The 56,896-nt window shown below is 71.4% G+C and carries 50 protein-coding genes (2 of these 50 running past the window's edge); 16 read left to right on the top strand and 34 right to left on the bottom strand.

What is annotated here, in order from left to right:
• The 5 genes from BM342_RS01790 to hemB all read right to left on the bottom strand — a co-directional run.
• Positions 1-493: the beginning of a serine/threonine-protein kinase gene (locus BM342_RS01790; protein WP_092963816.1), read on the bottom strand. 653 nt of this gene lie to the left of the window's left edge; the window shows 493 of its 1,146 coding nt (coding positions 1-493); the start codon lies at positions 491-493; the stop codon falls past the left edge of the window.
• Between the two features lie 174 nt (positions 494-667).
• Complete coding sequence (locus BM342_RS01785; protein WP_092963815.1) at positions 668-1,036, bottom strand: hypothetical protein; 369 nt, start codon at positions 1,034-1,036, stop codon at positions 668-670.
• Positions 1,037-1,183: 147 nt separating this feature from the next.
• Complete coding sequence (locus BM342_RS01780; protein ID WP_092963814.1) at positions 1,184-2,869, bottom strand: cation:proton antiporter; 1,686 nt, start codon at positions 2,867-2,869, stop codon at positions 1,184-1,186.
• Between the two features lie 119 nt (positions 2,870-2,988).
• Positions 2,989-4,326, bottom strand: coding sequence for a glutamate-1-semialdehyde 2,1-aminomutase (gene hemL / locus BM342_RS01775; RefSeq protein WP_092963813.1), 1,338 nt, complete (start codon positions 4,324-4,326; stop codon positions 2,989-2,991).
• Positions 4,323-5,321 (bottom strand): porphobilinogen synthase, encoded by a 999-nt coding sequence (gene hemB / locus BM342_RS01770; RefSeq protein WP_092963812.1) that lies wholly within the window; start codon positions 5,319-5,321, stop codon positions 4,323-4,325. Before hemB ends, hemL begins: the two co-directional genes overlap by 4 nt.
• A gap of 101 nt (positions 5,322-5,422) precedes the next feature.
• On the opposite strand from hemB, the gene BM342_RS01765 reads away from it, so the two are divergent.
• Positions 5,423-6,340 (top strand): SDR family NAD(P)-dependent oxidoreductase, encoded by a 918-nt coding sequence (locus BM342_RS01765; protein ID WP_092963811.1) that lies wholly within the window; start codon positions 5,423-5,425, stop codon positions 6,338-6,340.
• 230 nt (positions 6,341-6,570) lie between these two features.
• Here the strand turns inward: BM342_RS01765 and BM342_RS01760 are convergent, their stop codons facing one another.
• From BM342_RS01760 to hemE, 10 genes are all read right to left on the bottom strand, one after another.
• The gene (locus BM342_RS01760) at positions 6,571-7,383 is read right to left on the bottom strand and encodes a uroporphyrinogen-III synthase (RefSeq protein WP_255368460.1); all 813 of its coding nucleotides are present in this window, start codon (positions 7,381-7,383) and stop codon (positions 6,571-6,573) included.
• Positions 7,380-8,291, bottom strand: a complete 912-nt coding sequence (hemC, locus tag BM342_RS01755; protein ID WP_092966379.1) for a hydroxymethylbilane synthase — start codon at positions 8,289-8,291, stop codon at positions 7,380-7,382. The genes BM342_RS01760 and hemC overlap by 4 nt, the downstream gene beginning before the upstream one ends.
• Before the next feature lie 41 nt (positions 8,292-8,332).
• The gene (locus BM342_RS01750) at positions 8,333-9,604 is read right to left on the bottom strand and encodes a ferrochelatase (protein WP_092963810.1); all 1,272 of its coding nucleotides are present in this window, start codon (positions 9,602-9,604) and stop codon (positions 8,333-8,335) included.
• A complete protein-coding gene (gene hemQ / locus BM342_RS01745) occupies positions 9,604-10,341 on the bottom strand; it encodes a hydrogen peroxide-dependent heme synthase (RefSeq protein WP_092963809.1) in 738 nt (245 codons plus the stop codon). Before hemQ ends, BM342_RS01750 begins: the two co-directional genes overlap by 1 nt.
• Before the next feature lie 97 nt (positions 10,342-10,438).
• Complete coding sequence (locus BM342_RS01740; RefSeq protein WP_092963808.1) at positions 10,439-11,089, bottom strand: GntR family transcriptional regulator; 651 nt, start codon at positions 11,087-11,089, stop codon at positions 10,439-10,441.
• Between the two features lie 14 nt (positions 11,090-11,103).
• Positions 11,104-11,427 carry a DUF3618 domain-containing protein gene (locus BM342_RS01735; protein WP_092963807.1) on the bottom strand — a complete coding sequence of 108 codons (324 nt, stop codon included), beginning with the start codon at positions 11,425-11,427 and terminating at the stop codon, positions 11,104-11,106.
• On the bottom strand, positions 11,414-11,818 hold the full coding sequence (locus tag BM342_RS01730; protein ID WP_177232013.1) for a phage holin family protein: 405 nt from the start codon (positions 11,816-11,818) through the stop codon (positions 11,414-11,416). The genes BM342_RS01735 and BM342_RS01730 overlap by 14 nt, the downstream gene beginning before the upstream one ends.
• Before the next feature lie 13 nt (positions 11,819-11,831).
• Complete coding sequence (locus BM342_RS20115) at positions 11,832-12,299, bottom strand: hypothetical protein (protein ID WP_255368458.1); 468 nt, start codon at positions 12,297-12,299, stop codon at positions 11,832-11,834.
• Positions 12,300-12,421: 122 nt separating this feature from the next.
• On the bottom strand, positions 12,422-13,981 hold the full coding sequence (gene hemG / locus BM342_RS01720; RefSeq protein ID WP_092963804.1) for a protoporphyrinogen oxidase: 1,560 nt from the start codon (positions 13,979-13,981) through the stop codon (positions 12,422-12,424).
• Positions 13,978-15,117, bottom strand: a complete 1,140-nt coding sequence (gene hemE / locus BM342_RS01715; RefSeq protein ID WP_255368457.1) for a uroporphyrinogen decarboxylase — start codon at positions 15,115-15,117, stop codon at positions 13,978-13,980. Before hemE ends, hemG begins: the two co-directional genes overlap by 4 nt.
• A gap of 375 nt (positions 15,118-15,492) precedes the next feature.
• Between hemE and BM342_RS19735 the strand changes: the two genes are divergently transcribed.
• On the top strand, positions 15,493-16,221 hold the full coding sequence (locus BM342_RS19735) for a hypothetical protein (protein ID WP_092963803.1): 729 nt from the start codon (positions 15,493-15,495) through the stop codon (positions 16,219-16,221).
• 56 nt (positions 16,222-16,277) lie between these two features.
• Positions 16,278-17,630, top strand: a complete 1,353-nt coding sequence (locus tag BM342_RS01705; RefSeq protein ID WP_092963802.1) for a glutamyl-tRNA reductase — start codon at positions 16,278-16,280, stop codon at positions 17,628-17,630.
• 192 nt (positions 17,631-17,822) lie between these two features.
• On the opposite strand, the gene BM342_RS01700 is transcribed toward BM342_RS01705, so the two are convergent.
• From BM342_RS01700 to BM342_RS01680, 5 genes are all read right to left on the bottom strand, one after another.
• Positions 17,823-22,124 carry an endo-alpha-N-acetylgalactosaminidase family protein gene (locus tag BM342_RS01700; RefSeq protein ID WP_143109728.1) on the bottom strand — a complete coding sequence of 1,434 codons (4,302 nt, stop codon included), beginning with the start codon at positions 22,122-22,124 and terminating at the stop codon, positions 17,823-17,825.
• A gap of 127 nt (positions 22,125-22,251) precedes the next feature.
• A complete protein-coding gene (locus tag BM342_RS01695; protein ID WP_255368456.1) occupies positions 22,252-24,060 on the bottom strand; it encodes a glycoside hydrolase family 35 protein in 1,809 nt (602 codons plus the stop codon).
• Positions 24,057-24,971: a carbohydrate ABC transporter permease gene (locus BM342_RS01690; RefSeq protein WP_092963800.1), complete on the bottom strand. Its 915-nt coding sequence runs from the start codon at positions 24,969-24,971 to the stop codon at positions 24,057-24,059. Before BM342_RS01690 ends, BM342_RS01695 begins: the two co-directional genes overlap by 4 nt.
• On the bottom strand, positions 24,968-25,969 hold the full coding sequence (locus BM342_RS01685; RefSeq protein ID WP_143109727.1) for a carbohydrate ABC transporter permease: 1,002 nt from the start codon (positions 25,967-25,969) through the stop codon (positions 24,968-24,970). The genes BM342_RS01690 and BM342_RS01685 overlap by 4 nt, the downstream gene beginning before the upstream one ends.
• Before the next feature lie 86 nt (positions 25,970-26,055).
• Positions 26,056-27,342 carry an ABC transporter substrate-binding protein gene (locus tag BM342_RS01680; RefSeq protein ID WP_218154878.1) on the bottom strand — a complete coding sequence of 429 codons (1,287 nt, stop codon included), beginning with the start codon at positions 27,340-27,342 and terminating at the stop codon, positions 26,056-26,058.
• A gap of 202 nt (positions 27,343-27,544) precedes the next feature.
• Between BM342_RS01680 and BM342_RS01675 the strand changes: the two genes are divergently transcribed.
• Positions 27,545-28,582 carry a LacI family DNA-binding transcriptional regulator gene (locus BM342_RS01675; protein WP_255368455.1) on the top strand — a complete coding sequence of 346 codons (1,038 nt, stop codon included), beginning with the start codon at positions 27,545-27,547 and terminating at the stop codon, positions 28,580-28,582.
• A gap of 49 nt (positions 28,583-28,631) precedes the next feature.
• Positions 28,632-29,372, top strand: a complete 741-nt coding sequence (locus BM342_RS01670) for a GNAT family N-acetyltransferase (protein WP_255368454.1) — start codon at positions 28,632-28,634, stop codon at positions 29,370-29,372.
• A gap of 37 nt (positions 29,373-29,409) precedes the next feature.
• Here the strand turns inward: BM342_RS01670 and BM342_RS01665 are convergent, their stop codons facing one another.
• The gene (locus BM342_RS01665) at positions 29,410-30,795 is read right to left on the bottom strand and encodes a glycine--tRNA ligase (protein ID WP_092963798.1); all 1,386 of its coding nucleotides are present in this window, start codon (positions 30,793-30,795) and stop codon (positions 29,410-29,412) included.
• Positions 30,796-30,911: 116 nt separating this feature from the next.
• Here BM342_RS01665 and BM342_RS01660 point away from each other — a divergent pair, with 116 nt between their 5' ends.
• Positions 30,912-32,237 carry an alpha/beta hydrolase gene (locus BM342_RS01660; protein WP_143109726.1) on the top strand — a complete coding sequence of 442 codons (1,326 nt, stop codon included), beginning with the start codon at positions 30,912-30,914 and terminating at the stop codon, positions 32,235-32,237.
• A 27-nt stretch (positions 32,238-32,264) separates the two neighbouring features.
• Here the strand turns inward: BM342_RS01660 and BM342_RS01655 are convergent, their stop codons facing one another.
• On the bottom strand, positions 32,265-33,572 hold the full coding sequence (locus BM342_RS01655; protein ID WP_092963796.1) for an alpha-hydroxy-acid oxidizing protein: 1,308 nt from the start codon (positions 33,570-33,572) through the stop codon (positions 32,265-32,267).
• A gap of 75 nt (positions 33,573-33,647) precedes the next feature.
• On the opposite strand from BM342_RS01655, the gene BM342_RS01650 reads away from it, so the two are divergent.
• Together BM342_RS01650 and BM342_RS01645 are read left to right on the top strand one after the other, a co-directional pair.
• Positions 33,648-34,052 carry an NUDIX hydrolase gene (locus BM342_RS01650; RefSeq protein ID WP_092963795.1) on the top strand — a complete coding sequence of 135 codons (405 nt, stop codon included), beginning with the start codon at positions 33,648-33,650 and terminating at the stop codon, positions 34,050-34,052.
• Complete coding sequence (locus BM342_RS01645; RefSeq protein WP_092963794.1) at positions 34,052-34,813, top strand: lipase family protein; 762 nt, start codon at positions 34,052-34,054, stop codon at positions 34,811-34,813. Before BM342_RS01650 ends, BM342_RS01645 begins: the two co-directional genes overlap by 1 nt.
• Before the next feature lie 14 nt (positions 34,814-34,827).
• On the opposite strand, the gene BM342_RS01640 is transcribed toward BM342_RS01645, so the two are convergent.
• Entirely contained in the window at positions 34,828-35,688 is an 861-nt protein-coding gene (locus tag BM342_RS01640) for a serine hydrolase (RefSeq protein ID WP_255368453.1), read from the bottom strand.
• 152 nt (positions 35,689-35,840) lie between these two features.
• A complete protein-coding gene (locus BM342_RS01635; RefSeq protein ID WP_092963792.1) occupies positions 35,841-37,835 on the bottom strand; it encodes a M13 family metallopeptidase in 1,995 nt (664 codons plus the stop codon).
• 162 nt (positions 37,836-37,997) lie between these two features.
• Between BM342_RS01635 and BM342_RS01630 the strand changes: the two genes are divergently transcribed.
• The 4 genes from BM342_RS01630 to BM342_RS01615 all read left to right on the top strand — a co-directional run bounded on the left by BM342_RS01630 (position 37,998) and on the right by BM342_RS01615 (position 42,728).
• Positions 37,998-39,869: a substrate-binding and vWA domain-containing protein gene (locus BM342_RS01630; RefSeq protein WP_255368452.1), complete on the top strand. Its 1,872-nt coding sequence runs from the start codon at positions 37,998-38,000 to the stop codon at positions 39,867-39,869.
• 8 nt (positions 39,870-39,877) lie between these two features.
• Entirely contained in the window at positions 39,878-40,951 is a 1,074-nt protein-coding gene (locus BM342_RS01625) for a hypothetical protein (protein ID WP_092963791.1), read from the top strand.
• Positions 40,952-41,013: 62 nt separating this feature from the next.
• Positions 41,014-41,388, top strand: coding sequence for a YccF domain-containing protein (locus BM342_RS01620; RefSeq protein WP_092963790.1), 375 nt, complete (start codon positions 41,014-41,016; stop codon positions 41,386-41,388).
• Positions 41,385-42,728 carry an MATE family efflux transporter gene (locus BM342_RS01615; protein ID WP_092963789.1) on the top strand — a complete coding sequence of 448 codons (1,344 nt, stop codon included), beginning with the start codon at positions 41,385-41,387 and terminating at the stop codon, positions 42,726-42,728. Before BM342_RS01620 ends, BM342_RS01615 begins: the two co-directional genes overlap by 4 nt.
• A gap of 123 nt (positions 42,729-42,851) precedes the next feature.
• On the opposite strand, the gene BM342_RS01610 is transcribed toward BM342_RS01615, so the two are convergent.
• Positions 42,852-43,955: a LacI family DNA-binding transcriptional regulator gene (locus tag BM342_RS01610; RefSeq protein WP_177232011.1), complete on the bottom strand. Its 1,104-nt coding sequence runs from the start codon at positions 43,953-43,955 to the stop codon at positions 42,852-42,854.
• Positions 43,956-44,062: 107 nt separating this feature from the next.
• Between BM342_RS01610 and BM342_RS01605 the strand changes: the two genes are divergently transcribed.
• Positions 44,063-44,827 (top strand): SDR family NAD(P)-dependent oxidoreductase, encoded by a 765-nt coding sequence (locus BM342_RS01605; RefSeq protein ID WP_092963787.1) that lies wholly within the window; start codon positions 44,063-44,065, stop codon positions 44,825-44,827.
• A 118-nt stretch (positions 44,828-44,945) separates the two neighbouring features.
• On the opposite strand, the gene BM342_RS01600 is transcribed toward BM342_RS01605, so the two are convergent.
• From BM342_RS01600 to BM342_RS01570, 7 genes are all read right to left on the bottom strand, one after another.
• A complete protein-coding gene (locus BM342_RS01600) occupies positions 44,946-46,121 on the bottom strand; it encodes a glycine C-acetyltransferase (RefSeq protein WP_092963786.1) in 1,176 nt (391 codons plus the stop codon).
• Between the two features lie 17 nt (positions 46,122-46,138).
• Positions 46,139-47,182: an L-threonine 3-dehydrogenase gene (tdh, locus tag BM342_RS01595; RefSeq protein WP_092963785.1), complete on the bottom strand. Its 1,044-nt coding sequence runs from the start codon at positions 47,180-47,182 to the stop codon at positions 46,139-46,141.
• A gap of 141 nt (positions 47,183-47,323) precedes the next feature.
• Positions 47,324-48,532: a Gfo/Idh/MocA family protein gene (locus BM342_RS01590; RefSeq protein ID WP_092963784.1), complete on the bottom strand. Its 1,209-nt coding sequence runs from the start codon at positions 48,530-48,532 to the stop codon at positions 47,324-47,326.
• A gap of 117 nt (positions 48,533-48,649) precedes the next feature.
• Positions 48,650-49,714, bottom strand: a complete 1,065-nt coding sequence (locus BM342_RS01585; RefSeq protein WP_092963783.1) for a LacI family DNA-binding transcriptional regulator — start codon at positions 49,712-49,714, stop codon at positions 48,650-48,652.
• 3 nt (positions 49,715-49,717) lie between these two features.
• A complete protein-coding gene (locus tag BM342_RS01580) occupies positions 49,718-50,629 on the bottom strand; it encodes a carbohydrate ABC transporter permease (protein WP_092963782.1) in 912 nt (303 codons plus the stop codon).
• The gene (locus tag BM342_RS01575) at positions 50,622-51,608 is read right to left on the bottom strand and encodes a carbohydrate ABC transporter permease (protein ID WP_092963781.1); all 987 of its coding nucleotides are present in this window, start codon (positions 51,606-51,608) and stop codon (positions 50,622-50,624) included. The genes BM342_RS01580 and BM342_RS01575 overlap by 8 nt, the downstream gene beginning before the upstream one ends.
• Before the next feature lie 4 nt (positions 51,609-51,612).
• Positions 51,613-52,884, bottom strand: coding sequence for an ABC transporter substrate-binding protein (locus BM342_RS01570; RefSeq protein ID WP_092963780.1), 1,272 nt, complete (start codon positions 52,882-52,884; stop codon positions 51,613-51,615).
• A gap of 438 nt (positions 52,885-53,322) precedes the next feature.
• Between BM342_RS01570 and BM342_RS01565 the strand changes: the two genes are divergently transcribed.
• Positions 53,323-54,636: an MFS transporter gene (locus BM342_RS01565; protein WP_092963779.1), complete on the top strand. Its 1,314-nt coding sequence runs from the start codon at positions 53,323-53,325 to the stop codon at positions 54,634-54,636.
• A gap of 38 nt (positions 54,637-54,674) precedes the next feature.
• Here the strand turns inward: BM342_RS01565 and BM342_RS01560 are convergent, their stop codons facing one another.
• Positions 54,675-55,091, bottom strand: coding sequence for an SRPBCC family protein (locus BM342_RS01560; protein ID WP_092963778.1), 417 nt, complete (start codon positions 55,089-55,091; stop codon positions 54,675-54,677).
• A 129-nt stretch (positions 55,092-55,220) separates the two neighbouring features.
• Here BM342_RS01560 and nucS point away from each other — a divergent pair, with 129 nt between their 5' ends.
• Complete coding sequence (gene nucS, locus BM342_RS01555) at positions 55,221-55,916, top strand: endonuclease NucS (RefSeq protein ID WP_092963777.1); 696 nt, start codon at positions 55,221-55,223, stop codon at positions 55,914-55,916.
• A gap of 78 nt (positions 55,917-55,994) precedes the next feature.
• Here nucS and BM342_RS01550 read toward each other — a convergent pair whose 3' ends face one another.
• Complete coding sequence (locus tag BM342_RS01550) at positions 55,995-56,429, bottom strand: hypothetical protein (RefSeq protein WP_092963776.1); 435 nt, start codon at positions 56,427-56,429, stop codon at positions 55,995-55,997.
• Positions 56,430-56,569: 140 nt separating this feature from the next.
• Here BM342_RS01550 and BM342_RS01545 point away from each other — a divergent pair, with 140 nt between their 5' ends.
• On the top strand, positions 56,570-56,896 hold the 5' end (the start) of the coding sequence (locus BM342_RS01545) for an HAD hydrolase-like protein (RefSeq protein ID WP_255368451.1). 360 nt of this gene lie beyond the right edge of the window; the window shows 327 of its 687 coding nt (coding positions 1-327); its start codon is at positions 56,570-56,572; its stop codon lies beyond the right edge, outside the window.

The following is a 56,896-nucleotide window of genomic DNA, read 5'->3' as shown; positions in this document are numbered from 1 at the left end:
CGTCGCCGATCGAGCCTGCGATGCCGAAGTCTGCGAGCACGGGCGCGCCGAGCGAGTTGACGAGCAGGTTCGACGGCTTGATGTCGCGGTGCAGCAGGCCGGAGCGATGCGCGGTCTCGAGGGCTCCGGCCATGCGCACCCCAATGTCGAGCACTTCGCCTGCGGGCATCGGCCCGCGCTTCACGCGGGCGCCCAGCGATTCGGGGCAGTACTCCATGACGAGGTAGGGCCGCCCGTCGGAGGCGATCGACGCCTGGTGGATCGTCACGATCGACGAATGCGCGCTGAGTCGTGCCATGGCATCGGCCTCGAGCGTGAACGTTCGGCGCGCCTCGGGGTCGATGACGTCTGCGAGCAGCACCTTGACCGCCGTGACGCGGCGGGGAAGGTCCTGTTCGTAGAGGAACACGTCGGCGAAGCCGCCCGTGCCGAGCGGTCGCACGTAGGTGTACCCCGCCAGCACGGGAGGAGCGGACGGCAAGCGCTTCGGCACGACCTGATCCCCTCACTGCCGGCGTACGTCGACGCACCGGCAGACCGGTCGTTCGTCTCGGGTGTGGCGGATGCGACGGCTGGGCCGGCCGCGGCATCCGCGCATCATCCTAGGCGGAGCCGGAACTCCGCACCGAATCGCGGAGCGCCCCCTGTGGAAAGGGGGCCGGACGGGCTATTCGGCGTCTTCGGGCGTCTCGACGAGCTTGAGCCGGTCGATGAGTGCGGCCGCATGGTTGGTGCTCAGGATGATGCGGGCGAACTCGCCCGCCGCGAGCTCCAGCACGACGGCCTGGCGCTTGCCCTTGACGACGACGAAGTCGAGGCCGCCGTGGTACTTCCATGCGCCGACGGCGACCACGAGCGGCACGACGCTGCCGCGCGTGCGGATGCCTCGGATCCACACCCAGGGGTCGTCGGTGATGGTCGCGGAACGGATGTCGTCGCGCTGCACGACGATGTCGGCCGACCGCAACGAGAGCGACTTCTCGGCCGGCGTGAGGTGAACCTCGATGCGGTCGGGGTGCACTCGGAGCTGGGCCATGTCTTCCATCCTGCCCGAGTCCGTGCGCACCGGGGCGGTCGACGCTCCACAAGGCGGTAACGGTTTCGCGCCGGTTTCCTCCAGTAACCGATGATTCCGGTTACCGGATCGGCATGGGTGGGCGGATGCCGCGGCGCACGCCCGCACTCACTCGGCCGACTTGGCCCGCATCTCGAGCGCGATCTGCGCGGCGTCGAGGTTCGCGAGCTCGTCGGCGAGCACGTCGGCGTCGAACGTGCCGTTGTCGCGGGCGTCGAGCAGCGCCGACCGCTGCGCCGCGATCACGTCGAGGCGGTAGCGACGCTCGGCGAGGAACGCCTCCACTCGGGGCTCGCCCTCGGTTCGCGTCGGCTGCTCGAACGACGCGGCGCTGTCGCGGAGGATCTGCATCAACCGAGTGCGCTCGGCCTGCATCTCGGCCTGCTGCCCGGCGGGGTCGACCTCCGGCGCGATGCGCTGCACGAGCGGCCCGATGGTGCCGCCCTGCACGAGCAGCGACAGCACGGCGACCGCGAACGCGATGAAGACGAGCAGCGAGCGCTGCGGCGTGTCCACGGGCAGCGTCTGCGCGGCGGCGACGGTGACCGCGCCGCGCATGCCCGCCCACACGACCACGATGCCCTCGCGCAGGCCGAGCGGCTGCCGGCGGAAGTACTCGATGTCACCGAGCGACTGCGTGACGCGGCGGCGGAACCGGTCGAGGTCGCGGCTCGTCGTGCGCCGACTCCCGCCCCGCCCCCTGCGCTGTCCTCCGCGTTCGAGGATCTCCCGCTCGCCCTCCGGCGTCGCCAGCTTCTCCTGCAGTCCCTCGAGCCTCGGCTGCATCGCCGCCGACCGACGATGCCGCCGCCCGAGGCTCCGGAGCAGCGGCGCGACGTACGCGGCGCGCACCAGGAGCGTGAGCACGAGTGCCCCGACCGCCACGAGCAGCGCCGGAAGGACGCCCGCATGATCGCGTTGCAGGTCCCCGACGATCGCCTGGATCTGCAGGCCCATCGTCAGGAACACCACGCCCTCGAGCACGAGCTCGACCGTGTGCCAGTTCTGCGAGTCGGAGAGCCGGTTCTGCGGCGACAGTTCACGGGGCGCACGGATGCCCGTGACGAGCCCGGCGACCACCGCGGCCACCAGGCCGGAGGCCTCGAGGAGTTCCGCCGGCACCGACGCGATGAACGGCACCGTGAACGAGAGCACGGTGTTGACCGCCGGATTCACGACCCGCCGACGCACCGCGAGGTTCAGCCATCCGACCAGGCCGCCGATGACGGCGGCGACGGCGACCGAGTACGCGAACGTGCCGGCCGCGGCCAGGAACGAGAACGATGCCGCCACGGCCACGATCGCCGTGCGCAGCACGACGAGCGCGCTGGCATCGTTGAGCAGGCTCTCGCCGTCGAGCATCGACACGACGCGCTTCGAGACCGGCGTCTGCTTGATGATCGAGGTCGCCACCGCATCGGTCGGGCTGATGATCGCGCCGAGGGCCACGCCCCACGCGAATCCCAGATCGGGGATCACGAGCATGAAGAACACCCCGAGCACGAGCGAGCTGGCGATCACGAGCAGCACCGACAGCCCGCTGATCGCGCCGAACTCCCGGCGGAAGTTCATCGTCGGCATCGAGACCGCCGACGAGTAGAGCAGCAGCGGCAGCACGCCCTGGAGGATCAGCTCGGGGTCGATGTGGATCGACTCGAACACCGGCAGGAAGCTCGCGGCGATGCCCACCGCGACGAGCACGAGCGGCGAGGCGATGCCCAGGCGCGGGCCGAGCACGGCCGCGCCGGCGATCACCACGAAGGCGATCACCCCCACGATGATCAGTTCGGTCACCCGATCAGACTGTCAGCAACCCGCCGCCGAACGCGAGCATCAGGCTCCCGCTACGCCGATCCGGCGCACTGGAGTCGGCCCGACCGGTCGGGCCGGCTCCCGTCTCGACGCCTCCCCGATCAGGACGGGCGAGCGGATGCCGCGGCGCGCGCTGCTGCGGGCAGCGCGGCGACGATGCGGTCGATCGCCGCCTCGTCGTGGGCCGCGGTGACGAACCAGGCCTCGAACACGCTCGGCGGCAGCGAGACGCCCGCGTCGAGCATCGCGTGGAAGAACGGGGCGTAGCGGTAGGCCTCCTGGCGCTGCACGCTCGCGTAGTCGCGCGCACCCGTGCCGACGAACTCCTCGCCGAACGCGAAGCTGAACAGGTTGCCCGCGCGCTGCACGCCGTGCGCGACGCCCTCGTCGGCGAGCGCCTCGGACACCGCGGCAGCGATCGTCGCGGCGGCGCCGTCGAGGTGCGCGTAGACCGCGGCATCCGCTGCCCGGAGCGTGGCGACGCCCGCGGCGACCGCGACCGGATTACCCGAGAGCGTGCCGGCCTGGTACACGGGACCGAGCGGCGCGAGCTGCTGCATGATCTCGGCACGACCGCCGAGCGCGGCGACGGGCATGCCGCCGCCGATGACCTTTCCGAACGTCATGAGGTCGGGGGTGTAGGCGTGCTCGGTGGCGGACTCGAGGCCCCACCAACCGGCCGCCGACACGCGGAAGCCCGTGAGCACCTCGTCGCTGATGACGAGCGAGCCGTTGGCGTGCGCGAGTTCGACGAGCGCGGCGTTGAAGCCGGGCAGCGGCGGCACGACGCCCATGTTCGCCGCGGCGGCCTCGACGATGACGGCCGCGATGCGGTCGCCGTGCTCGGCGAACACCGCGCGCAGCGCATCGAGGTCGTTGTAGGGAACGACGAGCGTGAGCGCGGCGATGTCGGCCGGCACGCCGGCCGAACCCGGCAACGCGAACGTCGCGAGACCCGAGCCGGCCTCGGCCAGCAGGCCGTCGGAGTGCCCGTGGTAGTGCCCGGCGAACTTCACGAGCAGGTCGCGTCCGGTGAATCCGCGGGCGAGCCGGATCGCGCTCATGGTCGCCTCGGTGCCCGTGCTCACGAGTCGCAGCTTCTCGACGGGCGCGACGCGCGCCTCCACGAGCTCGGCGAGCTCGGTCTCGGCGGGCGTGGACGAGCCGAACGAGAGACCGCGGGCCGCGGCATCCGTCACCGCCTCGATCACGCGCGCGTCGGCGTGACCGAGGATCGCGGGACCCCAGCCGGCCACGAGGTCGACGTACTCGCGACCCTCGACGTCGGTGACGTAGGCGCCCTTGGCCGACACGAGGAATCGCGGCGTGCCGCCGACCGAGCGGAATGCCCGCACCGGCGAGTTGACCCCGCCCGGGATCGCGGCCTGCGCACGTGCGAAGAGTTCGGCGTTGGTGGTGGCGGTCGTTGCGGCGGTCATGCCAGGTCTCCCTTGCGGATCCAGTCGGCCAGTTCGACGGCCCAGTAGGTGAGCACGACGTCGGCGCCGGCGCGCTTGATGGAGCGAACCGACTCGACGACGGCGCGCTTGCGGTCGATCCAGCCGTGGGCCGCAGCGGCCTCGATCATGGCGTACTCCCCCGACACCTGGTACGCCCAGACGGGCACCTCGGATGCCGCGGACACGTCGGCGAGCACGTCGAGGTAGCTGCCCGCGGGCTTGACCATGACGATGTCGGCGCCCTCCTCGATGTCGAGCAGGGCCTCGCGCAACCCCTCACGACGGTTACCCGGATCGAGCTGGTACGAACGGCGGTCGCCCTCGAGCGTCGACTCGACCGCGTCACGGAACGGTCCGTAGAACGCCGAGGCGTACTTCGCCGAGTACGCGAGGATCGCCGTGTGCGAGTGACCGCCCTCGTCGAGCGCCTCGCGCACCGCGGCGACCTGGCCGTCCATCATGCCGCTGAGGCCCAGGAGCTCGGAGCCCGCCCGCGCCTGCTCGAGCGCCATCGCGACGTACCGCTCGAGCGTCGCGTCGTTGTCGACGCGGCCCTGGTCGTCGAGCACGCCGCAGTGACCGTGATCGGTGAACTCGTCGAGGCAGAGGTCGGTCTGCACCACGAGCGAACCCGCGGCCGCCTCGACCGCGACGCGCGTCGCGACATTCAGGATGCCGTCGGGGTCGGTCGCACCCGATCCGCGGGCGTCGCGCACCTCTGGCACGCCGAACAGCATCACGCCGCCGATGCCCGCGGCCGCGGCATCCGTCACCGCCTGCGGGAGGCTCTCGAGCGTGTGCTGCACGACCCCGGGCATCGATGCGATCGGAACGGGCGCACTCGCCCCCTCGCGCACGAACACGGGCAGCACGAGGTCGGCCGGATCGAGGCGGGTCTCCGACACGAGGCGGCGCAGGGCCGGCGTCTCGCGGAGGCGCCGCGGGCGGATGCGGGGGGCAGGCGTGGAAGTCACCCGAACAGCCTACGTCGCCCTGATTGCGAGGGTTCCGAGAGCCCGTGATAGCTTCGCCCGGCGAGTCGGGCGACGGATGCCGCGGCAGCAGGAAGCCCGAGATGCACCGCTCCCCCACGACCGCCGAGCCCGCCCGACGTCAGCAGGCACGACGCCAGCACGCACGTGCGCGGCTCGAACTGCACGGCGCCGTCGCCGTCGTGACCGGCGCGGCAAGCGGCATGGGACTCGAGTCCGCGAGACTCCTCGCCGCCCGCGGCGCGCACCTCGCGCTCGTCGACCGCAACGGCGAGGCGCTCGAACGCCTGGCCGCCGAACTTCGGGGCGACGCGGCATCCGCGAGTCTGCTTGTCACCACCCATGTGCTCGACCTGGCCGACCTCGACGCGATCTCCGCACTGCCCGCCGAGGTGCTCGCCGCCCACGGCCACGTCGACGTACTGCTCAACTGCGCGGGCGTCTCGATGCTCGGCCGGTTCGAGCAGCTCACGCTCGAGGAATTCCGCTGGGTCGTCGACATCAACCTCTGGGGCACCGTCGCGATGGTTCAGGCGTTCCTGCCCGGGCTGCGCGAACGCCCTGCCGCGCACATCGCGAACGTCGCGAGCCTCTACGCGCTCGGCGCCCCCGCCGGCCGCGTGCCCTACGTGACCTCGAAGTTCGCGGTGCGCGGGTTCACCGACGCGCTGCGACACGAGCTCGAGACAACGGATGTCTCGGTGTCGGCCGTGTATCCCGGCGGCGTGCGGACCGGCATCATCCACCATGCGCGGGTCGCGGCATCCGTGCCCCCGGATGTCGCCGCGCGGGCCGCGAGCGCCCAGTCGGCGCTGTACCGCACGACGCCCGTGCAGGCCGCCGAGCGCATCGTCGACGGCATCGAGCGCCGCCGTCCGCGCGTGTTCATCGGCCGCGACGCGCGCCTCACGGACCTCGTGACGCGCATCGCGCCGGTCGCCTACTGGTCGGTCATGCGCGGCATCGTGGCGAAGGCGGGCGACACGTCGGCGTCCGCCTGACGCACGACGCCTCGCGGGCCGCCGAGCCGTCGGCCGCGCGTCAGGCAACCGGCGGCGCCTCAGGCCGAGCTCGCGGATTCCGGCCTGAGCAGCCCGCGTCTGCCTGAGTTCCGGATGCCACGCCACGATGCCGATGCTTCCGGCCGCGGCCGGGCAGCGGCGAGGCGTCAGGCGGGTGCCGTCAGGTGTCAGGCGTCAGACGCCAGCCGCCAGGCGTGCGCCGTCAGACGTCAGGCGTGCGCCGTCGCAGCGTCGACGACCGCCTCGATGAGCGACTCCGCACTGCGCTCGCGGGCCACGACGTCGACACGAAGGCCGAGCTCGGCCGCATCGCGCTGCGTCTGCGGGCCGATGGCCGCGACGAGGATCGACTCGGGAATGGGCCCGAGCTGCTCCTGCACCTGCTCGGCGACGCTGCCCGAGGTCACGAGCACGGCGTTGACCCGACCCGCGCGCACGTCGTCGACGACCTTCTGCGCGACCGGCACGCCGACCGTGCGGTAGGCGACGACGGCCTCGACGGAGTGCCCGGCGTCGGCGAGGCCGATCGAGAGCACCTGCTTGGCGATCGCCGAGCGGAGCGCGAGCACGCGCAGGCCCTTGGCGCCGCCGGTGGCGGCGTCCCACTCCTCGAGCAGGCCCTTGGCCGAGTTGTCTTCGGAGGGCACGATGTCGACCTGGTATCCGGCGGCCACGAGGGCGGCCGCGGTCGTCTCACCGACGGCGGCGACCCTCGTGGTCTCCGGAATGACGGCGTGGTACGACGAGAGCACGTCGACCGTGGTGGCGCTCGTGAGGGTCAGCCAGTCGAAGCCGCCGTCGGCGAGCTTCGCGAGGGCCGCCTCGAGCGCGGGCTGGTCGTCGGTCGGCGCGAAATTGATGAGCGGCGCGATGAGGGGCGTCGCGCCGCGGGCGCGCAGCGCCCCGGCGACGCCGTCGCCCCAGGGGCCACCACGGGGCACCAGCACTCGCCACCCGGCCAACGGCTTGCCGCTGTGCGAGGGGAGCCCGATGACCCCGGTGACGGGTTCGAATTCGGTCACGATACCTCCGGAGCAGCAGCAGCCAAGTCAGCGGCACCGTTGCCGAGGAGTTCTGCGACGGCGCGATCGGCGACATCGCGAGCCGCCTCCGCCAGATCTGCGGCCGAACGGCTCTCGGGGGTCGCGGCATGCGAACTCGTGATGCGCCGGGCCCCGTCGGCACTGTACACGCTCGCGCTGAGGAACAGAAGTTCGTCCTCGAGGAACGCGGTCACGCCGACCGGCGCCGCGCATCCGGCCTCGAGGCCGGCCAGCACGAGTCGCTCTGCGAGGGCGGTGGCACGTGTGGTGCGGTGGTCGATCGCCTCGAGCGCCTGCTCGAGCGAACGGCCGGCGCGCTCGCGTCGCACCTCGATCGCGAGCGCTCCCTGCGCCGCGGCCGTGGGCCACTCGTCGAGCGCGAAGAGCTCGGTCGCGGCATCCGATCGACCGAGGCGGCCGAGGCCGGCGGCCGCGAGCAGCACGGCGTCGAGCTCGCCCGACTCGACCTTGCCCAGGCGGGTGTCGACGTTGCCGCGGATGTCGAGCACCTCGAGATCGGGTCGCACCTCGAGCAGTTGCGCGATCCGGCGCGGCGAGCCGGTGCCGACGCGGGCGCCCTCGGGCAGCTCTGCGAGCGTCAGGCCGTCGCGAGCGCACAGCGCGTCGCGGGCATCGGCCCGCTTGGGCACGGCGCCGAGGCGCAGACCCTCGTGGTCGGCGGTCGGGAGGTCCTTCATGGAGTGCACGACCACGTCGCACCTGTCGGCGAGCAGCGCGTCGCGGAGGGCGGTGACGAACACGCCCGTGCCGCCGAGCGACGCGAGCGACGCCCGCGAGGTGTCGCCCTCGGTCGTGACGGGAACGAGCTCGATCTCGGCCTTCGCCGCGGCGCCGAGTCGTTCGGCGATCTGCTTCGTCTGCGCCATCGCGAGCGCGCTCGCCCGGGTGCCGACGCGGATCACGCCGCTCACGGCGCGATCCCAGCGAGCGCCGGACGGAACCCGAGGCGCACGTTCTCGCAGCAGCCGGGGCGGCACACGTCGTACCAGGGGCCGAGCTCGGTGAGGGCCGGACGTTCGGCGACGGGCGTGCCGTTCACGCGCTCGAGCACGAGGTCGACGAGGCCCGCGACGTAGGCGGGGTGCGTTCCGGGCGTCGGCACGCGGACGGCCGCGAGGCCGTGCTCGCCTGCCGTCTCGATGGCCTCGTTGTCGAGGTCCCAGAGCACCTCCATGTGGTCGCTCACGAATCCGAGCGGCACGATGACGACGGCCTTGCGACCGGCGGCGGGCAGCTCCTCGATCGCATCGTTGATGTCGGGCTCGAGCCAGGGCATCGAGGGCGGCCCCGAGCGCGACTGGTAGACGAGCTGCCACGGCACGTCGGTCGCAGCGGCGTCGCGCATGACGACCTCGGCCACGGCGCGGTGCTGCGCGGCGTAGGCGCCGCCCTCGCCGAACCCGCGCTCGGCGGGGCCGGACTTCGCCGCATCGGTCGACGGAATGGAGTGCGTGGCGAAGAGCACCTCGATCTCGGAACGCTCGAGGCCCGGGTTCTCGGCCAGCAGGCCGGCGATGCCGTCACGCACACCCTCGGTGAACGGGGTGACGAAGCCGGGGTGGTCGAAGAACTGGCGCACCTTGTCGATCTCGATGACGTCGCCGAGCTGCGTGTCCTCGAGGGCGTCTGCGAAGTCCTCGCGGTACTGCCGGCAGCTCGAGTACGAGCTGTACGCGCTCGTCGCGATCGCGATGAGCTTCGTGTAGCCGGCCGCCTTCGCCTCGCCGAGCGCGTCGTTGAGGTACGGGTCCCAGTTGCGGTTGCCCCAGAGCACGGGCAGGTCGATGCCGCGGCTCGCGAGCTCGGCCTCGAGGGCGGCCTTCAGCACGCGGTTCTGCTCGTTGATGGGGCTGGTGCCGCCGAAGTGGCGGTAGTGGTGCGCGACCTCTTCGAGGCGCTCGTCGGGGATGCCTCGCCCGCTCGTGACGTTGCGCAGGAACGGGATCACGTCGTCTTGGCCCTCGGGCCCGCCGAAGCCGGCGAGCAGGATCGCGTCGTACGCGACGGGCTCGGTCACGTGCTCGGCGCCGCTCTGGGCTGCGCGGGTCGCGCCCGGCACGATCGCACCGACCGCGCACGGGGCGGATGCCGCGGGCGCCGGCTTGCGGCCACGGGTCGGCGTGGTCGCGGCTCCGGCGTCGGCCGAACCGCCCGTCGAACCGAGGTTCACGGCGGCCATTACTGCAGCACCTCCACGAGCTCGGCGGTCGAGATGCGGCGTCCGGTGTAGAACGGCACCTCTTCACGCACGTGGCGACGTGCGTCGGTGGCGCGCAGGTCGCGCATGAGGTCGACGAGGTCGGTGAGGTCGTCGGCCTCGAGCGGCAGCAGCCACTCGTAGTCGCCGAGTGCGAACGACGACACCGTGTTGGCGATGACGCCCGTGAAGGCGGCGCCCTTGCGGCCATGCTCGGCGAGCATGCGGCCGCGTTCGGCCGGGTCGAGCAGGTACCACTCGTAGCTGCGCACGAACGGGTAGACCGTGAGCCAGTCCTTCGGCTCGATGCCGCGAAGGAACCCGGGCACGTGCGCCTTGTTGAACTCGGCATCGCGGTGCACGCCCATGGCGTTCCACGTGGGCAGCAGGGCGCGCAGGAGCCGCGAGCGGCGCAGTTCGCGCAGCGCCCACTGCAGCCCCTCGGCGGTGTCGCCGTGCAGCCACAGCATCACGTCGGCGTCGGCGCGGAGGCCCGAGACGTCGTAGATGCCGCGAACGGTCACGCCCTCCTCCTCGACGAGGGCGATCATGCCGTCGAGTTCCTCGACGAAGCGAGGGACATCGTGCCCGTCGAGGTCGTCGGGGCGTGCGGGGTCGCGGCGGAGCACCGCGAACACCGTATAACCCACCGGAGACTGCTCGGCGTCGGAATCGGTCTGGAGCGCGTCGGCTGCCGCTTCGGCAGCGGGGGATGACATGCTCCTAGTCTCCCCCTTTCGGCGTCATCGGCCAAAAACTGGTCAGGAGCGCGGATGCCGCGGCCACCGTCTCGGGCGACCGGCGGCGCATCGCCCGTCACGGCTCGCTGAGCAGTCCGTAGGAGTGCGCGAGGTGCTCGCGGATCGCGTCGGGTCCCCGCGACTGCACCTCGTCGATGAGCACGCGATGCTCGGCGATGAGCGTCTCGAGCGTGTAGTGCGGGCGCACGTGCAGCAGGAAGAGCAGGATCTCGCTGCCGATCGCGGCGTGGGCCTCGATGATGCGCGGGCTCTCGGATGCCGCGACGAGCGCCCGGTGCAGGTCGAGGTGCACCCGTTCGGCGTCGACCCAGTCGGTGCACTCCGCGAAGCGGCCGAGCGCCGCACGCGCCGGGGCGAGCACCGCGTCGGGCCAGGATCGTCCGTGGCGTTCGGACGCGATGCGGATCGCCTCGACCTCGAGCGCGGAACGGTACTGGTGCAGCGCGAGGATCGATTCGCGGTCGAACGCCGCCACCCGCACGCCGCGGTACGGCAGCGCCACCGCGAGGCGTTCGCTCGCGAGGCGCTGGAACGCCGCGCGCACGGTATGCCGCGAGACGGCGTACTGCGCCGCCGCGGCCTCCTCGCGCAGCGGCGCGTCAGGCCCGAGGCGCCCGCTCAGGATGTCGTCGCGCACCGCATCGGCCACGCGATCGACGGCGGTGGCATTGCGTGCGGCGTCGGCCGCGGCATCCGCTCGGCTCATCGCCGTTCACCGGTTCAGTCGTCGGAGGAGGCGGCGCGGACGATCAGCCAGATGCCCACGCCGATCGCGGCCACCGCACCGGCTGCGACCGCGAGGAGCGTTCCGGGCTGCTCGTCGGCCATGCGATCGATCTTCGCCTTGAGGGCGTCGGTCTTTCGCTTGGCCTGCTTGGGCAGGTTGAGCTTGTCTTCGAGGGCGTTCAGCGTCTCGGCGAAGTCGGCGCGAGCGCGTTCGGACGCGACGCGCGCCTGCACGCGGCTGAGGTTGCGCTCGCGCTCCTTCTCGGTGCGCTTCGACGGCGTCGGGGCGGTGGCGCGCGATGCGTCAGCGGCGGTCATAGTCACCCGTTCCCTTCAGCGCGTCGAGGTCGGCCTTCAGGCTCTCGACGGACTCGAGCGGCTCGCTGCCACGCCGGAAGTTGACGATCGCGATCCAGACGAGCACCGCGATGATGAGCAGCAGGATGCCGCCGACGGTCAGCGCCGCGGCCCACGCCGGCATGATGAGCGCGAACGCGAAGATCGCGGCGGTGATGAGCGTGAACAGCAGGAACACGCCGACGACGGCGGCGCCCGCGATGAGGCCCGCCCCGATGCCGAAGTGCTTGACCTTGTAGGAGATCTCGGCCTTGACCTGGTCGATCTCGGCGCGGATGAGCGTCGACACCGTGTCGGGCAGCTCGCCGATCAGCTGGAAGAGCGACCGATCGTCGTTCGTGGGTGCTGGCATGGTCGCTGCCGCCTCAGGAACCGGACTTCGCCGTGCGCGGCTTCGGAGCGGGCTTGCGGGCCGGCTTCGCGGCCGGCTTCGCATCGGCGGCTGCCGAGGCCTCGGCGGCGTCGGCGGCTTCGTCGATCGCGTCGTCGAGCTTCGCAGCGGTCTCGTCGACCGCGTCGCGTGCGGCGGACGCGGCCTTCGACACGTTCTGCTTCGCACTCTCGGCTGCGCTGCGGACGTCTTGCTTCGACGCGCCCGACGCCTTGGTGGCGTTGCCGATGAACGCCTTGACCTGGTCGAGCACGGTGTCGCTCACGCTGCCGACGCGGGCCATGGCGAAGTCCTTCGCCGAGTCGACGCCCTTCTGCACGGTGGGCGTGTTCCACACGCTCGCGGCGGCACCCTTGATCTGCTCGTATCGCTCTCGACCGGCACGCGTGCCGAGCACGTAGCCGACCCCGAGCCCGACGACGAAGAGGACCTTGCCCTTCATGTGCACCCCATTCCCCTGCGCGTTGCGCGACGTCATTCCAGCGTAGACCCCGCAACGTCTCGCGCAAGGGGTTGCGCGGGAAAGTATGCCGTTGCGGCTATGCGTTCGGGGAGGGCCGGCCGTCAGGGCCCGGGCGGGATGTCGCCGGCACCGCCGGCAGAGGCGTCGACGGCCAGGTGGCGGATGCGGCCCGCAGCGGCGATCGCGTCCGGCACGACCGAGGCGAGCCCGGTTCCGGCGACCCACGAGCCCGTCACCTCGATGCCGGGCTCCGCCGCGAGGGCGTTCTGGAGGTCGCGGACCCGATCGCGTTGGCCGATGGTCGCCTGCGACAGGGCATCGCGCCAGCTCGCGCGTCCGAGGGCGCGGACGGCCGTGCCGTCGAGCCCGACGCCGAGCAGTGCGGACGCGTCGGCGAGCGCGGTCGCCCGCACCTCGTCGTCGCTCAGGCCGTCGAGCGGGTTCGCCTCGCCGGCGCGCCCGTACGAGAGCCGGACGACGTGGCGACCGCCCGCGCGCTCGGCGAGCCACGACCACTTCGCGGTCGAGTGGGTGAGCGCCTTCGCGGTCACCCCGGGGGTTCCCGCGGCGACGAGCACCCCGGTGCCGCGAGGCGCGGTGTCGAGCGCCGGCGCATCGAGCACGAGCGTCACGATCTCGACGGATGCCGCCGACGGCCACGCCCTGACATCCGCCCACCCCTCGACCGCCTCGACGAGCAGGCGGCGCGACGCCTCCGCGGGAGACGCGAGCAGCGCGAACCGGGAGTCGACGACGAGCGCGGTCGGGGGGGCGGCCGGCGCCGCCGTCGCGGCTGCATCCGTCTCGCCGGCCACCGATGCGGTGGCGCGCCACCCGTCGTCGGTGCGTTCGATCGCGGTCACCTCGGCGCTCGTCACGACCTCGGCGCCGAAGCGCTCGAGCTGCGCGAGCAGCGCATCGACGAGCGTGTGCATCCCGCCGTCGAGGCCCTGCACGGCGCCGCCGGCCTTGCGTTCCTCGAGCAGTTGGCCGACGCCGCCCGAGAGCGAGCCCGTGCGGCTCATCGCCTCGTTCAGGCCGGGGGCGACGACGTCGAGGTCGAGGTCGTCGGGGTTCGTCGAGTAGACGCCCGCCGAGATGGGCGTCACGAGGCGGTCGAGCACGGCCTCGCCCATGCGTTCGCGAACCAGCTTGCCCAGGCTGTGCGCCCGGCCGATGGTGAGGATCGGCTTCAGGCGGTCGAGGTAGGCGCGGCTCGCGCCGCCCCAGCCGATGATGCGGCGCACGTCGTCGCCGAGCGGGTTCGCGGGGATGCCCAGCATGCCGGTCTTCGGCAGCGGCGCAGCGTCGAGCCCTGCCTGCGTTCCGCGCTTGCCCTCGACCGGCCACACGAGCCACGCGCCGGCGGGATTCGGCGAGACCACCGACTCCGAGAGCCCGAGGTCGGCGATGAGCTCGGCGACCGCTCCCCCGCGGGTCGCGAACGACTCGGCGCCCGAGTCGATCGGGAGTCCGTCGAGCTCGATGCGGCCGACGCAGCCGCCGAGCACGTCGCGGCGCTCGAGCAGCACGACCTTCAGGCCGATCTTCGCGCACTCCAGCGCACCGACGAGGCCCGCGACCCCGCCGCCGACCACGACGACGTCGGCGGTGCGCCGCTCGAGCGCCACGCCCCCGTCGGTCGCATCCCGAACGCTCATGCTCCGGCCTCGTGCACGAGCTCGACCACGCGCGTGAGCACGGTCGGGTCGGTCTCGGGCGGCACGCCGTGCCCGAGGTTGAAGACGTGGGCCGGGGCGCCGGTGCCCCGTCGCAGCACGTCGCGCACCGCGGCCTCGAGCACCGGCCACGGGGCCGCGAGCAGGGCCGGGTCGAGGTTGCCCTGCAGGGGCACGCCCTCGCCGATGCGCTCGACGGCGACATCCAGCGGCACCCGGTAGTCGACGCCGACGGCGTCCACTCCGATGCCGTGCATCGCGCCGAGCAGCTCGCCCGTGCCGACGCCGAAGTGCACGACGGGCACGTCACGCGTCGTGCGCGCGCCCGCGGCATCAGTCACCTCGTACGAGAGGTCGTGCACGTGCGCCAGCGCCTTCGCCGAGGCCGGCGCGACGTGGGTCTCGTAGTCGGCGAGCGAGAGCGCGCCCGCCCACGAGTCGAAGAGCTGGGCGGCGGATGCCCCGGCCAGCACCTGGGTGCGGAGGAACCGGCCCGTGAGCTCGGCCGTCCACTCCATGAGCGCGCGCCACGCACCCGGGTCGGCGTGCATGAGCGTGCGGGCGGCGAGGTGGTCCTTCGAGGGGCCGCCCTCTGCGAGGTACGCGGCGAGCGTGAACGGCGCGCCTGCGAAGCCGATGAGCGGGGTCGCGGTGCCCGAGCCGTTGTCGGTCGTGTTCAGCTCGGCGATCGTGCGCTGCACGGCCTCGGTGATCGGGGCGGATGCCTCGTCGAGCCGTGCAGGGTCGATCGCCGTCAGCTCGGCCACGCCCGCGGCGTCCGCATACCCGCGGCCGAAGACCGGGCCGCGGCCCGGCTGGATCTCGACGTCGACGCCGACGAGCTTGAGCGGCACGACGATGTCGCTGAAGAAGATGCCGGCGTCGACCTCGTGGCGGCGCACCGGCTGCAGCGTGATCTCGCTCGCCATCGCGGGGTCGAGGCACGCGTCGAGCATGCGCGTGCCGACACGGAGGTCGCGGTACTCGGGCAGCGAGCGGCCGGCCTGTCGCATGAACCACACGGGCGTCGTGTCGGCGCGCTCTCCGCGATACGCACGCACGAGGCGCGAGTCGCCCGTGAGGCCGGCGGACAGGGGATGCTGCGCGGAGAGGATCACGGGTCACATTGTCGCGTATCCGCCTGTGAGGCGGACCCGGCGCCGAGCGCGCGGACGCCGCGTGCTCATCCGAGCAAATTCGGCGGGTTGTCCACAGGTTCGTACATGCCCCTTACATTCGGGTGCTGATCAGCGCTACAGTCGGTCCCGTTGTGCGCCCCCTCGCACGACGACGCGCCCTAGGTGGCGTGCCTCCGCCCCCCACGGAGTATTCGACGACGTGTCCCTGCTCGAAATCCCCCCGCTGTCCCCTGCGCCGATCTCCGGTCGCGCGGTCCGACGCCTCGGTGCGTCGAAACCGCGGCCGCGTCGTGCCGAGGCCGTCGGGCAGGGCACGTCGTCCACCCCGGGCCGAATCCCCTTCGGAGTCCGCAGATGAACGCCGACGCCCGCCATCGCACGAGCCTCACCGTGCTCGTCGCCATCGCCGCCGTGCTCGTGGTGGCCGCGCTCGTCGCGGCGTCCCCCACGGTCGGTCGGCTCCTGTCCGAGCTGCCGCCCGTCGCGACCCCCGACCGGCTTCCGCTCGTCGTCGGCGCGGCTGCGGCGATCACGGCCGTCGTGTGCGCGATCGTCGCCCTCGCACGGGCTGCGCGCAGCCGGGCGCGCAGCACCGCGCTCGCGCAGTCGTTCGGCACGGCGCCCGCGTGCGGCATCCGCACCTCCTCGCTCGTGGCCCGCATGAACGAGCTCCGCCTCGACGACGCCGCGGCCGTCCGCCTGAGCCGGCGCTACACCGTCGCGGTCGACGACCTCGGCGTCGCCTTCTGGGACGGCGGGCACCGCCGACCCCGCAAGGTCGACGCCTACCCGTGGCGCGAGGTGCGCAACATCCGTGCCGATTCGGTCGTCATGGGCTCGACCGTCGTGTCGGTGCTCGTGCTGCGCGTGCGCCGCCACAAGAACAGCGTCGAGGTTCCCGTCGTGTTCGCCGCTCCGGGCCTCGGGCGCTACGCACTGTCGGATGCCGCATTCTTCGCGATCGTGCGCGACTGGAAGGCGCGGCACCGCACCGCCCTCGCGGCCGAGGGCCTCGAGGTGCCGCCGCTGACGGCGCCGATCCCCGTGATCTCGGCCGAGATGCTGGCCGCGCACCGGGGGTGACCGGCTCAGTGGCAGCACCGGGCCGACCCACATGCGGGTGCGGGTAGAATCTCCGCGTGCTCATCTGTCTCACCGCGAGCCACAAGAACGCCGGGTTCGACATGCTCGAGCGTCTTTCGGCGAGCTCCGAACTGGCGGCCCCGCGCATCCTCGACGGCCACGACGCCCTGCAGGGCGCGGTCGTCATCTCCACCTGCAACCGCTTCGAGGCGTACCTCGACCTCGCGGCACCCGAGGGCTCGTCTCCCGTCGAGGCGGTGCACGAGGCGGTCCGCGCCGTCGGCGCGGTCGCCGGGCTCGACGCCCGGGACCTGCGCACCACGTTCGGCTTCGTGCACGGCAACGCCGTCGCCGGCCACCTCTTCTCGGTCGCCTCCGGCCTCGAGTCCGTCGTCGTCGGCGAGGGCGAGATCGCCGGGCAGGTGCGACGCTCGCTCGAGCAGGCCCGGGCCGAGGGCACCACGACGCCCGAGCTCGAACGCCTCTTCCAGCGTGCCTCGCAGACCTCCCGCCGCGTCAAGAACGCGACGGGCATCGGCGGTGCCGGCCGCTCGCTCGTGCGCCTCGCGCTCGAACTCGCGTCGAGCCGCGTCGCCGACTGGTCGGCCGCTCGCGTGCTCCTCGTGGGCACGGGCCAGTACGCGGGCGCGACGCTCGCGGCGCTCCGCGACCGCGGTGCGACCGACGTGCGCGTGTACTCGCCCTCGGGCCGGGCCGCGAAGTTCGCCGCCGGGCACGACATCACGGCCGTGTCGCATGCCGGGTACGCCGTCGCCGCCGCGGCCGCCGACGTGGTCATCACGTGCACGACCGCCGACCATCATGTCGTCGACCGCATGCTCCTCGAAGGCGGCCGCGCGACGCTCGCCTCGTCGCACGCGGCACCCGAGGCCGCCGCATCGCCCGTGCTCGCGGAGTTCCGCGCCTGGTGCCCGGTGCCCGAAGCCGCGCAGGATGCCCGCCAGCTCGTCATCGACCTCGGCATGCCGCGCAACGTGGCCACCGACGTGGTCGAGGTCGACGGCGTCGAGCTGCTCGACCTCGAGACGATCCGCAGGCACGCACCCCTCGAAGAGCTCAGCTCGACCGACGAGGCCCGCGTTATGGTCGACCGTGCGGCACGCAACTTCGGCGCGGTCGGCGAGGAACTCGACCTGACGCCCTCGGTCGTCGCGCTCCGCGGCCACGTGCAGCAGGTGCTCGACGCCGAGATCGCCCGGGCGCAGTCCCGCAGCACGGGCGACGACGACGCCGACGAACGGGTCGAGGCCGCCCTGCGCCACATGGCGGGCGTGCTGCTGCACACGCCCATGGTCCGCGCACGCGAGTACGCCCGGGCGGGCGACCAGCGCGCCTGGATCGACGGGCTCGAGGCCGTGTTCGGCGTGCGCACCGACGAGCTGCGCTAGCCCGCGGCATCCGATCGCCCGCGGCCGCCTGCTGCCGACGGGGCATCCGACCGCCCATCGCCGCGTGTCCACCCGCCGCGAGCCGGGCCGCCGATTCCCGTTCGACGACGAATGCCCCCGCGGTGAGGATCGCGGGGGCATTCGCGGTGCAGTGCCGGGGCGGCTCCACCCGCCCCGGCACCGGTCTCGTCGTCACTCGGCGCCGAAGAACTCCAGCTCGCCGATCGCGGCCCACGGCTGCCCGTTGTGCGAGCTCGTCGCGACGACCTTGACGAACCGTCCCCCGACTGTGCTCGTGAACATCACCGACTGCGCCGCGTTCGTCGACGCGAGCTGCCCGGAGGCGACCGGGGTGCCCCAATCCTCGCCGTCGGTGCTCACGTACACCTCGTAGCCCTTGATGCGGCCGTTGGGCTCGGCGCCCGGTCGCTGCTGGATCGAGATGCCGCGCAGGTCGTGCGCCCCACCGAGGTCGACCGCGACGTGGTGCGGGAAGCCGGGCGAGCCGCCGAGCCACTGCGTGTGCCAGTAGGTCGCCGCATCGCCGTCGAGCACGTTCGCGGCGGCGCCGTCCTCAGCCTCGATCTCCTCGGAATCGACGGATGCGATGGCCATCGAGTTCTTCGGGAGCGGCGTGGGCGCGGCCTCGCGGCTGCCCCAGACGTTCAGCTCGTTCGCGCCGCCGAAGACCGCGCCGTTGATCGAGCTGAGGCCGACGAGCTTGACGTACCGAGCGCTCGTCGCAGGGAACGAGAGGTGCTGCGCCTCGGCCGTGCTCGCGAAGTTCCCGGCGGAGACCGGCGTGCCCCAGTTCGCGCCGTCGGTACTCACGTACAGCTCGTACTGCTTGATCGACCCGTTGCCGCGACGCACCTGGTAGTCGAATCCGTCGACGCGGTAGGCGTCGCCGAGGTCGAGCGAGATCCAGTGCGGGAACGGGGTGTCGGGGTTCGCCTGCGACCAGGCGGAGTGCCACATGGTCGCCGGGTTGCCGTCGATCGCGGCGCGTGCGCTGCCGTCGCCGGTGCCGGGCTCGCTGTCGCTCACGCCGGCGACCGAGAGACGCGACTGCGGGATCAGGCCCGCAGGCAGGGTCGGGACCGAGACGGATGCCGCGACCGAACGTGCGCCGTCGGAGACCGCGTACGACGTGACCGCCGACACCTCGAACGTGCCGGGCTCGAGGCCCGCAGGCGCCGTGACCTTCCACGTCGTCTTGGCGTTCGCGCCCGGTGCGACCGATGCGTTCGCGGCGGAACCGACGGGCTCGGCCTTCCAGCCCTCGGGCACCTCGAGCTCGGTGGTCACCGACGTGGCGGCCTCGGCCTCGTGGTTGGTGAACGTCGTCGTGAACGTGTTCGCCTCGCCCGGGACGACGCCGCTGCCTGGGCCCGCCAGGGCGAGTTGGGCGCAGGCGCCCGGCTGCTCGCTCTCGCCGAGATCCTCGATGCGGAGGTCGTCGAGGATCAGGTCGGACCCGGTACCGCCGACGGCCGTGCGCCGGAGCCCGACGAACGCGTCGCCGCAGGAGCCGGCGTCGAACTCGTGCACGAACTCGGCCGTCTCGAGCTGCTGCCCGAACGGGATCGCGGCGAACTCGACCGTCTTCGCGGCACCGCCCACGATCTGGTCGGCGCCCGTGACGAACTGGTAGGCGCCCGCCACGCCGCTCTGGTAGTCGAACGACACGCGGTAGCGGTGACCCGCCTCGAACGGGACGGTGTACTCCGACGTGCGGTACACGAGCCCACGGTTCTCCTCGTGCGCCATGAGCGAGTAGTCGCCGTTCAGCACCATGTCGAACGCGCGGCCGTTCCAGCCCTGCTGGGTGTACGGCTCGTTGCGCTTCGCGATGTGCGTGCGGGGGTCGGTCGCCCCACCCGCGTCGCCCTTGAAGAACGGACCCCAGCCCTGGTCGACCCGCTCGAAGTCCTCGGACACGAGCACCCCGTCGCCCGGCGTCGGGTCGTCGGTCGCGACGACCCGCACGTTGTCGACGCGTACGGGGGCATCGCCCTCGCCCGCCGAGATCGTGAGCGTGGGCCGCGTGTCGTCGGTGACGGTCACGTAGGTGCGCAGGCGCTGCATGGTCGTGTCGCGCCACTCGTCGGCGCCGACCTGGTTGATCGCGCCTGAGCTGTCGACCGAGGTCGAGGCATCCGCTCCGTCGCCCTTCTTGACGTCGACCGCGATGGTCGTCGCACGAGTCGCACCGGGAGTGATGCCGACGTCGGCCGAGACCGCGTAGGTGCCGGGTGCGAGTTCGCCGAGGCGCTGCCCGATCGAGGCCTCGCCCGCGCCGAGCACGGCCGAGCGGCGGCCGCGGTCGTCGCGTTCGACGGTGACGGCGCCCTTCGGCGACCATGCGTCGAGGTCGGCGCCGTTGAAGCCCGGGTCCTCGAGGTCGGTGCCCTGACCGAAGTCGGTCTTCTTGGGCAGTGCGGACGCGGCTCCCGACCCCGTGCTCGCTGCGAGCACGTACCGCTCGCCCGCGACGGTGTCGATCGTGACCGCGCCGCCGACGACCGGGAGGTCGGCGACCTTCGTGCGCCCGGCATCGCCCAGCGCGTACAGCCGCAGGCTCTTCGCCTTGGCGAAGTCGTCGGTGAGCTGCCAGGTGGTCGAGCCGCCCGCGGGGTTCACGTGGTAGAGCTTGTCGGCCTTCTTGCCGGAGCCCTTCGACGACCACGGGAGCAGGTAGGTGTCGCCGCGCAGCACCTCGTCGCCGTCGACCGTGATCGTACGGTCGGCCGCGGTCGTGCCGGTGACGCTCACGCCGTCGGCGAGGTCGATGCGGTCGCCGGTCCAGCGCATGATCTCGTGGTGCTGGAGGAACTTCGTCGGCACGTTGGCGGCCCACACGTTGTCGAGGAACGCATCGAAGTTGTTCTGCCCCGTCCAGCCCTCGAACTCGACGATGTGGCTGGTGCCGAGCTTCACGTCGGGGTTCCAGACATCCGACTGCGTGTTGTTCACGAAGCGCAGGATCTGCGAGTTCACGCCCTTGTTGCTGGAACCGCCGTAGTTCTCGTCGTTGGCCCAGTGCGACCACGTGTTGTTCTCGGCGAGCTTGTCGGCCCACTCGGACCCGACGCGGAAGCCGTGCTCGACGAGCGAGTCCTGCAGCTTCTGCGCGAGCCAGCCGTGCTCGTAGTAGACGTCGATGTAGGCGAAGTCGAGGTTGCCGTGCGTGGCGTCGGCGAGTTCGCCGATGCGCTCGTCGAGCTCGCCCGAGACGATGTCGTGGCGCTGGTCCATGTAGTACGACTGGTCGAGCCAGTTCCAGCCCTTCTTCGTCTCCTCGGCGATCTCGTCGTCGAAGGAGTTCGCCTCGGGGTAGATCTCGGTCGCGTTCAGGTGCACGCCGAACGACGCGTTCCACTTCGCGCCGGCCTTCACCGCCGCGTTGAGCTCGTCGAGTCCGCCTGCGCGCTCGTTGAAGTTGTCGCCGTAGTCGGTGTTCGCGGAGTCGTGCCCCTCGCTCGTGTAGCCCTTGAGCATGGCCACCTGGCCGAGTCCGTCGGTGTTCAGGGCGATGCGCTTGACGTCGTCGAGCGTGCGCAGGAAGGGGTGCGTGGCCTGCGAGGCGAAGTTGAACGGGATGTGGGTGATCACGTTCTCGGGCGTCTCGTCGCCCTTGTTCGGGGCGATCCGGATGTCGCGCATCGCGATCGCGCCGTCCTGCCAGTCGACGACGTCGTCGCCGTTCGCATCGGGCGTGATGGCGATCTTGACCCACGGCAGTTCCTCGGCGGCATCCGATCGCGCGGCCCGGTAGAGCCACGGACCGCTCGCGATGCCGACCTCGACGCCGTCGCCGTCGGCCGCGGCGACCGCCTGGCGCCAGAAGTTGCCGGAGTCCTTCGAGCTGGGCCCCGACGACAGGTCGTAGAGCGCGTTCGTGGCGAAGGCCGCCGCGAGCTCTCCCGTGTTGGCGATGATCGCGTTCGACCCCTTCGGCGCTGCGTCGAGCGGGGTCTCGGCCGTCACGGGGATGAACGCGTCGCCCGAGACGTTGCGATCGACCGAGAGGTTCGCCGCGGCCACCGCCGCACCGGGCTCGTCGGAGGAGACGGTCACGAGCCGGTGGTTCGGGATCTGGAGCGTCTTCACCACCGAGTCCGGATCGGTGACCTTCGTCACGGCGATCGTGACGACGTTGTGCTTGACCGACAGCCGCGCCTCGATCGACACCCCGGCGAGCGCGGTCGGCGTGAGCACGTAGTCGACCCCGCCGTCGACGACGCGGGACGCGACCTCGACCGGCTGGGCGGTGCCGTTGACGGTGAACGAGGTGACGGTCGTGTCGTTGCCCCGCATGCTCGCCCCGGTGTCGCGGTCGGTGTATGCGACGACCTGCGGGAAGCCCGCCGAAGCGGTCACCGAGAGGTCGCGGCTGCGCAGGTCGAAGGTGGCTCCCGCTGCAGCTACCGCGTAGCCGTCGGGTGCCAACGGATCGGCGTGCACCGGCATCGCGCCGAGCGGGGCGATCACCGCTCCCGCGATCGCACATCCCAGCCCGAGGCGCCAGCGGCGCCCAGGGGGTCGTGATGAAGGCATCTTCGTCTCCAATCCCGCGTCGTGTTGACGCGTGTGCATCGACCTGCGCCGACGGCGCAGTTCAGTCGAAGGTCTCGATGTACTCCTGTTCGGGGCCGAGGTCCGCGTGCTCGCGCAGCTCGACGGCTTCGCCCATGCGCTCGAGCTCGAGCACGTGGATCGTGTTGTCGCCCGCTCGCAGCAGCGGTGCGGGCAGGTAGGAGGTCTGCTGCGGGCCGATCTCCCAGTACCGGCCGAGCAGGAACCCGTTGACCCAGACGAAGCCCTTTCCGAAGCCCGGGAACGCGAGGAACGCGTCGGCGGGTTCGTCGACGTGGAGGGTCGCCTCGGCGAGCCCGGCGAGCTCCCCCTCGCCCCACTCGTCGAGCGGGAGCGCCCGTGCCGTCCAGCGCTGCACGAGGCGCCGGTCGAGCTGCACGCCGCCGAGGATGCCCTTGCCCTCGCCGAGCAGCGGACCGTAGTTGATGCGCCCCTGGTTCTCGACGAGGATCTCGAGCACGACCGGCTCGCCGGAGCCCTCGAGCCGCACGCCGACGGCCGCCTGCTCGGCATCGAGCACGGCGACGCGGACGCCGTCGACGAACACGGTCGCGCGGTCGCGGAGGCGCCGGATGGTGAGCGTGGCGCCGCCGCGCGGCACGATGGGCCGCGCCTCGTAGAGCACGAGCCCCGCGTCGAGGCCGAGGTCCTCGAAGGTCGGCGGCACGGCGCGGCGCACGGGTTCGCCGAGACCGCGCAGCACGTCGAGCAGGTCTCGCCCCCGGCGGAGCGGCAGGCTCGCCGCGGGCAGGATCGGCGGGGTGCGTGGCGCTTCAGGGGGCGCGCTCCCCGTGGCATCCCGGATCACGTCGCGGATGCGGCGGAACTTCTCGGTGACCGCGCCGTTCTCGGCGATCGGTGCGTGCGAGTCGTAGCTCGTCTGCGTCGGCTGAAGCCTGGCGCCGTCGTGGTTCGCACCCGACCAGAGGCCGAAGTTGGTGCCGCCGTGCGCCATGTAGAGGCTCACCGAACCGCCCTCGGCGAGGATGTCGGCCACGACCCCGGCGGCGCCCTCGGGCGCGCGCACGTGGTGCGGATCGCCCCAGTGGTCGAACCAGCCGTTCCAGAGCTCGGCGCACATGAACGGCTCGCCGCGACGCCGATCGCGGAGCAGGGATGCCGCTTGGCCGGCGCGGGAGCCGAAGGTCGCGGTGGCGAGGAGGCCGGGCACGCTGCCGCCGTCCTGCATGAGGTCCGTCGGCCCGTCGGCCGTGTAGACGAGCTCGGTGACGCCCCCGGCGAGGAGGCGCTCGTGCATCCAGGCGAGGTGGTCGGCGTCGTCGCCGTAGCTGCCGTACTCGTTCTCGAGCTGCACCGCGACGATCGGCCCGCCTCGGCCGGCCTGCAACGGCACGATCCGCGGGAGCAGTTCGTCGAACCAGACATCGACCGCATCGAGGTAGACGGGGTCGCTGGACCGCAGGCCGATGCCCGCGGTGCCCGTGAGCCAGGCCGGGAACCCGCCGTTGTCCCATTCGGCGCAGATGTACGGGCCCGGCCGCACGATCGCGTCGAGCCCGACCTCGGCGGCGAGCGCGAGGAAGCGCTCGAGGTCGCGCCACCCGGTGAAGTCGATCTCGCCGCGGCGGCGCTCGTGGAAGTTCCAGGCGACGTAGGTGTCGACCGTGTTGAGCCCGAGCGCGACGAGGCGTTCGAGCCGGTCGCGCCACAGGTCGGGGTGCACGCGGAAGTAGTGCAGCGACCCCGAGAGGATGCGGTGCGGCTCGCCGTTGCGGAGGAATCGGCCGTCGGCGAAGGTCAGTGCAGACATCGACGCCGCGGTCGCATCGGCCGCGATCGCCGCGCCGTCGACCGTCAGGGGCGCCGTCACTTGACGGCCCCCGCCGTGAGACCCGCTCGCCAGAAGCGCTGGAGGCCGAGGAACGCGATGATGAGTGGCACGACCGAGAGCAGCGCGGCCACCACGACCGTGCCCGCGGGCACCTGGCCGTTGCTGCCGGCCCAACCCACGAGGCCGACCGTCACGGGCTGGAGTGACGTGTCGTTCAACACCATCAACGGCAGCAGGAAGTTGTTCCAGACCTCGACGAACTGGAAGAGGAAGATCGTCACGAGAGCGGGCGACATGACGCGCACGCTGATCGACGAGAAGATGCGGAACTCCCCCGCGCCGTCGATGCGGCCCGCCTCGATGAGCTCGTCGGGCACCGACTGCGCCGCGAAGACCCGTGCGAGGTACACCCCGAACGGGCTCACGACGCTCGGCAGCAGCACGGCGAGCGGCGTGTTGAGCAGGCCCACCTGGTCGAACAGGAGGAAGAGCGGAAGGGTGAACATGACCTTCGGGATCAGCACGGCCGCGAGAATGATGCCGAACACGGCTCCCCTGCCGCGGAACTCGTACTTCGCGAGAGCGTAGCCGGCCATGGCGGACAGCAGCGTGCCGATGAGCGCCGAGGTTCCGGCGTAGAAGACGCTGTTGAGCATCCATCGGCCGAAGACGCCGTCGGCCTCGGCGAACACCAGGGCGATGTTGTCGAACAGCCCGAAGCCGTCGAACCAGAGGCCGGGTTCCGAGAACTGATGCCCGGCAGGCTTCGTCGACGCGACGACGAGCCACCAGATGGGCATCAGGAAGTAGAACGCCGAGACGCCGAGCAGGGCGAAGACGCCCAGGCGGCTCGCGAGGTTCGCGTCGCGGTGCGGGCGACGCGGGCCGGCGGCATCCGCTCGATCGGTCAGCGGCGGTCTGGTCGCCGAGGCCAGCGTGGGTGCGCTCATCGGTCGCCTCGATTCGTGAGCTTGAAGAAGGCGAACGAGAGCACGCCGACGAGCAGGGCCAGCACGACCGACTGCGCGGCGGCGTACGGGTAGTTCTGGGCGGTGACCTGCGCCTGTGCCGCCATGAGCGGGGTGAAGGTGTTGCTGATAGCGCCGCCCGAGATCGTCTGCAGCACCTTGGGCTCGTTGTAGAGCTGGGCCGAGCCGATGATCGAAAAGACCGCGGTGAGCACGAGCGCCGGCCGCACCATCGGGATCTTGATGCTCCAGGCGATGCGGAACGCGCCGGCGCCGTCGAGCCTGGCGGCTTCGATGGTCTCGGCGGGGATCGTCTGCAGTGACGAGTAGATGATGAGCATGTTGTAGCCGGTCCAGCCCCAGGTCACGATGTTCGCGACCGCCCAGAGCACGATCTCGGGGGCGAAGAAGGGGATGCCACTGCCGACCGCCCGCTCGAGCAGCGTGTTGATCGGGCTCGTGACGGGCGAGTAGAGGAACGACCACATGACCGCGGCGATGACGCCGGGAACGGCGTACGGCAGGAAGGCCGCGAGGCGGAAGAACCCCTTGCCCCGAGCGGACTTCGAGTCGAGCAGGAGCGCGAGCCCCAGGGCGAGTCCGAGCATGACCGGCACCTGCACGATGCCGAACAGGGCGACCCGCCCGAGCGACGACATGAACTCGGCGTCGCCCATGAGTCGCGCGTAGTTCGCCAGCGGGGTGAACTCGAGCGTGGGCGCCTCGAGTCCGAGGCCCGAGCGCTGGAGCGTGAAGAGGCTCTGCACGAACGCGAACGCGATCGGCACGACGTACATCGCGATGAACAGCACGCCGAACGGCAGCAGGAACAGCAGCGGGGTGCGCCAGCGGTTGCCGCTGCGTCGGCTCGCGCGCCCGCCCGGGGCAGGAGTCTCCGGCGCGGTGCGGCCGGCGAGGCCGGGGCGCCCGCGACGGGCGAAGTCGGCGGTGGTGACCGCCCGGGTCGATGAGGTGTCCATGTCGTCCTGGGTGGGTGCGATGGCGGATGGCGTTCGAGGCGAGGGCCGGGGCGGGTTCCCCCGCCGCCCCGGCCCCGTTCGGGGAGCTACTCCGTCACGGAGAGGCCCTGGGCCTCGAGCGCGTCGACGGTCTGCTGCTGGGTGCTCGTCAGCGCGTCGGCGAAGGCGCCCTGCGCCGACCAGGCCTTGCCGAGTCCGTCGTCGAGGAAGCCGACGGTCTCGGGCATGTTCGGGCCCCAGGTCCAGCCGGTCGTGACGTTCGGCGAGGCCTCGGCGAAGACGTCGAAGATGACCTGATCGCCGAAGTAGGGGTCGGGCTCGGTGAGCGCCGGCAGCGACAGCAGCTCGGTCGCCGCCGGGTAGAGCGCCGCCGATTCGACGAGCCCGGAGAAGGTGTCGGCGTCGGTGCTCATGAAGTGGGCGAAGTCCCACGCGGCCGCGGGGTCGTCGCAGCCCTTCAGCACGGCCGTGGCCGACCCGCCGACGTTGCCGACCTTGTCGTCGCCCGCCTCCCACTGCGGCATGGGCGCGACGGCCCACTTGCCCGCGCCGTCGGGTGCGCTGCCCTTGAGCACGCCCGCGATCCAGACCGCGCCGACGTGGGTCGCGATCGATCCGTCGCCGAGGCCGGTGTACCAGGACTGGTCCCACATGGGGGCCGGGCTGATGTAGCCGGCATCGGTGAGGCCCTGCCAGTAGTCGGCGACCTTCTGGCCCTCCGGCGAGTCGATCGAGACCTTCCAGCTGTCGCCGTCGACCGAGAACCACGGGGCTTCGGCCTGCCAGTCGAAGCCCGCGTAGTCGTAGTTCAGGTAGCTCGCCGAGAGCGACTTGCCGGCCGCCTTGAGCTTCTCGCCCGCGGCCTGGTACTCGGCCCAGGTCGTCGGAACGGCGATGCCGAGCTCGTCGAAGACGGCCTTGTCGTAGAAGAGCGCCATGGGGCCCTGGTCGACGGGTGCGCCGTAGACGGCGTCGCCGATGGAGACGGCCGACCACGTCGCCGGGGTGAACTCGCCCTCGTCGGCGTTCGCGAACTCGGAGACGTCTTCGAGTGCGCCCTGCGCGGCGAAGCTCGTGAGCGTCTCGTAGCCGACCTGAGCGAGGCACGGCGCGTTGCCGGCGGTGACCGCGTTGAGCATCTTGTCGTAGCCGCCCTTGGCTCCGGGCGCGACCTCTTCGTAGGTCACGACGACGTCGTCCTGTGCCGCGTTGTACGCGTCGACCGCTTCGGCGTACCCCGGGGCCCAGCCCCAGAACGTGACCTCGGACGGGCCGGACTGCTCCGACTGGGCCGGCGTGGAACAGCCGGCGAGCGCCAATCCGATGCCGATCGCGCCGGTGATGCCCACCGTGCGCATGACTGTCTTCTTCACTGCTGCCTCTCCTTCGAATAGCTGGGTGAAAACGTGTGGAACGATCCGGGCCCCGCGTGGTCTGGTACGACCTCCCGTCGGGCTGGGATCGATGCTGCCACAGATTGTTATCGATACCAAGCCGCAAGTTTCCTGATTTTCCGGCTGTGCACGCGAATGAATCTCGATATGATGTTCTCGCTACCATTTCGAAGGACGCCACATGAGCACACCTCGCCGACTCGATGCGAACGGTCGCACGCGCACGCCGAGCATGGCCGACGTCGCCACCCACGCCGGCGTCTCCGCCCAGACCGTGTCGCGCGTCCTGAGCGGGCACCCCAACGTCCAGTCCGCGACCCGCGATCGGGTGCTCGCCTCGGTCGGGGCGCTCGGCTACCGCATGAACAACGCCGCACGGTCGCTCTCCTCGGGTCGCACGCGCACCATCGGCGTCGTCGTGCTGCCGACCGTGGACTACTCGGGTTCCGCCCTCACGCACGGCGTCGAGTCGGCGGCGCGACGCGCCGGGTACGCCGTGAACATCGCGACGGCGAGCTCGCTCGCCCCCGCGGCGATCGCCACCGCCATGACCAGCCTCGACCGCCAGTCGGTCGAGGGCATCGTGCTCGCGCTCCCGGTGCCGACCGGCACCGACGAGGTCGAGGCCATCGCCCGACGCATCCCCACGGTGACCATCGACGGCTCCCGCACCGTGTCGAGCGAAGTCGTCGCCATCGACCAGTTCGAGGTCGGCCGGCTCGCGACCGAGCACCTGCTCGAACTGGGCCACCCGACCGTCTGGCACATCGCGGGCCCCGACGAGTGGCTCGACTCCACCGGCCGCACGGCGGGCTGGCGAGCGGCGCTCGAGGCCGCGGGGCGCGAGGCGCCACCGATGCTGCACGGCGACTGGTCGCCCGAGTCCGGCTACCAGGCCGGGCTCCTGCTCGGCCGAATCCCCGACGCCACGGCGGTCTTCATCGCGAGCGACGAGATGGCCTTCGGCGCGATCCGCGCCCTGCACGAGCTCGGTCGCCGCGTCCCTGAAGACATCTCGGTCGTCGGCGTCGACGACATCGCACTCGCGGCCTACTGCAGCCCCGCGCTCACCACCGTCGCGCAGCCGTTCGGCGAGATCGCCTCGATCGCGGTCGAGCACCTGATCCGCCGCATCGACGACCCGGGCGCCGCGCCCGCATCGGCGACGATCGCGCCGCAGCTCGTGATCCGTTCGAGCACGGGTGCGTACGGGCGCTGAACACCGCCGGCGCCCGCGAGATGTCCCATCGGCGCGCTACCGTCGGAGGGTGACCCACGATCCCGCCCTCGCCGCCGCCGTCGCCGACGGGGCCCCCGACCTCGCCCTGCCGTTCGACTTCGACGGACCGCAGGCTGCGACCGTCGTGCCGATCGAGACCGAGCGCCTCGTGCTGCGCCCGCTCGCGGCATCCGACGCCGACGACGTCTGGGAGTACCAGCGGCTGCCCGAGGTGCTGCGATACATCCCCTGGCCCGAGCGCGATCGCGGCGAGGCCCGCGAGCACACCGTGAAGCGCGCGGGCCTTCGCCGACTCGAGAACGACGAAGACGCGGTCTTCTTCGCCATGGAGCTCGTCGGCGAGCCCCGCATGCCCAGAGCGGATGCCGCTGGCGACCCGAGCGGCGACGAGACCGAGACCGACACCGACCTCCCAGGCCACCGGGTCGTCGGCGACATCATGCTGCGCCTCGATCGAGCCGAGCACGCGCAGATCGAGATCGGGTGGGTCGTGCACCCCGACTTCCAGGGCCGGGGACTCGCGCGCGAAGCGGCCGCCGCCGTGATGGCCGTCGCGTTCGACACGCTGCGCGCGCACCGCGTGCACGCGCTGCTCGACGCCCGCAACGCGGCATCCGCAGCCCTGTGCGAACGTCTCGGCATGCGGCGCGAGGCGACGATCCTCGAAGAGGAGTACAACGACGGCGAGTGGCAGGACACCGCGATGTACGGGGTGCTGCGCCGCGAGTGGGCGGCACGCGCGGAACGCGAAGACCCCGCCGCGGGCTGAGCCTGCGACGGGGTCGTGAACCCGAGGGTACCGGGCGTCAGGCGCCGACGAGTCGGGCGCCCAGGTATGCCTGCAGCTCGCTGAGCGGCACGCGCTCCTGCGCCATGGTGTCGCGCTCGCGCACCGTCACGGCGTCGTCGTCGAGCGAGTCGAAGTCGACCGTGATGGCGAACGGGGTGCCGATCTCGTCTTGGCGACGGTAGCGGCGGCCGATGGCGCCGGCGTCGTCGAAGTCGACGTTCCAGTTCTTGCGCAGGTTCGCGGCGAGCTCGCGGGCGAGCGGCGAGAGCTTCTCGTTGCGCGAGAGCGGCAGCACGGCGACCTTGACGGGCGCGAGGCGCGGGTCGAGGCGCAGCACGGTGCGGCTGTCGACGCCGCCCTTCGCGTTGGGCACCTCTTCGACGTGGTACGCGTCGACGAGGAACGCCATGAGCGAGCGGGTCAGGCCCGCCGCGGGCTCGATGACGTACGGGGTCCAGCGCTCGTTCTTGGACTGGTCGAAGAACGACAGGTCCTTTCCGGAGTGCTTCGTGTGCGTCGACAGGTCGAAGTCGGTGCGGTTCGCGACGCCCTCGAGCTCGCCCCATTCGCCGCCCGTGAACCCGAACCTGTACTCGATGTCGACGGTGCGCTTGGAGTAGTGCGACAGCTTCTCTTGGGCGTGCTCGAAGCGACGGATGTTCGCGGGGTCGATGCCGAGGTCGACGTACCAGTTCCAGCGCTGGTCGAGCCAGTACTCGAACCACTCGTCGTCGGTGCCGGGCTCGACGAAGAACTCCATCTCCATCTGCTCGAACTCGCGCGTGCGGAAGATGAAGTTTCCGGGCGTGATCTCGTTGCGGAAGCTCTTGCCGATCTGGCCGATACCGAACGGGGGCTTCATGCGCGCGGCCTGCAGCACGTTCGCGAAGTTCACGAAGATGCCCTGCGCGGTCTCGGGGCGCAGGTAGTGCAGGCCCGACTCGTCGTCGAGCACGCCGAGGTAGGTCTTCAGCAGGCCCGAGAACGCGCGCGGCTCGGTCCACTGGCCGCGCGTGCCGCAGTTGGCGCACACGATGTCGGCGAGGCCGTTCTCGGGCGAACGGCCCTTCTTCTCTTCGTACGCCTCGATGAGGTGGTCCTCGCGGTAGCGCTTGTGACAGTGCAGGCACTCGATGAGCGGGTCGGTGAAGACGTCGACGTGACCGGATGCCTCCCACACCGCCTTGGGCAGGATCACGCTCGAGTCGAGGCCGACGACGTCGTCGCGGCTCTGCACCATGTACCGCCACCACTGGCGCTTGATGTTCTCTTTCAGCTCGACGCCGAGGGGGCCGTAGTCCCACGCGGAGCGGGATCCGCCGTAGATCTCGCCCGCCTGGAAGACGAAGCCCCGGTGCTGTGCAAGGGCGATGACGGATTCGAGACGGCTGGCAGCGGCCACGGTGGCTCCAATGGTCGGGATTCGGGCCGATCGGCCCGGAAGAAACGGTGCCACCATCCTACGGTGACCGCCTGTGTGCAGGTACGCTGTCGCCATCGCTGGGGGGCGGAGGCCGCATGCCGGGGGCAGTACTCGATCTGGTCATCGTCGAGGGGCCTGTGCTGATCACGGTCTACGTCGTCGCTGCGGTGCTGTTCGTGTACCTGCTCTGCCGCGAGGCGTCCATCGGGTGGGCGATGACCGCGATCGTCGTGCTCGTCGTCGGCGCCATGATCGGCGGCGCGCTGCTCTGGGCCACGGTCAACGTGCTCGACCTGTTCGGCGGCCCGGTGGCGGATGCCGCATGGCTCTGGGTTCCCGCGGCGTCGGGCGCGTGCCTGCTCGCCGTCTGGAACCTGTGGCGCTCGAGGTGGTGGCGCAAGCTGATCGCCCTGATCGCGATCCCCGTGTTCGTGACCACCGCGGTGCTCGGCGTGAACGCGGCGTACGGCATCGACCGCACGCTCGGCGACCTGCTCGGCATCTCGACGGCGAAGCCGCTCGACATCCGCGACCCCGGCGTCGACCCGCCTCCGGCCGACCCGGCGGAGCCGGTGTACACGACGTGGGCCGCGCCCGAGGGCATGCCCGCGAAGGGCGAGGTCGGCACCCCGGCGCCCGCGGTGCCGAACACGGTCTCGGGTTTCGACGCGAGGCCCGCCGAGCTCTACCTGCCGCCGGCGGCGCTCGTCGAGAACCCGCCCCGCCTGCCGCTCGTGATCATGATGATGGGCCAGCCCGGGTCGCCCGACGCCACGTTCATCGCCGACGTGCTCGACGAGTTCGCCGCCGCGCATGACGGGCTCGCGCCGATCGCGCTCGTGGTCGACCAGTTGGGGGATCCGCGCAAGGACCCCCTCTGCCTCGACACCGATCTCGGCAAGGTCGAGACCTACGTCATGCAGGACGTGCTGCCGTGGGCGAAGCTGCACCTGAACGTGCTGCAGGGCGCCGCGTACACGACCGTCGCGGGCTACTCGAACGGCGGCGGCTGCGCCGCCTACTTCGGCTCGAAGTATCCCGAGTCGTTCGGCAACCTCCTCGCGATCGCCCCGACCGAGTACGCGGGCGTCGAGCACCGGAGCGAGACGCTGCGCGAGGTGTTCCGCGGCGACCAGGCGGCCTACGACGCCGTGATGCCCGAGAACATCATGGCGGCGAAGGCGCCCTACCCCGACTCGACGGCGGTCTTCGCCGTGGGCGAGCACGACAGTGCCTACAAGGCGGGCACGAGACGACTCGCGGATGCCGCGACCGCCGCAGGCATGACCGTCACGTTCTTCGAGGTGCCGGGGGGCGACCATGGCGCGTCGACGCTGACGGGCGGACTCGAGGAGGGATTCGCGGTGCTCGCGCCGCGACTCGGGCTCGAGGCGCCGCCCGAGGAGCCGCCCGCCGAGTAGGCGGGCTGCCGAGACGCCCGCTGGCGGTTACGGAGCGGCCGTGAGCGCGTCGCGCCCGATCGCGTCGATCGAGGTGCGTCCGGCGAGCGCCATCGTGAGGTCGAGCTCGGCGATGTGGTTGCGCACGACCTCGCGCACTCCCTCGGCACCGGCGACCGCGAGGCCGTAGGCGTAGGGGCGTCCGATGCCGACGGCCGTCGCGCCGAGCGCGAGCGCCTTGAACGCGTCTGCGCCGCCGCGCACCCCGCTGTCGAGCAGCACGGGGATGCGCCCGCCGACGCGCTCGAGCACGCCCGGCAGGGCATCGAGCGTCGCGACGGCGCCGTCGATCTGGCGTCCGCCGTGGTTCGAGACGACGATGCCGTCGATGCCGCTGTCGAGTGCCCGTGCGGCGTCCGCCGGATGCACGACGCCCTTCAGCAGGATGGGCAGGCTCGTCCACTCCCGCAGGCTCGCGAGGTCGTCCCAGGTGAGCGAGGGGTCGGAGAACACGTCGAGGAACGTCTCGACCGCGGCCCGCGGCAGCGGCGAGCGCAGCGCGTCGGCCACTCCCCCGTCGACGAGCTGGGTTCGGGACCCCGATCGCGCGATCGAGAGCGCGGAGGCGAGCAGGGTGGGCGTGACCCGCGGCCGCGGCCCCGCCTCGCCTCCCGCGGCGACCCGGTCGCGCACGAGCTCGGCGAAGACGGGATCGCTCGTGTACTGGGCGATGCCGAGCCCGCGCGTGAACGGCAGGTACGCGACGTCGAGGTCGCGCGTGCGCCAGCCGAGCAGCGACGTGTCGAGCGTGACGACGATCGCCTCGCAGCCGAGCGCCTCGGCCCGACGCACGAACGACGCGTTCAGCTCGTCGGACCGGCTCCAGTACAGCTGGAACCAGAACGACGCATCGCGCATCTGGGCGGCGACCTCCTCCATCGGGCGCGAGGCCTGGTTCGAGAGCACGTACGGCACCCCGAGGGTGGCCGCCGCGCGGCCGACCGCGACATCCGCCTCGGGATGGGCCATCTCGGCGACGCCGATGGGCGAGAGCACGAACGGCGTCGCCCGTCGCCGACCGAGCAGGTCGATCGAGAGGTCGCGCTTCGACACGTCGCGGAGCACGCGCGGCCAGACGCGCCACCGATCGAACGCGGCTCGGTTCGCCGCCATGGTGGCTTCGGCGCCCGCACCGCCCGCGAGGTACGCGAACGCGGCAGGCGAGAGGGTCTTCTTCGCGGCCCGTTCGAGCGCGCCGCCGTCGACCGGCACCTTCGGGTGCACGCCCGAGAGCCCGGCCCGGTACACCTCGGACTGCGCGGCCCGCCCGAATCCCCGCTCGTCGGCTTCGCTCATCGATTCGCTCCTTCGCGTCGGCAGTGCCGCCAGCGTAACGGCCCGCGAACCGCCGGGAGACCTAGGCTTGAACGGATGCCGCTGCCTGACCTCCTCGTCTCCGCGATCGCGCTCGTGCGCGACCGCCGCGTGCTCATGGTCACGGCGCGCGGCCGCGACGTGTACTACATGCCCGGCGGCAAGATCGACGCCGGAGAGACGGCCGCGCAGGCCGCCGCCCGCGAGGCGCACGAGGAGGTCGCCCTCGCGCTCGATCCCGACGCGCTCGTCGAGCTGTTCGAGGTCGTCACCCAGGCGCACGGCGAGCCCGACGGGCGCCTCGTGCGCATGCGCGTGTTCGAGGCGGTGACGGATGCCGCGCCCGCCGCATCCGCCGAGGTCGGCGCCCTGCACTGGGTGACCACCGCCGACATCGGCAGGTGTCCGCCCGCGGGAGCCGACGTGCTGCGGCGGCTCGCGGCATCCGGAGCCATCGACTGATGTCGGGCTCGAGCAGGCGTCCGTCGGTCTTCACCCTGGTGAAGTGGACCCTGCTCGACGAGCTCTACGCGGGCTCGCGGCAGCTCGCGCTCCTCGGCGGCAGCCGCCGCGCCCGCTCGTGGCGCCACGGCGACGACGGCCTGCCCCAGGTGGTGCTGCTGCCCGGCGTCTACGAGCACTGGACCTTCATGCGCCCGCTCGGCAACGCCCTGAACCGAGCGGGGCACCGCGTGCGCGTCGTCCGCGGACTCAGCATGAACCGGTTGCCCATCGCAACGACGGCCGCTCGTGCCGTCGCCGCCCTGGCTGCAGAGCCCGCGCCCCCGGCGGGCCGCGTGTTCGTGGCCCACAGCAAGGGCGGGCTGGTCGCGAAGCACGTGCTCATGGACCAGGAACGAGCGGAGGCCGCCGGCGCCCCGCCCGACGTCGGCGTGCTCGGCGCCGTGACGATCTGCACGCCGTTCGCCGGCTCGCGCTACGCCCGGATGTTCGTGAACCGCACCATGCGCGACCTCATCCCCGAGGACGAGACGATCGTGCTCCTCGGCGGGACGGCCTCGGTCAATGCGCGCATCGTGTCGGTGTTCGGGCTGTTCGACCCGCACGTGCCGGAGGGCAGCGTGCTCGAGGGGGCGACGAACGTGCAGGTGCAGGCCGCCGGGCACTTCAGGATCCTGAAGGCGCCCGAGGCGGCCGCCGCCGTGGTCGAGGGCATCGCGCTCCTGGCGGCACCGCGAGTCGAGCCTCCGCCGACCGGGTGACCGGTCGATCGGGGTCAGTGCACGTACTCGAGCAGGTCCATGCCGACGGCGCGCATGCCGTCGAGCACCGCCAGTCGTGACGAGAGCCCGGTGTCGGCGAAGTAAGTCGACACCGCGTACGAGACGCTCGCGCGAGGGCCGCGCAGCACGCCGACCTCGCTGCGCACGCCGCCGTCGGTGCCGGTCTTGTTCACGAGCAGCACGCCGTGGTCGGGCTTGCGGTGCGCGAGCGGGTCGAGGCCGAACGCGCTCGCGACCATCGACAGGTCGGAGTTCAGCGACAGCCACCCGATGACGCGCTGCGAGACCTCTGGGCTCACGATCTCGCCCCGCGCGAGCGAGGCGAAGAGCCAGGTCAGTTCCTTCGCCGAGCCGATCGAGAGCTGCGGGGCGTCGTCGGGACCGCGGTGGTCGCGCACGAGGTCCAGCAGCGCGGTGCGGGTCAGGCCCAGCGCCTCGGTACGCGCGCGCACGGCCTCGAGCCCGACGTGACGGAGGAGCACGTTCGTCGCGAGGTTGTCGCTCGTCGCGCCGATCATGGCCGCGAGGTCGGCGAGGGGCAGCGACGGCGACTGCAGGTGCTGCCAGATGCCCGAGTCGCCCACGGCGTCGCGCGGCGCACGGTCGAGCACCGTGAACGCGTCGGCACTCGTGCCCGTCAGTCGCGAGGCGACCTCGACGAGCAGCAGCACCTTGCCGATCGACGCGGTCGGCATGACCACGTGGTCGTCGACCGAGAACAGCTCCTTGCCCGTGGCCAGGTCGGTCGCGCGGGCCGTGACCTGCACGCCGGCGAGTGCGAGGTCGCTGAGCGCGTGGAACCCGCGCGCGAAGCTCTCGGCCGGCTCGACGCCCCGGTGCTTGCCCTTGTGCACGTTGGAATGGCGCGCTCGTCGCTCGGATCCCTGCGACGGCGTCACCACGGTACTTGCACGGTCTTTCTGGGCTGCTCAGCAGGTGAGGCCACTGCGGGCCGCACGCGCGGAAGCGTCGGACGGGGGCTGGATGAACCGGTGGGGCGGTTCGCCTACCAGATGGTCACGCGCTCGGCCGGGTCGAGCCAGAGCGTGTCATCGGAAGTCACTCCGAACCCAGTGTAGAACTCGTCGATGTTGCGCACGATCTGGTTGCAGCGGAACTCGTTCGGCGAGTGCGGGTCGATCGCGAGCAGGCGGATCACCTCGGCGTCGCGGCCCTTCTGCTGCCAGGCCTGCGCCCATGACAGGAAGAAGCGCTGCACGCCGGTGAGGCCCTCGATCACCGGCGGCTCGGCACCGCCCAGCGAGATGACGTAGGCCTTCCAGGCGATCGCGAGACCGCCGAGGTCGCCGATGTTCTCGCCGATCGTGAGCGCGCCGTTCACGTGGTGCTCGTCGGCGCCCTCGCCGCCCGCGAGCTGCGCGGGCACGAGCGCGTCGTACTGCGCGATGAGCGCCTTCGTGCGCTCCTCGAACGCCGCCCGGTCGGCCTCGGTCCACCAGTCGAGCAGGCGGCCGTCGCCGTCGTACTTCGAGCCCTGGTCGTCGAAGCCGTGCCCGATCTCGTGGCCGATGACGGCGCCGATCGCACCGTAGTTCGCCGCGGCATCGCGCCCCTCGTCGAAGAACGGGAACTGCAGGATCGCCGCGGGGAACACGATCTCGTTGAATCCGGGGTTGTAGTAGGCGTTGATCGTCTGCGGGGTCATGAACCACTCGTCGCGGTCGATCGGCTTGCCGAGCTTGCCGATCTCGCGGAGGAACGTGTACTCGGCCGTCGCGCGCACGTTGGCGACGAGGTCGTCCGGCACGACCTCGAGCGTCGAGTAGTCGCGCCACTTGACCGGGAACCCGATCTTCGGCGTGAACTTGTCGAGCTTGTCGAGTGCGCGCTCGCGCGTCTCGGCGCCCATCCACTCGAGCGAGGTGATCGACTGCCGGTAGGCCTCGATCAGGTTCGCGACGAGCTCGTCCATCGCGGTCTTCGCCGCGGGCGGGAAGTGCCGCTCGACGTAGATGCGGCCGACGGCCTCGCCCATCGCGCCCTCGACGAGCGAGACGCCGCGCTTCCACCGCTCGCGGATCTGCGGGGTGCCGCTCAACGTGCGGCCGTAGAAGTCGAAGTTGGCCTCGACGAAGTCGTCGGACAGGTACGCGGCGTTCGCGCGGATGACCTGCCACGCCAGCCAGTCCTTCAGGGCGGGCAGGCGGTCGGCGGTGACCAGCGTTCCGAGCGCCTCGACGAACGACGGCTCGCGCAGCACGATCTCGTCGAACGCACCCTCGGGCACGCCCATCGCGTCGCGCCACACGGCGAGGTCGAACTCGGTCGAGGTGCCCGCGGCGGCGGCCGCGGCATCCGACCAGCTGTACAGGTTGTAGGTCTTGTGGCTGTCGCGCGTCTCGACGTTGTTCCAGTGCGCGGCGGCGATCTCGGTCTCGAGGTCGAACACGCGGCGCGCCCGATCGGCCGCGTCGTCGAGGTGCGCGAGCCCGAACATGCGCTCGAGCAGTGCGAGGTAGGCCTCGCGGATCGGCTCGAAGCGCTCCTCGCGGAAGTAGCTCTCGTCGGGCAGGCCGATGCCGCCCTGCTCGGCGAACACGAGGTAGCGCTCGGGGTCGCCGGGGTCGTTGTCGACGAAGAGCTGCACGAGGCCCGACACGCCCTGGCGCTCGAGACGGCCGAGGGTCTCGAGGAACGACGGGACGTCGCCGATGAGGGACACCTCGCCGAGCTGCCCAGCGATCGGGGTGACGCCCAGCAGGTTGGCGCGCTCCTCGTTGAGGAAGCTCGCGTAGAGGTCGCCGACCTTGCGAGCCTCGGTGCCGGCCTCGGCGCCCTGCGACTCCTGGATGATGTCGCGCACGGCCCGCTCGGCCTCTTCGTGCAGCACGATGAACGAGCCGTACCGCGCCTTGTCTGCGGGGATCTCGGTGCGCTCGATCCAGCGCCCGTTGACATGGCGGAACAGGTCGTCCTGCGGACGCACCGCATCGTCGAGTTCGTCGTGCACGATGCCGGAGGTGAGCGAGACGTCGGTCATGCGTTCCACCCTATGCGGACGCTCCGACGAGCGGATGCGGGTGGCCCGACTCATGGCGCACTCGCAGCGTCCGCCCATGCAGGACCGGGCGTCGCGGTGCCGACGTGCGCTGCTCCGACATCGGCGGGTGAAGCGAGGGCCCGCGGGACGTACCCTGTTCCCATGGCACCCGTTCCGCGGCGCACGGCCGCCCGCCCACCGTTCCCGACGACCTCGAGGCGAGGCGTGCGCGCGTCGCTCGCGGTGTCGGTCATGACGGTGGCGGCGATCGCCCTCAGCGCGTGCACGTTCGGGGGCGACGGCGTCGACCAGGGCACCGTCGAGGGCGGCGACTTCGTCGACGACGGCTGCACGAGCGTCGTCGTCGCGACCTCGTCCGAGAAGGTCAACATGCTCGACGCGCTGGCCAAGGCGTTCAAGGAGTCGCCCGAGCACGCGGCGCTCGACGAGTGCGCGACCGTGCGGCCCGTGAACGTGTCCTCGGGTGATGCCACGCGCTTCCTCACGGCGGGCGGCGACTGGCCCGATGAGGACCCGCGCCGCTGGCCGACCCTGTGGTCGCCGGCATCCACGGTGTGGACCGAGCGCGTGGCCGCCGCGGCATCCCCCTCGCTGGTGGGCGAGCCGGTGTCGTTCACGCACACGCCCGTCGTGTTCGGGGTGCCAGAGACGATGGCGAAGGCGCTCGGTTGGCCCGACGCCGAGATCGGCATCGGCGACTTCGAGCAGCTGTGCGCCGACCCCGCGGGCTGGGGCAGCGTGGGCAAGCCGATCTGGGGCTCGTTCAAGATCTCGAAGACGAACCCGAACACGTCGACCACCGGGCTCTCGGCGATCCTGATGCAGTCGTACGAGGCATCCGGCAAGACGGCCGATCTCACGGCCGACGACGTCGCAGCTGCCGAGGAGTTCTCGCGCGTGTTCGAGGAGTGCGTGATCCACTACGGCGACACGACCGGCAAGGTGCTCACGACCCTCTACGACGAGACGCAGAACGGCTCGGGCGGCTCCGGCTACGTCTCGGCGGTCGCGCTCGAGGAGACGTCGCTGCTGAACTACAACCAGGGCAACCCCGACTCGCACACCGTCGAACCCGGCGAGACGCTCACCCCGCCCAAGGAGAAGCTCGTCGCGGTGTACCCGTCTGGCGGCTCGATCTGGTCGGACAACCCGGTGACGATACTCGGCGCCGACTGGGTGACCCCGGCACAGGCGACCGCGGGCGCGGCGTTCATCGACTTCCTCGCCACCGAGCCGGCTCAGCAGATCCTGCCCCAGTACGGCTTCCGCCCGCTCGACGACTCGGTGCCGCTCGGCAACCTGTTCACCGAGCGGTTCGGCGTCGACCCGGCGGGCCCCGCGATCACGCTGCCCCGCCCCGCCGTCGACGTCGTCTCGGCGGCACTCGACCAGTGGGCGCAGATCCGCAAGCCCTCTTCGGTGCTCGAGGTCATCGACATCTCGGGTTCGATGGACGAGCCGATCGGCGACGGCAGGTCCCGCCTCGACGGTGCGATCGAGGGCGCCCAGGCCACCCTCGGCCACTTCCGCCCGACCGACGAGATCGGTGTGTGGGCGTTCACGACCGACGTCGAGTCCGCGGCCGGCAAGAACCTCCTCGAGCTCCGCGGCGTCGCACCGCTCGGTTCCGACGGCGAGACGCTGAGCTCGTCGATCGCCGACCTCCGCTACGCGAACCGGCAGGGCACGCCGCTCTACGACGCGGTCGCGGCCGCGTACGACGAGATGAGCGCGCGCGCCGAGCCCGGCCGCATCAACGCGATCGTCGTGCTCTCCGACGGCCAGGACACCGATTCGTCGATCTCGATCGACTCGCTCATCGCGAAGATCGGCAAGGCGAGCGGCGAGGGCGGCGACGACGCCCCGGTGCGCATCTTCCCGATCGCGTACGGCGAGGGCGCCGACACCGGTGCGCTCCAGCGCATCGCCGAGGCGACCGGCGGGCAGTGGTTCGACGCCTCCGACCCGGCCAAGATCGACCTCGTGTTCGCCTCGGTCATCAACAACTTCTAGGGCGACGGATGCCTCACGCCACCGCTCCAGCCGCCGTCGCCGCAGCGCCGCTGATCGTCGCCGCCGACGGGTACATCGACGACGCCGTGCAAGCGCTGTCGACCTCGACGGTGTACGTCGCGCCCGACGCGACCGACGTCGACTCACAGGCACTGCAGGCGCAACTCACCAGTCTGATCGGGAGCGACTCGATCGGAGTGGCGGTGCTGTCGCCGTTTGCCGACGACGGCGGAGCTACTGGAGTCGAGATCGCTCGCGAACTCGTTCCGAAGACCGGGTACGACACGATCATCGTGTCGATCGACGGAAACCTCTCAGCGGCATCGCTCGCATTGCCAGTCGATGAGGCGCTGCGAATCGCCAACGTCGCCGAGGAGAACTCGGACAGCGTCGAGGCAGCTCTCACCACAACGGTTCAAGAGGTGCAGGCCGCCGAGCCCGCGGCATCCGGATCGGACGGAGGCGGCGGTGCCGGCGGCCTCGTGCTCGGGCTCGCGATCACGGCCGCGGTGCTCGCCGCCGGTGCGGCGACCGCGTTCGGCGTGATCCGCGCCCGTCGGCGCCGCGGCGCGATCGGTGCACGTGACGGCCGGCTGCCCGACCCGATCCGGCAGCACGTCGCGACGCTGCGGTCGCTCTCGACCGCCTACGGGCAGGTCGGGGCGGCGGGCAACCAGGTCGCCGCGCAGACGTCGACGGAGATCGCCGCGATCGCGGTCAACGTCGAGGAGCTCTTCGCCCGACTCGACCAGCGCAGCGGTGCCGACCAACGGGGGCTCGCGGCGATCGAGCTCGACGCCACGCTCCGCAGGCTCACCGGAGCCCTCGACCGCGACTACCTGCTCGACATCCTCACCCACCCGCAGCTCTGGGACGACCCCGACGAGCGCGTCCGCGAGGTGCGCAACGCGGTAACGGCGGTCTCGGACGACCTCGTGCAGAACATCAGGCAGGTCAACGCGCGCCGCGGGCTGCACTTCCAGGTCTCGCTCGACGGACTCGTCGGCAAGCGCGCCGAGCTGCAGGAGTGGGAACGCGCGTTCGAGCAGGCGACCGACGACGGCCAGAAGCCACCGACGTGAGCGGGTGCCGCGCAGCCCTCGTCGGGGGCGCCCTCGCCGCCCGGACCTGATTGAATCGGCTCATGTCGACCGTGCTCAACATCATCTGGCTCGTGCTCTCGGGCTTCTGGCTGTTCGTGGGCTACCTGCTGGCCGGCGTCGTCATGTGCGTGCTCATCGTGACGATCCCGTGGGGCATCGCGTCGTTCCGCATCGGCCTGTACGCGCTCTGGCCGTTCGGCCGCACGGTCGTCTCGAAGCCCACGAGCGGTGCGTGGTCGTTCATCGGCAACGTGATCTGGTTCCTCCTGGCCGGGTGGTGGCTCGCCCTCGCCCACCTGGTCTCGGGAGTGCTGCTCTGCATCACGATCATCGGCATCCCGCTCGGCATCGCCGACTTCAAGCTGATCCCGGTCTCGCTCGCGCCGCTGGGCAAGGAGATCGTCGACATCCGATGAGCGGACCGACGAGCACGGTCGACCGCGACATCCTGCGACTGGCCGTGCCTGCGCTCGGCGCGCTCATCGCCGAGCCGCTGTTCCTGCTCGCCGACACGGCGATGGTCGGACACCTCGGTGCGACGCCGCTCGCGGGCCTCGGCATCGCGAGCGCGGTGCTGCAGACGATCATCGGGCTCATGGTGTTCCTCGCGTACGCGACGACGCCGATGGTCGCGCGGCGCCTCGGCGCGGGCGACGAGCGGGCGGCGGTGTCGGCGGGCGTCGACGGCCTGTGGCTCGCGGCCGGGCTCGGCGCCGTGCTCGCGGTGCTCGGATGGTTCGCGACCCCGTGGCTCGTCGGCGTGTTCGGCGCCTCGGCAGAGGTGTCGGCCGCGGCATCCGCGTACCTCTCGATCTCGATGCTCGGCCTGCCCGCGATGCTGCTCGTGTTCGCGGCCACCGGCCTGCTGCGCGGCCTGCAGGACACGACCACCCCGCTGTGGGTCGCGGGCATCGGGTTCACGGCGAACATCGCCCTGAACTTCGTCTTCATCTACGGCCTGGGGCTCGGCATCGCAGGTTCGGCGGTGGGCACGGTCATCGCCCAATGGGGCATGGTGCTCGTCTACGTCGTCGTGATCGCGCGGCACACCATGCGCGTGGGTGCGAGCCCGTGGCCGCACCACGCAGGCGTGCTGCGGGGTGCTGCCTCGGGCGGCTGGCTGTTCCTGCGCACGCTGAGCCTGCGAGCGGCGCTGCTGCTCGCGACGTGGGCGGCGACCTCGCTCGGACCCGACGAACTCGCGGCCTATCAGGTGGCCATCACGATCTACTTCACGCTCGGGTTCGCGCTCGACGCGCTCGCGATCGCCGCGCAGGCGCTCATCGGCAAGGGGCTCGGCGAGGGCGACGTCGCGCAGGTGCGGGCGGTGCTGCGCCGCTGCGTGCAGTGGGGCGTCATCTCGGGCGTCGTGCTCGGCGCGCTCGTCGTCGCGACCGCGTGGGTGCTGCCCGCCGTGTTCACGTCATCGGCCGAGGTCGCGGCGCTGCTGCCGCCCTCGCTCGTCGTGCTCGGGCTCTCGGCTCCGCTCGGCGGGCTCGTGTTCGTGCTCGACGGCGTGCTGATCGGCGCGGGCGACGCACGCTACCTCGCCTGGACCGGCCTCGTGAACCTCGCCGCGTTCGTGCCGCTCGCGCTCGGCACGATCTGGTGGGCGGATGCCGCGGGCCTGCCGAGTGCGACCTCGCTCGCGCTGCTCACGGCGGCGTTCGCCATCGGCTACCTCGCCGCCCGCACGGTGACGCTGTCGCTGCGCGCTCGCGGCGCGGCGTGGATGGTGACCGGCGTCACCTCCTGAGCACGGCGTGACGGTCACCCGGCGGCGCGGTTTCAGGCGGTCGGCGGCAGCTCAGGCAGTGCTCGCGGATCGGCGCCTGAATCGGCGCCGGTTGCCTGATGTCGCGGTGTACGCGGCAGCCGATCAGCCGGCGCGCGGCGGAGCCGTGGTCTCGCCCACGTGCAGCACGCTCGTGAAGCAGCGCGATGCGGGGGGCTCGCCGTCGTCGTCGGCGAGCATGCGCACGACGGCCTCGCCGGCCGCACGCCCCTTCGCGACCGACGGCTGCACGAGCGTCGTGAGGTCGTGCTGCAGCCCGTCGACGCGGATGCCGTCGAACCCGAGCACGCTGACCTCGGCGGGCACGGCGACGCCGAGCTCCTCGGCGGCCTGCAGCACGCCGGCGGCGAGCAGGTCGCTCTGCGCGATGATCGCGGTCGGGCGGTTCGCCGGGTCGGCGAGCAGCACTCGGCCGGCCTCGAGGCCCTCCTCGATCGAGCTCGCGGCGGCCGCGCGTCCGGTCGCGTGCGGGAACACCTCGCGCGCGCCGCGCAGGCGCTCGCTCGCGGTGTCCGACGTGCTGCCGGCCTCGAGCGCCTGGGTCAGGGGGCCGCGGGTGCGGGCGGGGTCGAGCGGGAGCGTGACGATCGCGGCATCCGTGTGCCCGAGGTCGCGCAGGTGCTGGGCTCCTCGACGGGTCGCATCGCGGTTGTCGATCGAGATCTCGGGGATGTCGGAGCCCGCGGCGCCCTCGATGGCGACCGTCGGGATGCCGCGGCGGCGCAGGGCCGCGACGGTCTGGCTGAGCCGGGGGCTGCAGCCGATGAGCACGACGGCGTCGACCGGGGCGTTCTCGACGCTCAGGGCCGGGGTCGCGGGGACTCCGCCGGTAGTGTCGACGAGCGGCAGGTCGACGGCGCCCACGTCGGTGAGCAGCAGCAGTCCGGCGCCGAGCGGCGCGATGCCCTCGGTGATGCCGTCGAGCATCTGGATCTTCACCGGGTCGAGGAACGCCGTGCGAACGCGCTGCTCGAGCACGACGCCCACGATGCCCGAGCGTCCGCGGCGCAGCGAGCGGGCACGAGGATCGGGGCCGGCGTAGCCGAGTTCGGCGGCCGCGGCGAGCACGCGCTGCTTCGTCGCGTCGGAGACGGGTCCGGATCCGCTGAAGGCGAGCGAGGCCGTCGAGGCCGAGACGCCGGCGCGCGCCGCGACGTCGGACAGGGTCGGTCGGGCGGACTCGGACATGCTCGGGCATCCTCGGTTGGCTGGTCGGCGGGCTCGCCGATACGCCCGATCATAGGTCATCCACCTCGAATCGATTCGAGATGCAACCGGCCTCTAGGCTGGGCGCCATGCCGAAGACCGCACTCATCACGGGTGCGAGCTCGGGCCTCGGAGCCGAGTTCGCCCGCCAGATCGCCATGACCGGCGCCGACCTCGTGCTCGTCGCCCGCGACCGCGAGGCGCTCGACGAGGTCGCGGCCCGGATCCGCTCGAAGTACGGAGTGGGCGTCGAGGTGCTTCCGGCCGACCTGTTGAAGCGCCGCCACCTCGCGAAGGTGGTCGCGCGCATCTCCGACCCGGGGCGCCCCATCGAGCTGCTCGTGAACAACGCCGGCTTCGGGCTGCCGCTCGACTTCGCCTCTAACGACCTCGACGACGAGGTGAAGCACCTGGCCCTGCACGTCGAGGTGCCCATGCGGCTGAGCCACGCGGCGCTCGCGCACATGCTGCCGCGCGGACGCGGACGCATCGTGAACGTGGCCTCGGTCGCGGGCTTCATCCCCCGGGGCACGTACGGCGCCTGCAAGGGGTGGCTCATCAGCTTCAGCCGCTGGTCGAACGCGAGGTACGGCGCGAAGGGGGTCACGACGACGGCCGTCTGCCCCGGCTTCACCCACACGAACTTCCACGAGCGCATGGGCCTGGCTCCCGGCAAGGAGGGAGTGCCCGCCTGGATGTGGCTCGACGCACGCACGGTGGTCGCCGAGGGCCTGCGCGATGCGGCGCGCGGCAAGGGCGTCTCGGTGCCGTCGCTGCGCTACCGCCTGCTCGTCGGACTCAGTCGGCTGGCACCCGCCTCGCTCGTGATGCGGGCCGGCGAGCGCGGGCGCTGACGCCCTTCCGCCGGTCGAGTAGCGACGGAGGAGCGTATCGAGACCAGCATGAGTCGTGCGGTGGCGCTGGCCTCGATACGGCGCTGGCGCGCCTACTCGACCGGCGGTCGACGACCACTCAGACCGCGGCCCGCGCCTCGATGAAGGCCTCGACGCACCGGCGGATCTCGTCTTCGGAGTGTGCGGCCGAGAGCTGCACGCGGATGCGCGCCGCCCCGCGCGGCACCACCGGGAACGAGAAGGCCGTCACGTAGACGCCCCGCTTCTGGAGTTCGTCGGCGACCCGCGAGGTGATCACGGCGTCGCCGAACATGACCGGCACGATGGCGTGCTCGCCGGGCAGCAGGTCGAACGCGGCATCCGTCATCAGCTCGCGGAACAGCGCGGCGTTCGCGTTCAGGCGCGACCGCAGCTCGCCCGAGGACTCCAGCAGCGACAGCGCCTCGAGCGTGCCGGCGACGATCGCGGGCGCGAGCGTGTTCGAGAAGAGGTACGGGCGCGCGCGCTGGCGCAGCAGGTCGACGATCTCCTGCCTGGCCGCGACGTAGCCGCCGGATGCACCGCCGAGCGCCTTGCCGAAGGTGCCGGTCGTGATGTCGACGCGCCCTTCGACGCCGCACAGCTCTGGCGTTCCGCGGCCGTGCTCGCCCACGAACCCGACGGCGTGCGAGTCGTCGACGAACACGAGCGCGTCGTAGCGGTCGGCGAGGTCGCAGATCTCGGCGAGCGGCGGGATGTAGCCGTCCATCGAGAAGACGCCGTCGGTGACGATGACCCGGCGACGGGCATCGGATGCCTCGGCCAGGCGCACCTCGAGGTCGGCCAGGTCGCGGTTCCGGTACCGGTACCGGCGCGCCTTCGAGAGGCGGATGCCGTCGATGATCGACGCGTGGTTCAGCTCGTCGGAGATGATGGCGTCGTCGGGGCCGAAGAGGGTCTCGAACACGCCGCCGTTCGCGTCGAAGCACGACGAGAACAGGATCGTGTCGTCGTAGCCGAGGAACTCGGACACGCGCCGTTCGAGCTCGAGGTGCTGCTCCTGCGTGCCGCAGATGAAGCGCACGCTGGCCATGCCGTAGCCCCATTCGTCGAGTCCGCGGTGCGCGGCCGCGACGATGCGGGGGTCGTTGGCGAGGCCGAGGTAGTTGTTGGCGCAGAAGTTCAGCACCTCCTGCCCGGCGACCGACACCTCCGACGACTGCGGGCCGAGGATGCCCCGCTCGCGCTTGGTCAGGCCGGCCTGCTCGATCTCGTCGAGCTCCGCCTGCAGTTGCGACTTCACCGATCCGTACATGCGCGGACCTCCGTTTCTCAGACCTGTGTCCAGTCGAGGATGACCTTGCCGACCCCGGCCGACCTGGCCGAGTCGAACGCCTTCCGCCACTCGTGGGCGGGGTACCGCTCCGAGATGATCGACGCGACCCGCTCGCCCAGCACGGGGCTCGTCTGCAGCATCGCCGACATCGAGTTCCAGGTCTCGAACATCTCGCGGCCGTAGATGCCCTTGACGGTCAGCATGTGGGTGACCACCTTGCCCCAGTCGATCGCGTAGGGCTCGCTGGGCAGGCCGAGCATCGCGATGCGGCCGCCGTGGTTCATGTTCTCGATCATCTCGGGCAGCGCACGCGGCGAGCCGGACATCTCGAATCCGACGTCGAACCCCTCGCGCATGCCGAGCCGCTGCTGCGCCGCGCGCACGCGCTCGTTCGAGACGTCGACGACATCGTCGGCGCCCATGGAGCGGGCGAGCTCGAGACGTGCGGGCGAGACATCCGTCGCCACGATGAACCGGGCGCCCACGTGACGGGCGACCGCGATCGACATGAGGCCGATGGGGCCGCAGCCCGTGACGAGCACGTCTTCGCCGACGACCGAGAACGCCAGGGCGGTGTGCACGGCGTTGCCGAAGGGGTCGAAGATGGCGGCGACCTCGGGCTCGACGGGCGCGTGGTGCACCCAGACGTTGGCACCCGGGATCACGACGTACTCGGCGAACGCGCCGTCGCGGTGCAGTCCGACGCCGAGCGTGCGGATGCACATCTGGCGGCGTCCGGCACGGCAGTTGCGGCACATGCCGCACACGACGTGCCCCTCGCCCGAGACCAGGTCGCCCACGGCGATGTCGTGGACGAGCGGCCCGACCTCGACGACCTCGCCCGAGAACTCGTGCCCGGGCACGAGCGGCGTGGTGATGTTCGAAGCAGCCCAGTCGTCCCATGCCTCGATGTGCAGGTCGGTGCCGCAGATGCCGGTGCGCAGCACCCGGATCTTGACGTCGGCGGGGCCGATGATCGGTTCGGGCCGTTCGACGAATTCGAATCCGGCGCCGGGGGCAGGCTTGAAGAGGGCCTTCATGTCGGTGAAACTCCGTTGTTCTGGCGCACGAACCGCTGGGTGCGGCGGTTCATGCGAAGGGTCCGGTGGGTGCGCCGGATGACACAGCCATCGTATCCGGCGCGGGTGCCGTGTTTCAGGCCTGGCGGGGTCTGCGCCCCGTCAGCGACCGAGGCTGACGGATTCCTCGATGGTGACGGATGCCTCGACCTGGCCGCGCTCGAAGTACTCGACCAGGTCGTCGGCGAGCGCGGGCACGGCGAGCGCGGATCCGTCGCCGCGGAGCGACTCGGTCGCGAGCACGCCGGCCGCGACCGCCTCGCGGGCGGCGATCGGCGAGGTCTCGGTGAGTCCGCCGTCGCGCACGAACCGCAGGAACTCCGCGATGAGCAGCTCGTCGGCGCCCTCGTGCCCGGCGTCGGCGACCTCGGGCACCGCGAACGACTCGTCGGGCACGGCGGCGCCCTGGTGGCGGCGGTTCCAGAGTGCGACGGTCGATCCGGCGGTGTCGCCGAGGTTCTCGATGCGCCCCTCGGTGCCGATCACGGTGTAGTTGCGCCAGTAGTCGGGCGCGAAGTGGCACTGCTGGTAGCTCGCGAGCACGCCGTTCGACAGGTGCAGGTTCACCATCGACACGTCTTCGACGTCGACGACGGGGTTCAGCCCGGTGAGCGAGGCGGGCGGCCAGTTGTCGAGGCTGAACCAGTCGGGCATCCGCTCGCCCGATCGGTCGCGGCGGTCGTCGATGCCGCCGTAGACGCTGAGCGAGCCCATCGCCGAGACGCGGTCGGCGTAGGCGCCGGCGAGCCAGTGGATGACGTCGAGGTCGTGCGCGCCCTTCTGCAGCAGCAGGCCGGTCGTGCGGCGCCGGTCGGCGTGCCAGTCCTTGAAGTAGTAGTCGCCGCCGTTGCCGACGAAGTGGCGGCACCAGACGGCCTTCACCTCGCCGATGCGTCCCTCGAGGATGAGCCGTCGCATGAGCACGACCACCGGCATGTGGCGCATGTTGTGCCCGACGTACAGTCGCGTGCCCGTGCGGCGGGCGGTCTCGAGCACGGCGTCGGCGTCGGCGAGGTCGATCGCGAGCGGCTTCTCGCAGAACACGGCGACGCCCGCCTCGAGGGCGGCGATCGCGATGCGCGCATGCGTGTCGTCGGGCGTCAGTACCATGACGGCGTCGATGCCCGAGCCGAGCAGCTCGTCGAGCGAGTCGGTGACGAGCGCGTCGGGGTACTCGGTCGAGGCGGCCGCGCGTGCCGACTCCGAGAGGTCGCAGACCGCCGTGATGCGGCTGCCCGCTCCGGGTCGGTGCGCCTCGTGCCTGAGGCTCGCGCGTGCGCCGAAGCCGACGATGCCGATGGTGAGATCCACTGGTGGTGCTCCTTAGAGGGTGGTGAAGACGAGGATGGCGACGGATGCCGCGGTCGGCCGGATGCGGAGCGCGGCCGGTCGCGGTGTCGCCGGAGGGGTGCCGAGGTGGCGGGGCGGTCAGGTGCCGGGCCGCGGCGCGGGCGCGTCGAGGTCGGTCGAGCCGCCCAGGTGCAGCGACCACGGGAACACGTGCAGCTCCCCCGCGGAGCGCTCGGACTCGAGCGCACGCCCGATGATGAGCTCGGCCTGGCGCTCGTAGAAGTCGGTCGGGCCGACGGTGGTGAGGGTCGGTGCGACGAGCTGCGCGTCGGGCGTGTTGCCGATGCCGACGACGGCCACGTCGTGCGGCACCCGCAGGCCGAGCATGTGCGCCGCGTTGATCGCCGCGATCGCCGCGAAGTCGGTCGAGGCGTAGATCGCGGTCGGCCGGCGCTCGCCCGAGAGCAGCCGCACGGCCGCCTGGAACGCGCTGGCCTGCGTGTCGCCGAACGTCGCCGTCCACGCGGGGTCCGGCTCGATGCCGAGCGCCCGCAGGCCCTCGAGGTACGGGGTGTACCTCGTGACGCCGTGGGCGGCTCCCGTGACCGCGGCCTCTGAGACGAGGCATCCGATCTGCGTGTGCCGTTCGAGCAGGTGCTCCATCGCCAGGTGGCATCCCGGGATCGCGTCGGACCGGACCACGTCGTAGCCGTCGGGCTCGAGGTGCTCCGAGAAGACGACGAGCCGCTGGCCGCGGTCGACGAGATCGGCGAGCTTGCGGCGCGCGACGTCGTCGTGGCCGGCGCCGTCGAGGTAGGCGACGTCGCTCTCGACGCGGTCGAGCGCCGTGTGCCAGTCGCCGTCGGCGAGGATCAGCGTGGTCAGTCCGTGCCGGTTCGCCTCGACGTTCACCGCGTCGGCGACCGCGAGCGACCACGGGTCGCTCAGCATGTGCAGCGAGAGCTGGATCATGCCCGTGCGCCCCGTGCGCATCGCGCGGGCCGAGCGGTTCGGCCGGTAGTGCAGCTCCTCGGCGGCGGCGAGCACGCGGCGGGCGGTGTCCTCGGCGACGCCCGATCCGTTCGATCCCGAGCGACCCGAGAAGACGTACGAGACGGTCGCGGTCGAGACGCCCGCGAGGTCGGCGACCATGCGCAGGGTGGGGCGCCGCTTCGGCGCGGCGGACTCAGCTGGATGCGTCATCCGTCACCCCTTCGATCCCGAGAACGCGATGCCCTGGATGAACTGCTTCTGCAGGATCATGAACGTGACGAGCATCGGCAGCGTCGCGAGCAGGGCGCCCGCCATGAGCACAGGGTAGTCAGTGCCGTGCAGCCCGACGAGCTGCGACAGGCCCACCGAGAGCGGCATCTTCGCGGGGTCGGTGGTCACGACGAGCGGCCAGAGCAGGTCGTTCCACGACCACAGCACCGTGAAGACCGTGAGCGCGATGATGCCCGGCTTGGCGAGCGGCACCATGATGCGCCAGAACGTCTGCCACGGGTTCGCCCCGTCGATACGTGCGGCCTCCTCGAGCTCCGACGGCATCGACATGAAGAACTGCCGCATGAGGAACGTGCCGAAGGCGCTGAACAGGCCGGGCACGATGAGCGCCTGGAGCGTGTTGATCCACCCGAGCGTCTGGATGATCTCGTACTGCGGCAGCAGGTAGAGCTGCGACGGCACCATGAGCACCGAGAGGAAGACCACGAACAGCGCGTTGCGACCGCGGAAGGGGATGCGCGCGAACGCGTAGCCCGCCATCGTGCACAGCACCACCTGGCCGATCGTGCGGCCCGCCGTGAGCAGCACCGAGTTGAGGAACATCTGGCCGAACGGCATCGAGTCGAAGACCTCGGCGAAGTTCGTGAACACCCACGGGTCGGGGATCACGACCGGCGGCACCTGCACCGAGTCCTGGAACGTCTTGAACGCGGTGAGCGTCTGCCAGACGAACGGGAAGACCATCACGATCGCCCCGGCGGCCAGCAGCAGGTGCACGAGCCAGTGGCCGCTGCGGCGCGTGCGACTGCCGACCGGACGGCGACGATCCGCGGATGCCTCGGGCGAGACATCCGCCGCGGTCATCGCCCTGGTGTCGAGCGCGAGGTCACTCATAGTGCACCCACTTCTTCTGGAGACGGAACTGCACGACCGTGAGCACGAGGATGATCAGCAGCAGCAGGAACGCGATCGCCGCCGCGTACCCGCGCTCGTTGTCGAGGAAGCCCGCCTCGTAGAACAGGTAGACGATCGTGCGGGTGTTCGGCATGGCCGGGTTGTTGCGGCCCAGCATCATGTAGACGAGGTCGAACACCTGCAGCGCGCCGATCACGCTGATGACGCTCACGAAGAAGATCGACGGGCTGAGCATCGGGATGGTGATCGAGAAGAACTTGCGCACGGGGCCGGCGCCGTCGAGGTCGGCGGCCTCCATGATCGTGTCGGGGATGCCCTGCAGGCCCGCGAGGAAGATCACGATGTTCGTGCCGAGGCCGGCCCAGATGCCGACGACCGCGATCGCGACGAGCGCCGTGCTCGGGTCGGTGAGCCACGACCTGCCGTCGATGCCGACGAGCCCGAGCATCTCGTTGAAGACGCCGTAGTCGCCGTTGTAGATCATGCGCCAGACGAGCGCGATGGCCGCCGGCATGGTGACGACGGGGATGAAGTAGAGCGTGCGGTAGACGCTGCGTCCGCGGAGGCCGGCGGTGTTGAGGAGCGCGGCGATGGCGACGGCGATCGGGATGCCGACGAGCGCGATGATCGTGTACACCGCCGTGTTGCGCAGGGCGCCGAGCAGCTCGGGGTCCTGCAGGAGACGCACGTAGTTCTCGAACCCGACGAACTCGGAGCCGCCGAACGGGCCCGACTTCGTGAACGAGAGGATCAGCGTGCGGATCGTCGGCCAGATGTAGAAGACGAGCAGTCCGAGGGCCGTCGGTCCGATGAACAGCAGCGCCCACCAGGCGGATTGGGCGGGGCCGCGACGTCGGCCGCGACCCGCCCGGCCGGGCTCGCCGGGGGCGACGTCGGGCCGCCCCCGGTCGAGCTCGGAGATCGGCGCCGCCGTGCGCTGCGCGATCAGGTCGGTCATCGGGTCACTCCGACTCGGCGTCCAGCGCGGCCTGCATCTGCTCGGCGAGCTGTGCGAGGCCGTCCTTCGGCGAGAGGTTGCCGGCCCAGACCTGCGAGAGCACTTCGCTCTCGATCGAGGTCCACGCCGAGGTGTTCTTCGAGACGGGGTACGGCACGGCCGTCTCGAGCGCGTCGATGTAGACCTGCAGGTCGAACTGCGGCAGCGCGTCGACCCAGGCCTGCTGGGTGCCGTTGAACGCCGGGATCACGGTGCCGGAGTCGGCCTGGATGTCGGCGGCCTGCTTCGAGCTGGCGAACTCGGCGAACTCCTTGGCGAGGTCGACGTGGGCGCTCTTCGCGTTCGCGACGTTCGCGACGCCGTGGATCACGCTCTGGTTGCCCTCGGCACCCGCGGGGAGCGGCGCGACGTTCACCGAATCGGCGATGTCGGGGTTGTCGGCGTAGGCGATCGCGGCCCACGAGCCGTTCTGGAACATGGCCGACTTGCCCGAGAGGAAGAAGTCCTCGGGGTTGGTGTCGGTCATCTGCTGCGCGTTCGGCGACGAGCCGTCGGCGATGAGGTCGGTCCAGAGCTCGATGCCGGCGAGCGCCTCGGGGCTGTCGTAGCCCGTGGTCGTGCCGTCGGCCGAGATGACCTCGCCGCCGGCCTGCGCGATCGAGTTGTAGTAGTTCTCCTGGCCGTACTGGCTCGCGGTGATGCCGTAGACGCCCGTCGCCGGGTCGGAGAGCTTCGCGGCCGCGGCCTTCAGGTCGTCCCAGGTCCAGTCGGCGGTCGGGTACTCGACGCCCGCGGCGTCGAAGAGGTCCGTGTTGTACCAGAGGGCGACGGTGTCGAAGTCCTTCGGGGCCCCGTAGAGGTCGCCGTCGTAGGTGTAGAGGTCGATGAGGCCCTCGGGGTAGTCGGCGGGGTCGATGCCGTCCTCATCGAGCGGCGCGAGCACGCCGTTGCCTGCGTAGAGCTGGAAGTTCGGCCCGTTCATCCAGAACACGTCGGCCGCAGCGCCGCCCGAGACGGCGGTCTGCAGCTTCGTGAAGTACTCCTTGTACGGCGTGAGCTGGATCTCGACGTCGACGTTCGGGTGCTCCTCGGTGAAGGCGTCGGCGATCTGCTCCATCGCGGGCTGCTGGTTCTGGTCCCAGATCGCATAGGTGAGCGTGACGTCGCCGTCGGCGCCGGCTCCACCCGGCGCGCCGGAGCATCCGGCGAGGGCGATGGCCGCGACGGCCGAGACGGCGAGCGACGCGGTGATGCGGGACTTCGGGGCGTGACGCATGGTCCTCCTTTGGACACTGGCTGCAACGGGGGTTCGAAGCCATCGGCTCCGAGTGTTAATCGTTTAGCAGTGGCGACCATACCCACGGATTCCGACTGCGTGCAAGTGCAGGAAACAGGCCGTTTCGCGCACCCCGATTGCGCGTTTCATCGATGCGCCCGAGCATTCATCCGCCGCTTCGGCCGTGATCGCGGCGAACGCCCGCGCGCAGTCGGGCCGCTCGTTTGCACGGCCCGCATGCGGCATCCGACGCGAATTCGGGACGATCGGCCGCCGACGGCCCGCCCGACGCAGCTCAGCGACCGGTCGTCACGTGCGGTGTTGCGACCGCCATGGCGTGCGGATAGGGTTTTGCAGAGACGGGTCGAATCGATTCGACCATTCCCACCGAGATGACGCCGTCACGCGGCATCCGCCCCGACGACGAAGCCGAGCACCATGAGCGCACCGACCACGACCCGACGCGGCCTGACCGCCTGGCGAAACGCCGTCTTCGCGATCTTCTTCCTCTCGGGGCTGAGCCTCGCGAGCTGGGTCGCGCGCCTGCCCGAGGTGCGCGACGAGACCGGGCTCAGCACGCAGGGCGTCGGGCTGGTGATCCTCTCGGGGTCGATCGCCTCGGTCCTCGGCCTCATCGCCGCTCCCCCGCTCATGGCGCGCTTCGGCGCCCGCATCGGCATGTCCGGCACGCTCATCGCCGTCTCACTGGGCCTGGTCTTCATCGGCATCGGCGGCTCGGTGCTGCCGTCGATCCCGCTCATCGCGATCGGACTCGCCTTCGCGGGCTTCGGCAACGGCGCGGTCGACGTCATCATGAACGTCGAGGCCGCCGAGGCCGAGCGTGAGATCGGCCGCACGGTCATGCCCCTCATGCACGCGTTCTTCTCGTTCGGCACGGTCGCCGGTGCCGGCATCGCGGCCGCTGCGGCCGCCCTCGACGTCGCCGTCATCGCGCACCTGGGGGCGATCGCCGCGCTCATCGCGATCGGAGCGGTCGTGGCCGTTCGGTTCGTGCCGCACCGCGACGAGCTCGGCGACCCGGCCGACGCAGCCGGGCGAGCGGATGCCGCGCCGGCCCGTCCGTGGACCGAGCGCCTCCGCGACAGCCTCAAGGTCTGGGGCGACGTGCAACTGCTGCTCATCGGCGTCATCATGCTCGGCATGGCGTTCGCCGAGGGATCGGCGAACGACTGGCTCACGCTCGCGGCGGTCGACGGCCACGGCCTCGAGCCCGCTGCCGGCGCCGCGGTCTTCACGGTCTTCGCCGTCTCGATGACGACCGCTCGCGTGCTCGGCGGCCCGCTGATCGACCGCTTCGGCCGAGTGCTCACGCTGCGCGTGCTCGCCGCCACCGGCGTGCTGGGCCTCAGCCTGTTCATCTTCGGCAGCGAGCTCTGGGTCGTCATCGTCGGCACCGTGCTCTGGGGCGTCGGCGCCTCGATGGGCTTCCCCGTCGGCATGTCCGCCGCAGCCGACGTGCCGGATCGCGCCCAGGCCGCCGCCCGCGTGAGCGCGGTCGCGATCATCGGCTACTGCGCGTTCCTCGTGGGCCCGCCGTTCATCGGGTTCCTCGGGGAGCACTTCGGGCTGCTGAACGCCCTGCTCGTGATCCTCGTGCTCATGGTCATGGCCGGACTCGCGGCGCCCGCGGCGCGCGAGCGGTCGGGCAGGCCCGGAGCGACGGGCGTCGAGGAGCACCCCGACACGACCGGAACGTCGGGCGGGGCCTCGGCCGCGGCATCCGACGCCTGAACCTGAGGCGGCGCACGCACCACGCCAGGGACGCCGCGTCAGGCGGGCGAGACCGACTCGAGCAGTGCGGTCAGTGATTCGAGGTCTCGCTCGAACGCGACCCGGAGGGCTTCACCGGGAACGGCTGCAGGATCGCCGTCGAGCAGCCCCGTCAAGGTGACGGTGGTGCCGTGCTCGCCGTCGACCGCCTCGTGCAGCACGGTCAGCGAGGCTCCGTCGAGGTCGGTCGTATCGGCGTAGGACCAGCCCGGGCCGACGCGGGTGACCGTGAATCGCGTCTCTGCCCCTCCGACCGCGCGCGAGCGGCCGGTGGCTCCGAGCGCGAACGGACCGTCGAGGACGAAGTACTCCATGCTCGGCGCCCACTCGGGGTGGGAGGGGAGGTCGCACCACCGCTCGAAGAAGCGGGATCCCGGTGCTGTGGAGGTGCGCGTCACGCGTGCGATCTCGATCATCACCGATCCTTTCGGGCGGCCATCGACTCGGGCGAGGAACCGCTCCTGAAGCGTATCCAGGGCCTCCGACATGAGCCGGGAGCGGACCGCGGCGCCTCGGCCGCGGCATCCGACGCCTAAACTCGACGGGTGCGTCTCGTCATCGCCCGCTGCTCCGTCGACTACGCGGGGCGGCTCTCGGCCCATCTCCCCCTCGCCCAGCGCCTGCTCATGGTGAAGGGCGACGGCTCGCTGCTCGTGCACTCCGACGGCGGCAGCTACAAGCCGCTCAACTGGATGAGCCCGCCCTGCACGCTCGAGTCGGCGCTGCCCGACGAGACGCAGTCCGCGGCCGGCGTCATCGAGGTCTGGAAGGTCACGCACAAGAAGACCGCCGACCAGCTCGTCGTGTCGATCCACGAGGTGCTGCACGACTCGTCGCACGAGCTCGGCATCGACCCCGGCCTGCAGAAGGACGGCGTCGAGGCGCACCTGCAGAAGCTCCTCGCCGAGCAGATCGAGCTCCTCGGCGACGGCCACCGGCTCGTGCGCCGCGAGTACATGACGGCCATCGGCCCGGTCGACATCCTTGCGACGGATGCCTCGGGCGCCTCGGTCGCGGTCGAGCTCAAGCGTCGCGGCGACATCGACGGCGTCGAGCAGCTCACCCGCTACCTCGAGCTCATGAACCGCGATCCGCTGCTCGCACCCGTGAGCGGCGTGTTCGCCGCGCAGGAGATCAAGCCGCAGGCCCGCACCCTGGCTGAAGACCGCGGGATCCGCTGCGTCGTGCTCGACTACGATGCGATGCGCGGACTCGACGACAGCGACTCGCGGCTGTTCTGAGGCGGCTGTTCTGACGCGCGCGTCCTGACGCGCGCCACCGGCATCCGTCCGCCCGCCGAGCATGCCCTCGGCGCGGTGCTACTCGGTGACGACAACCGTGAGCGCGACCTCGTCGCCCGACTCGCTGTTCGAGAGGGAGACCTCGGTCTGGCCGACCGCCGTCGCGGTCAGGCCGGGGTTGAACTGCGCCGACCCGTCGTCGTGGCCGGGCACGAACTTGACGATCGACGGATCCGCGATCTCGGCCGTCCATGCCGTGTAGTGCTCCTCGTCGCCCACGAGGTCGATCGAGTTGCCGAGCGCGACCTCGACGGTCGTGCCGTCGGCGTCGGCCAGATCGACGATGACCGGCGGCAGCTGCCCTGCGGTGGCCGTGGTGCTCGGCGAGGCATCCGAGCCCGACCCGCTGGAACTGCATCCGGCGAGCGCGAACGATGCCGCGAGGGCGAGCCCCGCAGCGGCGGCTGCGACCGCGCGTCGCCCTGCCCGAACTCCTCCGATGAACATGGCCATCCCCCGTTCCCGTGCGTCGCCGCACCCCCGTCGTCAGGGTACCGAGCGGGCACCGTGGGCGACACCCGCACGAGGCCGGCTCACGACATCCCGAACGAAACCTGAGTGTCACTCGGAATAACGGGCCATAGGATGTCACGGTGATCTCCCCCAGCCACACCAACGCCTTGGCGCCCACCCGAACCTGGGCCGCCGTGCTGTTCGACCTCGACGGCACCATCGTCGACTCCGCGTCCGACATCACCGCCTCGCTCGCGCACATGTTCGCCGAGCTTGGACTCGCGGTGCCGAGCGCCGACGAGCTGCTCGCCTACGTGGGCCCCCCGCTGCTCGACAGCCTGCGCCTCGTGGGCGGCTTCGACGACGAGAGCGCCGAGCGCGCCCTCGAGGTCTACCGCGCCGACTACGCGAACCGCCTGCTGCACTCCCCCGTCTTCCCGGGCGTCGCGGGCGTGCTCGAACGCCTG

The sequence above is a fragment of the Agromyces sp. CF514 genome (assembly GCF_900113185.1).
In the GTDB taxonomy this organism is placed as follows: domain Bacteria; phylum Actinomycetota; class Actinomycetes; order Actinomycetales; family Microbacteriaceae; genus Agromyces.
Note: the sequence above shows the minus strand (reverse complement) of the source record. Positions and strands in the feature narration are given on the sequence as shown.

What these genes read in the sequence shown, in the direction of transcription:
- BM342_RS01785 (WP_092963815.1), bottom strand. Translation starts at nt 1,036, where the DNA reads ATGGCCCAGCTCCGAGTGCACCCCGACCGCATCGAGGTTCACCTCACG.
- hemL (WP_092963813.1), bottom strand. Translation starts at nt 4,326, where the DNA reads ATGACCGCCGCAACGACCGCCACCACCAACGCCGAACTCTTCGCACGT.
- BM342_RS01765 (WP_092963811.1), top strand. Translation starts at nt 5,423, where the DNA reads ATGCACCGCTCCCCCACGACCGCCGAGCCCGCCCGACGTCAGCAGGCA.
- hemC (WP_092966379.1), bottom strand. Translation starts at nt 8,291, where the DNA reads ATGGCGCAGACGAAGCAGATCGCCGAACGACTCGGCGCCGCGGCGAAG.
- BM342_RS01750 (WP_092963810.1), bottom strand. Translation starts at nt 9,604, where the DNA reads ATGGCCGCCGTGAACCTCGGTTCGACGGGCGGTTCGGCCGACGCCGGA.
- hemQ (WP_092963809.1), bottom strand. Translation starts at nt 10,341, where the DNA reads ATGTCATCCCCCGCTGCCGAAGCGGCAGCCGACGCGCTCCAGACCGAT.
- BM342_RS01740 (WP_092963808.1), bottom strand. Translation starts at nt 11,089, where the DNA reads ATGAGCCGAGCGGATGCCGCGGCCGACGCCGCACGCAATGCCACCGCC.
- BM342_RS01735 (WP_092963807.1), bottom strand. Translation starts at nt 11,427, where the DNA reads ATGACCGCCGCTGACGCATCGCGCGCCACCGCCCCGACGCCGTCGAAG.
- BM342_RS01730 (WP_177232013.1), bottom strand. Translation starts at nt 11,818, where the DNA reads ATGCCAGCACCCACGAACGACGATCGGTCGCTCTTCCAGCTGATCGGC.
- BM342_RS20115 (WP_255368458.1), bottom strand. Translation starts at nt 12,299, where the DNA reads ATGAAGGGCAAGGTCCTCTTCGTCGTCGGGCTCGGGGTCGGCTACGTG.
- hemG (WP_092963804.1), bottom strand. Translation starts at nt 13,981, where the DNA reads ATGAGCGTTCGGGATGCGACCGACGGGGGCGTGGCGCTCGAGCGGCGC.
- BM342_RS19735 (WP_092963803.1), top strand. Translation starts at nt 15,493, where the DNA reads ATGAACGCCGACGCCCGCCATCGCACGAGCCTCACCGTGCTCGTCGCC.
- BM342_RS01690 (WP_092963800.1), bottom strand. Translation starts at nt 24,971, where the DNA reads ATGAGCGCACCCACGCTGGCCTCGGCGACCAGACCGCCGCTGACCGAT.
- BM342_RS01685 (WP_143109727.1), bottom strand. Translation starts at nt 25,969, where the DNA reads ATGGACACCTCATCGACCCGGGCGGTCACCACCGCCGACTTCGCCCGT.
- BM342_RS01675 (WP_255368455.1), top strand. Translation starts at nt 27,545, where the DNA reads ATGAGCACACCTCGCCGACTCGATGCGAACGGTCGCACGCGCACGCCG.
- BM342_RS01660 (WP_143109726.1), top strand. Translation starts at nt 30,912, where the DNA reads ATGCCGGGGGCAGTACTCGATCTGGTCATCGTCGAGGGGCCTGTGCTG.
- BM342_RS01655 (WP_092963796.1), bottom strand. Translation starts at nt 33,572, where the DNA reads ATGAGCGAAGCCGACGAGCGGGGATTCGGGCGGGCCGCGCAGTCCGAG.
- BM342_RS01650 (WP_092963795.1), top strand. Translation starts at nt 33,648, where the DNA reads ATGCCGCTGCCTGACCTCCTCGTCTCCGCGATCGCGCTCGTGCGCGAC.
- BM342_RS01645 (WP_092963794.1), top strand. Translation starts at nt 34,052, where the DNA reads ATGTCGGGCTCGAGCAGGCGTCCGTCGGTCTTCACCCTGGTGAAGTGG.
- BM342_RS01635 (WP_092963792.1), bottom strand. Translation starts at nt 37,835, where the DNA reads ATGACCGACGTCTCGCTCACCTCCGGCATCGTGCACGACGAACTCGAC.
- BM342_RS01630 (WP_255368452.1), top strand. Translation starts at nt 37,998, where the DNA reads ATGGCACCCGTTCCGCGGCGCACGGCCGCCCGCCCACCGTTCCCGACG.
- BM342_RS01625 (WP_092963791.1), top strand. Translation starts at nt 39,878, where the DNA reads ATGCCTCACGCCACCGCTCCAGCCGCCGTCGCCGCAGCGCCGCTGATC.
- BM342_RS01620 (WP_092963790.1), top strand. Translation starts at nt 41,014, where the DNA reads ATGTCGACCGTGCTCAACATCATCTGGCTCGTGCTCTCGGGCTTCTGG.
- BM342_RS01615 (WP_092963789.1), top strand. Translation starts at nt 41,385, where the DNA reads ATGAGCGGACCGACGAGCACGGTCGACCGCGACATCCTGCGACTGGCC.
- BM342_RS01610 (WP_177232011.1), bottom strand. Translation starts at nt 43,955, where the DNA reads ATGTCCGAGTCCGCCCGACCGACCCTGTCCGACGTCGCGGCGCGCGCC.
- BM342_RS01605 (WP_092963787.1), top strand. Translation starts at nt 44,063, where the DNA reads ATGCCGAAGACCGCACTCATCACGGGTGCGAGCTCGGGCCTCGGAGCC.
- BM342_RS01600 (WP_092963786.1), bottom strand. Translation starts at nt 46,121, where the DNA reads ATGTACGGATCGGTGAAGTCGCAACTGCAGGCGGAGCTCGACGAGATC.
- tdh (WP_092963785.1), bottom strand. Translation starts at nt 47,182, where the DNA reads ATGAAGGCCCTCTTCAAGCCTGCCCCCGGCGCCGGATTCGAATTCGTC.
- BM342_RS01585 (WP_092963783.1), bottom strand. Translation starts at nt 49,714, where the DNA reads ATGACGCATCCAGCTGAGTCCGCCGCGCCGAAGCGGCGCCCCACCCTG.
- BM342_RS01580 (WP_092963782.1), bottom strand. Translation starts at nt 50,629, where the DNA reads ATGAGTGACCTCGCGCTCGACACCAGGGCGATGACCGCGGCGGATGTC.
- BM342_RS01575 (WP_092963781.1), bottom strand. Translation starts at nt 51,608, where the DNA reads ATGACCGACCTGATCGCGCAGCGCACGGCGGCGCCGATCTCCGAGCTC.
- BM342_RS01570 (WP_092963780.1), bottom strand. Translation starts at nt 52,884, where the DNA reads ATGCGTCACGCCCCGAAGTCCCGCATCACCGCGTCGCTCGCCGTCTCG.
- BM342_RS01565 (WP_092963779.1), top strand. Translation starts at nt 53,323, where the DNA reads ATGAGCGCACCGACCACGACCCGACGCGGCCTGACCGCCTGGCGAAAC.
- BM342_RS01560 (WP_092963778.1), bottom strand. Translation starts at nt 55,091, where the DNA reads ATGATCGAGATCGCACGCGTGACGCGCACCTCCACAGCACCGGGATCC.
- BM342_RS01550 (WP_092963776.1), bottom strand. Translation starts at nt 56,429, where the DNA reads ATGGCCATGTTCATCGGAGGAGTTCGGGCAGGGCGACGCGCGGTCGCA.